The sequence below is a fragment of the Streptomyces sp. MA5143a genome, from assembly GCF_900290235.1.
GTDB lineage: Bacteria > Actinomycetota > Actinomycetes > Streptomycetales > Streptomycetaceae > Streptomyces.
The window spans coordinates 57,672-115,342 of sequence record NZ_OLMK01000100.1 but is presented as its reverse complement, the minus strand read 5'-3'; the positions used below and the strand labels follow the sequence as shown (position 1 = coordinate 115,342).

Here is a 57,671-nt window from a genome sequence, read left to right as displayed (position 1 = left end):
GGCCGGATCTTCGGGGTGACCCGGGAACGGATTCGGCAGATCGAGTCGAAGACGCTGAACAAGCTGAGGGACCACGCGTTCGCGGATCAGCTGAGGGGCTATCTGGACTGAGGGCGCCCAGTAGCTCGGGGGGCGCTGCTTGGTTGTCGGGTGCGGGTGGTGTGTGGTTTCTCGCGCAGTTCCCCGCGCCCCTGAAGGCATGGGCCTGCGGCCCGGCCTTCAGCCCCCACGCACCCGCACCCGACAACGGGCCCCCGGTCCCGCTCGACTCAGTCCACCTCGGCGACCGCCTCCGCGAACTGCGCCCGGTACAGCCGCGCGTACGCCCCGCCCGACGCCAGCAGCTCCTCGTGCGCGCCCTGTTCGACGATCGAGCCGTTCTCCATCACCAGGATCGTGTCGGCGTCCCGGATCGTCGACAGCCGGTGCGCGATGACGAACGACGTCCGCCCGTGCGCCAGCTTGGCCATCGCCTTCTGGATCAGCACCTCGGTCCGGGTGTCCACGGAACTCGTCGCCTCGTCCAGCACCAGGATCACCGGGTCCGACAGGAACGCGCGGGCGATGGTGATGAGCTGCTTCTCACCCGCGCTCACCCCGGTGCCCTCGTCGTCGATCACCGTGTCGTAGCCGTCCGGCAGCGTCCGGATGAACCGGTCCGCGTGCGCGGCGCGGGCCGCCTCCTCGATCTCCCCGCGCGTCACCTCGCGCGCGGTGGACGCCCCGTACGCGATGTTGTCCGCGATGGTCCCGCCGAACAGCCAGGTGTCCTGGAGGACCATCCCTATCCCGTCGCGCAGCTCGTCACGGGACATGGACGCGATGTCCACGCCGTCCAGCGTGATCCGCCCACCGGTGACCTCGTAGAACCGCATCAGCAGGTTCACCAGGGTGGTCTTGCCGGCGCCCGTGGGCCCCACGATCGCCACCGTGTGGCCGGGCTCGACCACCAGCGACAGGTCCTCGATCAGCGGCTTGTCCGGCTCGTAACGGAAGGAGACGTGCTCCAGCGCCACCCGCCCGCGCAGCTCCTCCGGCCGCACCCCGGGCACCGCGTCCGCGGCCTGCTCCTCCGCGTCCAGCAGTTCGAAGATCCGCTCGGCGGAGGCGACGCCCGACTGCACCAGGTTCGCCATGGACGCGACCTGCGTCAGCGGCATCGAGAACTGCCGCGAGTACTGGATGAAGGCCTGCACGTCACCGATGGACAGGGCACCGGTGGCCACCCGCAGTCCACCGACCACGGCGACCAGCACATAGTTGATGTTCGACACGAAGAACATCAGCGGCTGCATGATCCCGCTGTTGAACTGGGCCTTGAACCCGGCTTCGTACAGCCGCTCGTTCTCCTCGGCGAACTGCTTCGCCGACTCGTCCTGCCGGCCGAACACCTTCACGAGGGTGTGCCCGGTGTACATCTCCTCGATGTGCGCGTTGAGCTTCCCGGTGGTCCGCCACTGCGCCACGAAGTGCGGCTGCGACCGCTTGCCGACGCGGGTGGCCACCACGAACGACAGCGGCACGGTCACCAGCGCGACCAGCGCCAGCAGCGGCGACACCCAGAACATCATCACCAGCACACCGACGATCGTCAGCAGCGAGTTGACGAGCTGTCCCATCGACTGCTGCAACGTCTGGCCGATGTTGTCGATGTCGTTGGTGGCCCGGCTGAGCACCTCACCGCGCTGCCGCTTGTCGAAGTACGACAGCGGCAGCCGCGACAGCTTCGCCTGGAGCTCCGCCCGCAGGTGGAACATCGTCCGGTTGATCGCCCGGTTGGAGAGCCGTGTGGCCCCCGCCATCAGCAGACCCGCGACCAGGAAGATGCCGAGGGCAACCAGCAGCACGGCGCCGACGGCCTCGAAGTCGATGCCCTTGCCCGGCGTGAAGTCCGTGCCGGACAGCATGTCGGCGACCCCGCCGTCACCGCGCTCGCGCATCCCTTCGAGCACCTCGGCCTTGGTCCGGCCGGCCGGCATCTCCCGTCCGACCACGCCCGCGAAGACCAGGTCGGTCGCCCGGCCGAGGATCCACGGGCCCAGCACCGACAGACCGACGCTGATCACCGCGCACACGACCATCGCGTACATGGTGAACCGCTCGGGCTTGAACTGCGCGAGCAGTCGTTTCCCGGACCCCTTGAAGTCCATGGACTGCTGATCGGGACCGCCCCCGGCTCCCGCCATGCGCCCCAACGGCCCGGCCATCAGGCTGCCTCCGCTTCCGTCAGCTGGGAGAGCACGATCTCCCGGTAGGTCTCGTTCTCGGCCATCAGCTCGTGGTGCCGTCCCGTCCCGACGACACGGCCCTCGTCCAGGACGACGATCCGGTCGGCGTCCCGGATGGTCGCCACCCGCTGGGCCACGATGACGACGGTCGCCTCGGCGGTCTCCCGCGACAGGGCCGCCCGCAGCGCCGCGTCCGTCGCGTAGTCGAGCGCGGAGAACGAGTCGTCGAACAGATAGATCTCCGGGCGCTGCACCAGCGTCCGCGCGATCGCCAACCGCTGCCGCTGACCGCCCGACACATTGGTGCCGCCCTGCGCGATGGGGGCGTTCAGCCCGCCCTCCAGCCGCTCGACGAACTCCTTGGCCTGCGCCACCTCCAGCGCGTGCCACAGCTCCTCGTCGGTGGCGTCCGGATTGCCGTACCGCAGGTTCGTCGCCACGGTCCCCGAGAACAGGTACGGCTTCTGCGGCACCAGGCTCACGGTCCTGGCCAGCAGCCGCGGATCGAGGGTCCGTACGTCGACGCCGTCCACCAGCACCTCGCCCTCGGTCGCGTCGAACAGCCGGGGGACCAGCCCCAGCAGCGTCGACTTGCCGCTGCCGGTCGACCCGATGACGGCGGTCGTCTCACCAGGCCGCGCCACGACCTCGATGGACCGCAGCACCGGCTCCTCCGCCCCGGGGTAACGGAACCCGGCTCCCCGGATCTCCAGGAACCCGCTCCGCCGCAGCTCCCGCACGGGCGCGAGGGGAGGCACGACACTCGTCTCGGTGTCGAGGACCTCCTGGATGCGCTCGGCGCACACCTCGGCGCGCGGCATCATCATGAACATGAAGGTGGCCATCATCACCGCCATGACGATCTGCATCAGATAGGCGAGGAAGGCGGTGAGCGCACCGATCTCCATCCCGCCGCTGTCGATCCGGTGGGCGCCGAACCACACCACCGCGATCGACGAGAAGTTGATGACCGTCATCACGATCGGGAACATCAGCGCCAGCATCCTGCCGGTTCCCTGGGCCACGTCCGTCAGCTCGGTGTTCGCGGAACGGAATCGATCCTTCTCGTAGTCGTCCCGGACGAAGGCCCGGATGACCCGGTTGCCGGTGATCTGCTCGCGCAGCACCCGGTTCACGATGTCGAGCCGCTCCTGCATGGTGCGGAACAGGGGGCGCAGCCGGCGCACGATGAGGCTGACGGAGATACCGAGCACCGGCACGACGGCCAGCAGCACGCCCGACAGCGGTACGTCCAGACCGAGCGCCAGCACGATGCCGCCGACGCACATGATCGGCGCGGACACCACCAGGGTGAACGTCATCAGCACCAGCATCTGGACCTGCTGGACGTCGTTCGTCGTCCGTGTGATGAGCGACGGCGCCCCGAAGTGACCGACCTCACGCGCCGAGAACGACTGCACCCGGTCGAACACGGCCGCCCGGATGTCCCGGCCGACCGCCGCCGCCGTACGGGCGCCGTAGTACACGGCCCCGATGTTGCAGACGACCTGGACCAGCGAGATCCCGATCATCAGCGCGCCGAAGGCCAGGATGTAACCCGTGTCCCCCTCCACGACACCGTTGTCGATGATGTCCGCGTTCAGTGTGGGCAGGTAGAGCGTGGCGCACGTCTGCACGAACTGCAGCAGCACCAGCAGGGCGATGGGTTTCTTGTACGGACGTAGATGACTTCTGAGCAGTCGTATGAGCACGCGAGATCTCTCGGAGTCGGCGATGGGATGGGATGCACCACCCCCCATCGTCGAACACTCCACCCGCGTTACCTCAACCGAATTAACCCAACGGTGAAGGATCGATGGCGAGTCCGTGAGTCCGTCGCGGCCGAAAAGGGCCCCTCCGCCGGGAGCTCAGCCCCGGAACGCACCCGGGTGCGTCTGTTCGCGGACCGCCACGTACTGCTGGCGCACGGCCTGCCCCACGGCCAGTTCCTCGCCCGGCTCCAGGATCTGCGCGGCCGCCCCGGGCCACATCGGCGGCGTCCGCGGGTCGAGCGTGCCCTGGGACACCCCGAGCGCCCAGGCCGCCTGCCGCGCGGCGCCGACCGCCGCGTAGTCCGCCGGCTGCGGTACGACGACCTGCACCCCGAACAGCGCCGGCGCCGCCGCCTGCACCGCGGGCAGCTCGGCCGCCGCACCCAGCATGAAGATCCGCCGGACGTCGACGCCGCGCCCCCGCAGCACGTCCAGCGCGTCCGCGAGCCCGCACAGCATGCCCTCGAACGCGGCCCGAGCGAAGTGCTCCGGCTTCATCGACTCCCGCCGCAGCCCGGCCAGCGTCCCCGCCGTGTGCGGCAGGTTCGGCGTCCGCTCGCCCTCCAGGTACGGCAGCATCACCAGCCCGTGCGACCCCGGAGTCGACTTCAGCGCCAGATCGGAGAGCCCCTCCAGATCTGGCACGCCGAGCATCTCGGCGGCGCCCCGCAGCGTCCGTACGGCGTTCAGCGTCGTGACGACCGGAAGGTGCATCCCCGTGGCGTCGGCCAGCGAGGTGATCATCCCCGAGGAGTCGACGAGCGCCTCGGTGTGCACGGCCATCACGGACCCGCTGGCGCCCAGCGACACCACCGCGTCACCGAGCCCGATGCCGAGCCCGAACGCGGCGGCCATGGTCTCGCCGGTGCCGGCGGAGATGAGGAGCCCCTCCGGCGTCGTACCGGCGGCGTCCGAGGGGCCCAGCACCTCGGGGAGCATCACCTGGTGGCCGAGCGCCATCTCGACGAGGTCGGTCCGGTACTGGCCGGTCGCCGCGTTCCAGTACCCGGTGCCCGAGGCGCCGCCCCGGTCGGTGGTCCGCCGCACGGGCCGCCCCAGCAGCTGCCAGACCAGCCAGTCGTGCGCCTGGAGCAGCACGGCCGTCCGCATGGCCGCGTCCGGCTCCGTACGGCTCATCCAGCGCAGCTTCGTCACCGGCTGCGCGGCCCCCGGCACGCACCCGACGGCCTCCGCCCACGCGCCGCGCCCCCCGAGCGCGTCGATGAGGTCGGCCGCGGCGACCTGGGCGCGCTTGTCTCCGCCGACCATCGCCGGACGCACGGCGTTGCCCTGTGCGTCCAGCGCGATCAGCCCGTTCTGCTGCGACGACACGCCGATCGCCTGCACGCCCTCCAGCAGCCCGCCGCCGGCCGCCTCCCCCAGGGACAGCAGCCACGCCTGCGGATCGACGTCCGCGGGACGCCCTCCGTTCGGCGCGGGCTCCACCGGGTGTGGGGCATACCCCTGCCTGAGCACGGCCCCTGTGTCCGAGTCACAGACGACAATGCGCGTAAATTCGGGCGAACTATCCAGCCCGGCGACTATCCCCATGGCAGAAATTCTGCCGCACGGGGAGGGGTGTGGCGTGCCGTGGAACGAGGGCCGGGGCCCGCCGGGGGACACGCAGGTCGGCGACCGGCCACGATGGGCCGATCGCCGACGTACGAGTGAGATCCCTCCGGTCCCGTGTCCCGGCGGCCCCCTTGGACGCTAGGTGTTGCTGGTGCCCCAGTCGTCCGGTCCCGCGCCGTTCGCGTTGCGTTCCCGCAGTGAGCGGACCCGGCCGGCGACGGACTCCGGCACGCGGTCGCCGACCTTCTCGCTGACCACGTGGTACGCCTTGCCCGCGAAGACGCGCCCCTGCTGGGCGGCCGACTCCGCGGTGTTGCGCACGGCCGGGTTCTGTGCGACCTGCCGGGCGGATTTCTTCAGCTGTTCGTAACGCTCGCGTCCGGCGCGTGTGCCCAGGACGTACCCCAGGGCCAGTCCGGCAAAGAACGTGAGCCGATAGCGCATGGCGGCCACCCTTCCCTTACGTCTGCGTCGGTCCCTTGCGTTGCCCTGCGCGGGCGGCGGGCGCGGGGGATACCGATTGGCGGAGCACCCCCCAGCTTGCGCTAATGTATGTGTCGCAGCGAGCGCACGCCCCCTGGCGAATACCCAGGTAGGTGCGTTCGATGCAACGAGGCATTCCTCCGTAGCTCAATTGGCAGAGCAGCCGGCTGTTAACCGGCAGGTTACTGGTTCGAGTCCAGTCGGGGGAGCTCGGTCCTCCGTAGCTCAATTGGCAGAGCAGCCGGCTGTTAACCGGCAGGTTACTGGTTCGAGTCCAGTCGGGGGAGCAGCCTGAACGAGGACCCCACGGGGTCCTTTTTCATGTCCGGGGGAACCGCGCGGGCCGCGTCGTGGTCTCCATGGTCAAGAAGCGCACGCGTGAAGCCGACCATCCGAAGCAGGAGATCGTATGAGCGGCTATGCTGCGGCAGACGGCGCGCACAAATGTGCGCGACACGCCGTACGGGGCGGTAGCTCAGCCGGTTAGAGCAGCGGACTCATAATCCGTCGGCCGTGGGTTCGAGTCCCACCCGCCCCACCACTCGCTACGCGAGGAGAAACCTTCTGACCAGGCGTTTTCCCGGTCGGGGTGAGAGTCTCAGGGTCCTGGCGGCCCGTGGTGATCATGATTTCTTGATCGTCTGGACAAAGTCTGGACGCCGATTCCGGTTAAGTCGGGCATCGCGCTTATGGGGTGTTTCGTGTCGGCGTCGGACAGGTCTCCGCTAGCTCGTCCCGCAGTGAGAAGTGGGTCCATGTGAACGCCTTGACGCCGGCGCGCCTCCGCTGCGTGGTCTGTTTGTGATTGATGGTCGCGCTCAATGTTGGTGATGTATCCTGGGTGCATACATCGTGGACGTTGGAGGTGTGCGATGTCCGTCACGCAGATTGATCTCGACGACGAGGCACTGGCCGAGGCCATGCGGCTCATGGGTGCCACGACGAAGAAGGAGACCGTCAACGCGGCCCTTCGGGACTACGTGGCGCGGATCAGGAGGCTCGAGGCCGCGGAGAAGCTGGCCGCGCGAGGTGAGCGCGGCGAGTTTGAGCAGGCCGCAGCGGCGCATGAAGCCGAGAAGCGTGCGCGGCGCGAGGCCTTCGAGTGATCACGTATCTGGTCGACACCTCGGCTCTGTGGCATATGTTCCGTACCCCAGGTGCGCTGCGCCCCTGGGAGGGACACATCGCCGCCGGGGTGTTCCACGTCTGTGAGCCGACACGAGCCGAATTCCTCTACTCGGCGACCAGCCCCTCTCACCGAGATGAGCTGGCCGAGGAACTGGACGCGCTCTGTCTGCTCTCTCCGGTTCCGAAGAACGCCTGGCGGTGGGTCGACACCGCCCAGTACAAACTGACCCAGAGGGGCCAGCATCGGGCGGCGGGAGCGATCGACCTGTTGGTGTGTGCGACAGCTGTACACCATGGGCACACCGTCCTCCACGTGGACAATGACTTCGTGACGGTGGCCGGAGTCCTCAAGGAAGTTCAGCAGCGAGACGCACGAGCCTGATCTCCGAAGGCAGGTCACGTCTGTCGGCCTCTGACCTCGGTGATCGATGTCTCCTGGAGTGCACCAGCCGTCCTTCTGGTGATGGGTTCGACTGTACGCGCCACCGCGCGCCACGGGCCTCCTCGTGGATCGCGGGATCGCTTGGGCCAAGGCGGTTCCTACCGGGCCTGGCGGCCATCGGCGAGTTATCCCCGCGTACTTGGGGGGCGATCCACCTGCCCTTCAGTCGCTGCGCGTTGGAAAGGAAATCCGCTGCGCATGGTTTTGAGAACCTCTCCTCGACTGGGGAGAGGGTCCGTGAACCGGGTGCGCGTGCCCATCTGGGACGCGTTCTGGACGCAGGTTGGACACAAGGATCGGAGAAGACTGACAAGGGCCGGGAAGGACCGAGGCGCCAAACGCGCCTGACCTGGGAGAACGGCCAAGATGAGCATGGATCGGCAAGGGTCGCCAAGATCCACAAAGGACTCATAATCCGTCGGTTGTGGGTTCGAGTCCCACCCGCCTCACCAGCGCAGGGCTGTGACCTGCGGAAACGTTCATTTTGTCCTAGTGGATATGGCTCCTCCGGCTGGTTCGGCACAGGATTCTGGACGCTGGCTGGACGCGAGGAAACTGGAAGGGGGTGCTCCGGTGCCGATCCATCCATTCTGCTCAGCTCCGGTATGCCTGCGCGAAGCGTGGGTATGTCCGGAGAGATCGCGGAAGCCGTCGTGTACCTGGCCTCCGATGCCTCGGCCTTAGCTGTGGGCCAGGCGGGACCTCCGGCTTCGGCGCGGCCGAAGCGGGAACGGTGCGGCCGGAAAGCCTTCGCTTTCCGGCCGCACCGCCACCGTCTGGGTCACCCGGTCACTGGATCGTCCATGCCTGGTACACGTGGTTCAGGGGCATCCACTGGCTGATGGCGGCTCCGTCCGCCGTCGATCCGGCACCCACCTCCAGGACCTGCCCGCTCTCGAAGTTGCGGATGAGGTACCCACCGCTGGTCGGCTCGAAGTACCACAGCTGGTTGTTGCCGCCGTCGTAGGTGTACTGCCGCAGTGCGGTTCCCCTCCGGTGACTGGAGTTGTTCATGGCGAGGACCTTGCCGCTGTTCCTGTTCACGATCTTGTAGAGCTGCCCACTGACCGGAACGATGTTCCACTGCTGGTTGGTACCGCCGTTGCTCGGCCACTGGATGACGCCCGCGCCGTCGGCGGTGGAGCCCTGGTTCACGTCCATCAGCTCTCCGCTGTTGACGTTCTTGATCGTGTAGTTCGTCGACGGGTTGATGTTCGGCGTACCGGTCGCGTCCTCCAGCGCACCGCCGGCCTGCTGGACACTGAAGTCGGCGATGAAGAAGTAGGCGCCGTCGGTCTTTGCGACCCGCACGTAGCGGAACTTCTGGCGGACGTCGATGTTGCCCGTGAGTGTCGAGGCGAGCGGCAGGGCGGTGGCGCCCTGGCGCCCCAGCACGGTGTAGGTGGCGAAGGACGGGTCGTTGGAGCCACGGATCTCGAAGTTGCTGCGCGTCTCGGGCTGGTCGAGGTCCTGGCGCGTCGTCAGGGAGTACTGGCCGAGCTGGTAGGCCTGCCCGAGGTCGACCTGCCACCAGGCCGAGGTGTCGGTCCCGGTCGGCGACCAGCCGGTCGAGCTGTTGTTGTCGTTGGCTTTGGCCGCCACCCAGGCGGAGCTGTACACCGAGGAGGAGGATGCCGGCTTGTTGGAGGCGAGGTTGAGCTTGGCTGCCAGCCCCCGGTAGGCGGACTCCAGACCGGATGCCTTGATCACCGAGTCACCGGACGTCGTGTTGTTGGTGAGCGTGACGTTGGTGCCGTTGCGGTTCTGGTGGATGGATTCGTCGGTATGCGACAGCACGTTGTTCGAAAGGGTCATGTTGTTCGACCCCTCGTCCAGGTAGATGCCGCTGATCGCGGAAGCGCAGGCGGCCGGGGACCTCAGTACCTCGTGGATGTAGTTGCCGTTGAAGACCGTGCCCGGGTCGTTGGAGAGGTGGTAGATGGCTGCGGAGTCGCACAGCCGGTTCATCACGTTGCCGAGCCGGTTGTAGCTGACACTGTTGTTGCCCAACGCGTTGGCCGCGGACTGCCAGCCCCAGCCGAGCGAGATGCCGGCCCACGGTGTGTCGGATATGTCGTTGTGATCGATGGTGGTGCTGTTGACGAAGCCCGCGTTGATGCCGGCGGTTCCCAGGTAGTCCTGACCGATCCGGGTGATCAGGTTGTTCTTGACGGTGATGTTCTTGACGACCTCCCGGGCGTCCTCACCGGCCGGTGAAGTGGGCGGGTTGTAGACGGTGTGGTACTCCACGGTCGGGTCGGAGAACTTGCCGACCATGATTCCGTTGCCGGCGATGTCGTAGATGAGGTTGCCGGTCACGGTGCTGTCGTGCACGCCGTGGTGCAGGTCGAGTGCGCTGGCGCCCATCTGGGTGAAGGTGTTGCCGGTGAAGGAGACGCGGTCGGCGTCCGCGGCCTGGACCCCGGCCGGTGGACGGCCGACGTACTGCTGGTTGGAGGTGTTGGCCGAGATGTTGTAGTTGCCGCCCTGGGCGTTGAGGTAGCCGTTGTTCGTCGCTGCCATCCAGGTGGTCTGGGTGAAGGTGATCCCGGAGAAGCGCAGGTCGTGGGCGGGACTGTCGAGGCTCGTGCCCTTGATGTCAAAGAGCGTCTGCAACGTCGGCGCCTGCACGGTGGCCGTGGACATGTCCTCGCCGGGGCGGGGCTTGTAGTAGACGGTCTGCGCTGCGGTGTCGACGTAGAACTCGCCGGGTTCGTTGAGGAACTCGTGGGCGTTCTCGAAGTGCAGGGGGGAGCCGTTGGCGAGGAGCGGGTTGGGGCGCTGGAAGAGGATGCCCGCCTCGTGGTCCTGGATCGACACGTTGGCGGTGCCGCTGCTGGAGCTGATCGACTTCAGCCGCAGGTAGCTCTCGCCCCATGCCGTTTCCAGCATCATCTCGACCTGGCTGAGCTGGTTCCAGTCGGAGACCTGTGAACTCAGCACCTTCAGCAGCTTGTTGGTCTTGTCGCTGCTCTGCAGCTGGAAGTCCGTGCCGAGGTCGGGGAAGCGCGCACGGGTGGCGCGGACGCCGTTGATGTACAGCTGCCGGAAGTTCAGGCTGCCCACGGACGCCTTGTACTCGCCGTTGGCAGCCGCGGTCCAGCCGGTGATCGCCTTGCCGCCGGTGATCACGGGCGTCTCACCGTTGTACGCCTGGTAGACGACCGTGTGGCCGTTCGTGCCCGAGTCGCTGGTGCCGAAGCCGATCGGGGCGGTGAGGGGGTAGGTGCCTCCGCGCAGGTTCACCACGATGTCGTCGGACATGTTCGCGTTCACGGCTCGGACCGTGGCCTGGGCTGCCTGGATGGTCTTGAACGCTGAGGCGGTGCTGGTTCCCGTGTTGCTGTCACTGCCGTTGACAGGGTCGACGTAGAAGTTCGTCGTGGCCGCGTAGGCGGGCGTAGCGGGCAGCACGGCCGCGAAGACGACAGCCGCCGCTGCGAGCGCCGTGGCGGTCCCCGCGCCGATGCGTGAAGGTCTCATCTGTGGTGTCCTTCCTCGAACCCCCGCTGAGTCCTATGAGTTGTATTTATCGGTGCAAGCAGGCCTTCCGGTCAAGACGATAGGCGCACCTACTTTTTGCAGACGTAACACCGATGACACATGGACCAATCGGACTGGCGTCACTCGGGCCACCTCTGGCGAAGTCATTGTCCGAGGTGGAGGGGTATCAAGCCGGAACCATCGCCCGTCGACCCACCCCGTGCACGCCCCTGCCAAACCGGCCGCCTGGAATGAGTAGTACTCATTCAGACTCCTGTTGTGGTCGATAGCTCGCACTTCATGCGGGAGGCTGAACAACCGCGCCCGGCCTGTGCCGGGCCGTTTCCGGTCGGGGTCCAGGCGCAGTCCTGCATCACCGGCTCCGCCCCGCGGCGATGACCTCGTGGGCTCCCTATCTGTCCCTGCGGCGGGGCCCGTCGCACTGCCAAGCGTTTGGCTGTCTTGGGGTGATGCCGAGTAGGTCGGCGATGACCATGGAGGGCAGGTCTACCAGGGCGTCCGTCATGGCGGTGTTCCGTGCGGCGCGGGCGGGCAGACCGTGGTGTCTCAGGGTGTCGGCGAGGCCGAGGGGGTTGCGCGGGCGTTCAGGGCTGTGACCGGGCAGGAGGTACCTGCACCCGGCCGTGTTGCTGTGCCGGGGGCTTTGCTGGAGCTGGTCGTGGCGAATGTGGTCGTCGGTGAGTTCGACGATGCGGGTCAGGGGGAGGGCGTAGAGCCGGACGACAGCCGCGACGCGGACGGACGTATCGGCCTACGGCTGGAGGATGGCGTCGTGGGTGGGCTGTGCGAGCGTCTGGAGGTCGAATTCTGGACGCTGGCTGGACACGAGGATTCGGAAGCGCTGCCCGGTGACCTTGGGTGTCGGGAGACGGCCCAGGCGGCTGCGGACTGACTGGCATGGGGCACCAGGCGTAGTGGGCGTCCAGGGCCGCCTTCAAGCGAGTGCGGCGCCGTTTGTGCTTGGCCGGCCACCGGTGTCCCGTCGGGTGGCCAGTGCTGCCTGGGTGGAGCGCGCTATTCCTCGGCTGCGGTGGGGGCTTGGGGGAGGCGTAGTCGGAAGCATGCTCCGAGGGTTCGGGGGGTGAGGGTGAGGGTGAGGGTGCCTTGGTGGCGGTGGGCCAGGTCGCGGGCGATGGCGAGGCCCAGGCCGGTGCCGCCGTGGTCGCGGGAGCGGGCGTCGTCGAGCCGGACGAAGCGTTCGAAGATGCGCTCGGCGTCTTCGGCGGGCACGCCCGGTCCGTCGTCGTGCACCGTGAGCTCGACCCGGCCGTCCTGGTTCCGGACGGTGATCTGGATGCGGTGTGTGGCGTGGCGGGCGGCGTTGTCGATGAGGTTGCGCAGCAGTCGTTCGTATTCGTCGGGGTTTCCGTGTACGTGTGCGGGGGCGGTGCTGTCGCAGGTGAGGGTCAGCGGCCGTTCGGCGAGGGGGTATTGCTCGGTCAGCCGGGAGGCGAGGGCTGTCAGGTCCACGGTTTCGGTGCCGGCTGCGGGGGTGCGGGTGTCGAGGCGGGCGAGGAGCAGCAGGTCCTCGGCGAGGGCCTGGAGGCGGCGGGTCTGTCGTGCGGCGGTGGTGACCGCGGCGGGCCAGTCGGTCCGTTCCGGGTAGGCGAGCGCGACTTCCAGGCTGGCGAGCAGTGTGGTGAGGGGGCTGCGTAGTTCGTGGGCGGCGTCCGCGACGAAGCGGCGCTGCTGGGCGGCGGCGTCGTCGAGGCGTTGGAGGGTGGTGTTGATGGTGGTGGCCAGGGCGGCGATCTCGTCCCCCGTATGAGGGACGGTGACGCGTTCGCGGGGGTCGTTCGCGGTGACCGAGGCGGTGAGGACGCGGATGGCTTCGACCGGCCGCAGCGCGATGCGGACGGCGAAGTAGGCGACGGCGGCGATCAGTACGAGGCTGACGAGCCCGGCCCGCAGCAGCAGGCGGTCAGTGGCCTCGGTGATGGTCCCGGCGATGTCCTCGGCTGCGTGCGGGAGCACCACCACATAGACCCGCAGCTGGGCGTCGGCGGCGACACCCAGAGCGGCGACTGTGGTGCCGCTCAGTTCATCGGCCCTGACATCGTCGTACATGACCTGGTAGGTTCCGCCGTCCTTGCCGAACCGGTCCCCGGGTGCGGAGGCGGGGCGCGCCGGCAGGCGCACGGGACGGGTCGTATAGCCCCAGTTCGGCCCCTCGTCCGGTGGGGCGGGCAACTCGGCCTTCGGTGGGGCGGGCAGCACATGGCGGGTGCCGGGATCGAACTCCTCCATGCCTCCGCCGTAGGCGACGGCGGCGCGTCGGCCGGTCGCGACGATCTCGTACGGCACGGTGCTTCGGCGAGCGGGAACCGCCCCCTTCTCCAGCTGATCGACGAGAGCCAGGAACTGTTCCTGCGTCTGTCCTTGGGCGATCCCCGCGCTCTCGCGGTAGACGTCGTGGTGTACCCACCAGCCGATGCCGGTCAGGATGACGGCGGCGGCCGAGGCGGCGGCCAGGGCCGTGCGGGCTCGTACCGAACGCGGCCACCAGCGGCGTCGCGGCCCGGTCGCTTTCACGGTTGGCCACCAGCGGCGTCGCGGCTCAGTCGCGTTCACGGTCGTCCACCAATCGGTAGCCGGTACCCCGCACGGTCTGCAGGGACTGCCGGTGGAAGGCGGCGTCGACCTTCTTGCGCAGTGCGCTGACGCGCGCCTCCACCAGGTTGGGATCCCAGGCTTCGTCGGGCCACGCGTGATACAGCAGATCCGTCTTGGAGACCGCCTGGCCCGCGCGGCGGGCCAGCACCTCCAGCACGGCGAACTCCCGGGGTGTGAGTTCCACCCGTGTCCCGGCCCGGCGGCAGATCCGGCCCGCGACGTCCAGCGAGAGGTCGCCCACGGCGAGGACGGGTGGTGCGACCGCGGCGGCTCGTCTGACCAGGGCCCGCAGCCGTGCGACGAGCACCATGTAGGAGAAGGGCTTGGCCAGGTAGTCGTCGGCTCCTGTGTCCAGGGCCTCTGCCTGATCCCAGTCCCCGTCCTTGGCGGTGAGGACCAGGATGGGGGTCGCGTTGCCCTCTCGGCGCAGTTGGGCGCAGACCTTGTAGCCGTTGAGTCCGGGCAGCATCAAGTCCAGTACGACCAGGGCGTATTCGCCGGTCCGGGCCATCCACAGGCCCTGCCGCCCGTCGTGGGCGAGGTCGACGCTGTAGCCCTCGGCGGTCAGACCGGTGCGCAGGGTGTGGGCAAGGTCCACCTCGTCTTCGACCACCAGGATGCGCATGCGGTGCAGCCTTGCACAGCGTCGGGCCGCCTTCCTGATCGGCCGGTCAGGTTGGATCAGCATCCGGTCAACGAGGTCCCGGCACGCTGACGGAGTGTCTTCGCCACTGCTGAAAGGCTCTGCCGCACGTGTCCGTTGCTGAACATGCCTCCCTGCACCTCGGGTGCGACACCGGTGACGCGGGGGTGCTGAGCCGAGGTGGTCAAGCTCAAGGGCACGACGGGCCGTCATCACGCCACAAGCGAAGGGGAAGTCCGAGCGGGCGAGCGAAAGCGAACCCCTGTCCCTTACGAGCCGACATGAGGAACACCGCGTCAATGGCGCAGCGGGCGGCGGCACATTTACGCCTGACCAGCAGAAACCAGTGATTACACCCGGAAGACGACAAGTTCGCAGACAGCCTCCAGGGGGAGACTTGCGCAGACAAGTGAAAAGCGCGTGCACGGCCACGATCGCCACGGCGGCAGCCGTGGCCCTGGCGGCGGGCATGACCGGCCCGGCGTCGGCGGAGGCCGAGCGTGCAGCCAATGACCCGGCCGGCGCCTCGGCCGTGCAGACCGCGCCCAAGCACCGCATCACCCTGATCACCGGCGACCGTGTCGTCGTCGACGCCGAGGGCCGTGTCATCGGCCTGGAGCGGGCCGAGGGCCGTGAGGGGATACCCGTCCAGATCCGCAAGGCCGAAGGACACACCCTCGTCGTGCCGGCCGACGCCGCGCGGCTGATCGCCACCGGCAAGCTCGACCAACGGCTCTTCGACGTCACCGAGCTCAACAAGTCGGCCAACCGCAAGGCACAGAAGCAGGGACTCAAGCTGATCGTCGGCTACCGCGGCGCGGCCGCTGCGGCGAAGGCGGACGTCCGTGACGCAGGTGAAACCGAGGTCCGCAGGACCCTCAAGTCGCTCAACGCGGACGCGGTGCTGACGCCCAAGGGCGACGCACCCGACCTGTGGGCCGCGGTCACCGACGCGGGGCTCGACGGCGCGAGGACCGCCTCCGGTGTCGCCCACGTGTGGCACGACGGGGTCCGAAAGGCCAGCCTCGACAAGTCCGTCCCGCAGGTCGGGGCCGGCGAGGCGTGGGCCGCCGGGTACGACGGCAAGGGCGTCAAGATCGCCGTCCTCGACACCGGTGTCGACGGGACCCACGCCGATCTCAAGGGTCAGGTCGTCGCCGAGAAGAACTTCTCCACCGCCGCCGACGCGATCGACAGGCACGGCCACGGCACGCACGTGGCGTCCATCGCGGCCGGTACGGGCGCTGCGTCTCCCGCGGGGTCCGCGGGCAAGTACAAGGGCGTCGCGCCCGGAGCCAAGCTGCTCAGCGGCAAGGTGCTCGGCGACGACGGCTACGGCGACGACTCCGGCATCATCGCCGGTATGGACTGGGCGGTCGAGCAGGGCGCCGACATCGTGAACCTCAGCCTGGGCGACGTGGACACTCCCGACATCGATCCGCTCGAGGCCCAGGTCAACAAGTTGTCCAAGGAGACGGGCACCCTCTTCACCATCGCCGCGGGCAACGACGGGGCCGAGCAGACGATCGGCTCCCCGGGCAGCGCGGAAGCCGCGCTCACCGTGGGCGCAGTCGACGACGAGGACAAGCTGGCCGGGCTCTCCAGCATGGGCCCCGGCCTCGACGGACAGATCAAGCCGGACGTGACCGCCCCCGGCGTGGACATCACGGCGGCCTCGGCCCCGGGCAGCGTCATAGCCAAGGAGGTCGGCGAGAAGCCGGCCGGCTATGTGAGCATCTCGGGTACGTCGATGGCGACCCCGCATGTCGCGGGTGCCGCGGCGATCCTGAAGCAGCAGCACCCCGACTGGACGTACACCCAGCTCAAGGGCGCGCTGACCGGCTCCGCCAAGGGCGGCGCCTACACCCCGTTCCAGCAGGGTTCGGGCCGGATCCAGATCGACAAGGCCATCAAGCAGACCGTGGTCGCCGACCCGCCGTCGGTGAGCTTCGGCCTCCAGCAGTGGCCGCACACCGACGACACGCCGGTCACCGAGAAGATCACGTACAAGAACCTCGGGACGACCGACGTCACGCTGACCCTCGCGGTGGCGGGCACCGATCCGAAGGGGCAGGCCGCACCGGCCGGCTTCTTCACGCTCGGCGCGAAGACGCTGACCGTCCCGGCGGGCGGCTCGGCCTCCGCGGACCTCACGGTCGACACCAAGCTGGGCGGCACGGTCGACGGCGCCTACTCCGCGTACGTCACCGCGACCGGTGGCGGACAGAGCGTACGCACGGCGGCGGTGGTGCAGCGCGAGGTGGAGTCGTACGACGTCACGCTGAAGTTCCTCGGCCGTGACGGCAATCCGGCGAAGTACTACGGCACCAGTCTGGACGGTGTCTCCGGACTGGCACAGGACAAGTGGTACGCGCCCTACGACGAGTCCGGCACCGTCAAGGTCCGTGTTCCCAAGGGCGGTTACATCTTCAACTCGTCCGTCTCCGTCGACCCGGACGACTCCGCCAAGGGCTTCGACTGGGTGACGCAGCCGAAGCTGAGCATCACCGAGAAGGCCACGATCACGGTGGACGCGCGGACCGCCGAGCCGGTGGACATCACCGTGCCCGACGCGGCGGCGAAGCCAGAGGCCGCCATGCCGTTGTACACCGTCGGCGTGCCGGACGGCAGCCGCTCGTTCGGCTGGTGGCTGGACTCGTATGCCAACTTCCGTACCGCGCACGCCGGCCCGCCGGTCACCGACGGCACCCTGTACCAGCAGTGGGGCGGTCACTGGACCAAAACCGCCGAGGAGTACGACACCCTCGCCGGCGGCAAGGTCAAGCAGCTCGCCACCGGGTACACCAAGCACTACAAGGCGAGTGAACTGGCCACGGTGAAGACCGGTCTGGGCGCCTCGTCGAGCGGCAAGAAGGGCGCGATCCACGCCTGGGGCGGGCTGCCCGGCAGTACGAGCACCTTTGCGCCCGGGGTCCAGCAGACGCTGCCCGGCACGCGCACGCTGCGCCTGTCCACCGCGGGCGGGGCGAAGTGGAAACTCGACTTCGAGCAGCACGGCGGGGTCGACGAGTCCGGCTCCCCGATCGTCGAGGCCTTCTACACGCTCGGCACCCCGGTGACCCTCAAGGCCGGAAAGAGCTACGAGAGGACCTTCAACACGGCGGTCTTCGGCCCGCGCGTCGGCTCAAGCCTCGGTATCTACCGCGAGGGCAACGACATCTACGGCTCCCTGCCGCTGTTCACCGACGGCAAGACCCACTCCGGCTCCTCGCTCTACTCGTCGGCCACCACGACCCTCTACCGCAACGGCACCAAGGTCGGCTCGAACAGCGACCCACTGGAAGGGGCGGGCGTCTTCAAGGTCCCGGCCGGCGACGCCGCGTACAAGCTGACCACCTCCGTCGAGCGCAGCGTCAAGGTCGCCGCGGCCTCCACTCGCGTCGACGCCAGCTGGACCTTCCGCTCCAAGAAGGCCGACCTGGCCAAGCTGCCCGCGTCCTCGATCCGCTTCGACGCGGCCGTCGGCCTGGACAGCAGGGCCCCGGCCGACAAGAAGGTCTCCGTCCCGGTGATCGTCCAGGGCTCGGCAGCGGGCTCGAACCTGAAGTCCCTGTCGGTGTACGTGTCGTACGACTACGGCCGGACCTGGAAGAAGGTCACCGTCAAGAACGGCAGGATCGCGGTCACGAACCCGGCCAAGGACAAGGGGATCTCGTTCCACGCCAAGATCGCCGACAAGAAGGGCAACAAGTCGACGATCTCGATCTACAACGCGTACTACGGGAAGTGACCTGATCCGGTGGATCACCGACCGGTTCGCTGAACGGGAGTCTCTGTTCGATGAGCAAGGGCTTCTTCGTGTGCGGTGGCGTGATCGCGACGGGGTAGGGGCAGGCAGCGGTCGGCTTGTTGCTGATCGAGGAGGTCGCGAGCCGGACACTGACGACCGATGCGGTGCGCGATGTCGAGGCCGACGAGGTCTTCGTCGTACTCGCCGGCGACGCGACCGTGCGATTCGAAACCGGGGACAGCATCGAGCTGACCCCCGGCGTCGTGGTACGCCTGCAGGCGGGGGAGCGGACCGAGTGGGAGGTCCGCTCGCCCTGCGAAAGGTCTACGCCGCCGTCGGCTGAGACGCCGCTGGGGCGCTGACCGCTCCGGGTCTGATGGAGGCTCGGGCCCGTAGCCGGCCATCCGGCTCCCACAGACGGACCAGGGCCTGTCCGGTCGGCGGGGAGGAACACCGGACAGGGCCTGGTGGATCAGGGGCGGGAGGGTTGTGGGCTGGTGTCGCCGGGGTGACCTGGTCGCGGTCCGTCAGTCGCGGTAGAGCAGGGCGGCGGTGTCGGGGGGCAGTAGTCCGTCCTTGTCCAGGGGGCCTGAGACGAGGAGGGGGCTGTGGCCGGCCGGGAGGGGGACAGGTCGGGCGGAGAGGTTGACCGCGCACAGCAGGCCCTCGCCCCGTTCGAAGAGCAGTGTGCCCTCCGGGCTGTCGAGCCAGCGGAACACCTCGCCGGTCAGACCGGGGTGGGTACGGCGCAGGCGTAGGGCGGTGCGGTAGAGCTGGAGCATGGAGGTGGGGTCGGCCTGGTTGGCTTCGGCGGTGTACTCCTTCCAGTCCTCGGGCTGGGGGAGCCACGGGGGTGCTCCGGAGGTGCTGAAGCCGAAGGGTGGGGTGTCGCCGGTCCAGGGGAGGGGGACGCGGCAGCCGTCGCGGCCTCGCACGGTGTGGCCGGTGCGTTCCCAGATGGGGTCCTGGAGGAGCTCCTCCGGGATATCCTCGACCTCGTAGAGGCCGAGTTCCTCGCCCTGGTAGACGTACGCGCTGCCGGGCAGGGCGAACATCAGGAGGGCGGCGGCGCGGGCGCGGCGGGTGCCGAGGGCGCGGTCGGTGGGGATGGTTCTGTCGCGGAACAGGGCCTGGACGCCGGTGTCGGCGCGGCCGTAGCGGGTGACGTGGCGGGTCTCGTCGTGGTTGGACAGCACCCAGGTGGCGGGGGCGCCGACGGCGGCGAGGCCGGTGATGCTGCGGTCGATGACCTCGCGCAGCTTGCCGGCGTCCAGGGGGCACTTGAGGAAGTCGAAGTTGAAGGCCGTGTGGAGTTGGTCCGGGCGGAGGTACTCCGGCATGCGGCTGGGGCGGACGTGGGCCTCGGCGACGAAGACGCGGGGGTCGGGGTAGCTGTCGGCGATGGCGCGCCAGCTGCGGAAGATGTCGTGGAGGCCTTCGCGGTCCCAGTGCGGGTGGTCCTGCTGGTCCTCCCCGGTCAGGACGGAGAACTCGGTCAGGCCGAGGTCGGGGAGGGCGGGGTCCTTGACCATGCCGTGGGCGACGTCGATGCGGAAGCCGTCGACGCCGAGGTCGAACCAGAACCGCAGGATCGACTCGAACTCGGCGCGGACCTCCGGGTTGTCCCAGTTGAGGTCGGGCTGTTCGGGGGCGAAGAGGTGGAGGTACCACTGGCCGTCGGGGGTGCGGGTCCAGGTGGGGCCGCCGAAGGCGGCGTGCCAGTCGTTGGGGGGCTGGGAGCCGTCCTCGCCCTTGCCGTCGCGGAAGACGAACCGGTCGCGTTCCGGTGAGCCGGGGCCTGCGGCGAGCGCCTTCTGGAACCAGGCGTGCTGGTCGGAGGTGTGGTTGGGGACGATGTCCAGGATGACCCGCAGGCCCAGCTCGTGCGCCTCGGAGATCAGCTGCTTCGCCTCGTCGAGGGTGCCGTAGGCGGGGTGGATGTCCCGGTAGTCGGAGACGTCGTAGCCGCCGTCGGCCAGCGGCGACGGGTACCAGGGGTTGATCCAGATCGCGTCGACGCCGAGGTAGGCCAGGTACTGGAGGCGCGAGCGGAGGCCGGCGATGTCGCCGGTTCCGTCGCCGTCGCCGTCGGCGAAGCTGCGTATGTAGACCTGGTAGATCGCGGCCGTACGCCACCAGTCGGCGTCGGGGCGCGGCGAGGTGGGGGCAGAGTTGATCATGGTGCCGGTCCTGACTGTGTGAAGAAGAGAGGTGGGGGTGAGGTCAGCCCTTGACCGAGCCCTGGAGCAGCGCCTTGACGAAGTGGCGTTGCAGGAACAGGAACACGAGGATCGTGGGGGCCATGATCAGCAGGGCGCCGGCGTTCAGCAGCACCTGGTCGGTGGCGTACTTGGTGGTGAACGCCTGTAGCGCGCCGGCCATCGTCCGCTTGTCGGGGTCGTCGATCAGTACCAGGGCCAGCAGGAACTGGTTCCAGGTGGAGAGGAACATCAGCAGCGAGAGGGAGGCGATCGCGGGGCGGGCGAGGGGGAGGTGGATGTGGAGCAGGGCTCGACAGGGTCCGGCGCCGTCCATACTCGCCGCCTCGGACAGCTCCTTCGGCACGCCGGCGAAGTGCGCCCGCATCCAGAACACCGCGAACGGCATGTTCATCCCGATGAGCGGAAGGATCAGTGCCCACTGGGTGCCCAACAGGCCCATGGCCCTGGTCTGTTCGTAGAGCGGGACGATGACGATCTCGTACGGCAGCGTCAGCGTCATCACCAGGATGATGTAGAAGACGCGGCCGAGGGGAATCTCCAGGACCGCGATCGCGTACGCGGCCATCGTGGAGATCAGGACCGCCACGGGTACGACGCCGAGCACGATGAGGGTGCTGGACCTCAGCAGGGTCGTGATGTTGGCGACGTTCCAGGCGTCGACGAAGTTGTGCCAGTGCGGATCGGAGGGCCAGCTCAGGCCCGAGGGGAAGGTTCCCTGGGGTGCGAGGGCCGCACTGACCATGCTCAGCAGGGGGACGACCGAGTAGAGCGCGGCGGCCGTGATGAGGATGAGTCCGGGGGCGCGTCGGCGCAGAGCCCGTGCGGTCTGCGTGCGTTCGGGCATGGTCACTTCTCCCGGAACAGGCGCTGGAGCGGTACGACGACGGCGATGACGACCAGGGCGAGGACGACGGCGAGGGCGGAGGCCGCGCCGAGGCGGGCGTCGTTGAAGGCCAGGTTGTAGACGGCGACGCCGGGGACCATGGTCTGGGTGCCGGGGCCGCCCTGGGTGGAGAGGTAGACGACGTCGAAGCTGGCGAGGGCGGCGATGATCGTGATGGTGACGCAGACGCCGATCTCGTTGCGCAGACCGGGGAGGGTGACGGCCAGGAACTGGCGGATCGGTCCGGCGCCGTCGATGCGGGCGGCCTCGTACAGACTGCCGTCGATCTTTCCGATGCCGGAGAGCAGCAGCATCGTGCACAGCCCGGTGGACAGCCAGGTGCCGATGAAGCCGACGGCGGTCAGGGCCCAGGTGAAGTCCGCCAGCCAGGGGCGGGCGACGTCGTCGAGGCCGACGGCGCGCAGGAGCTGGTTGATCACGCCGTTGTCGGAGTACATCCAGGTCCAGGCGACGCCCGCCGCTGCTCCCGGGATGATCTGTGGGAGGAACAGGAGCGTGCGGGCCAGGGCTCCGGTGAAGCGGCCCTCCAGCTGCCTCAGGACGGAGGCGGTGATCAGGGCGATGGTCACCGGCAGGACGGTGAAGAAGAGGATCAGGTAGAAGGCGTGGAGCAGGGTGGTGAACTGCTCGGAGTCGGTGAAGACCGCCGTGTAGTTCTCCAGGCCCACCCAGCTGGAGGCGCCGACACCGTCCCAGTCGTAGAACGAGTACTGGATCGACAGCAGGACGGGGTAGAAGTTGAAGACGCCGTAGAAGGCGAGGGCGGGGAGGGCGAAGAGCCAGCCGGCCCACCGCCTCGCCCGGAGCCTGCGGCGGCCCCGGACGGTGACGGCGCCCACCTTGGTCGGTCGGGTCGAGGACATGATGCTCAGCTGCTCTTGAGGGCGTCGGTGTAGGTGGTCTGGAGCGTCTTGACCATCGCGGCGGGCTCGACCTTGCCGGAGACCAGGAGCTGGAGCTGCTGGGTCAGCTTGGTGCCGACGGCCGGGGCGGAGTTCTGCAGCCAGCTGTCGAAGCCGTTGTCGGCGGCGATGGCCGCGTAACCGGTCTGGATCTGCTCGGTCAGCGTGCCGGAGAGGGAGGGCTCGGCCGCCTCCGACGCGCCGGAGGTCAGGGCGGCGTATCCGTTGTCGACGGCGACTTGCGCGGCCTCGGGGGTGGTGAGGAAGTCGAGGAACAGCGCGGCGGCGTCCTTGTTCTTCGAGCGGGCGGCGATGGAGAAGGCGAGCGTGTTGCTGGTCATGCCCGCGTACTTGCCGCCCTTCTCGGCGGGCGGCATCGGGAAGACGCCGTACTCGCCCTTGAAGTTCTGGTCGAGGGTCTGGGTGATCCAGCTGCCCTGGAAGAAGAACAGGCCCTTGCCGCCGGTGAACTTGCCGTACGACGCCTCCTGGTTGAGGGCGTTGACGTCGGACGCGAAGTACCCCGCCTTGATCCACTTCTGGAGCGTCTTGGTGGCCTTGACGGCCTCAGGGGTGTCCAGGCTCGCGCCCGGCTTGTGGTGGACGAGGCCGCTGAGTGCCTGGGCGCCCATGTAGTCGCCGAGCAGCAGGTTGTAGAGGTGGCCGATCAGACCGTCCTGGTTGGAGGCGACGATCGGGGTGACCCCGGACTTCTTCGCCTTGGCCATCACGTCTTCGAGCTCGGGGATCGAGGAGGGCACGGTCTTCATGCCGACCTTGTTCGCCAGCTCCTTGTTGTAGAAGACGCCGACGAGAGGGCCGGCTGAGCCGCCCGCCTGGTACAGCGGCCCGGAGCCGATCACGCCGTCCGACACCCGGCCGGGGGCGAGGGCCGAGGCGGGGACCTTCCCACTCCAGCCGTACGCCTCGTCGTAGGCGTTGAGGTTGGTGAGCAGGTTGTCCTTCACGCCTCCGAGGAGGTCGTACGGCTGGACGATGTCCGGCGTGGAGTCGGAGGCGAGAAGCCTCGGCAGCACGGTGTTGTAGTTGTTGTCCGCCTCGACCCGCAGCTTGACCTTGATCTTCGGGTACTTGGCCGTGAAGGCGTCCGCGAGGCCCTGCTCGTACTTCTCCAGACCGGCCGCGGAGAACAGCGTCAGGGTCGCGGGCGTCTGGGCGACGGCGGTGTTCACGGCGGTCGGGGTCGCGTCCGCCGAGCCGGAGTCCGAGTCCGAGCCGGGGGCGCCGCACGCGGCCAGGGTGACCAGCGCGGACGCGGCGGCCATGGTTGCCAGCGGGGTGCGCGGACGGCGGCGGGCGGTTCTGACGGGGGAGGTGGGGTGCTGCTGCTTGGGCATGATGCCTCCTCGCATCCATGCGGCTGCCGCTCCACATCCATGGTCGGCAGACAGGGGGTCGGCGCGCTTCCCCTGACTGGACCGCTGGATGCGTTGAGCAGGTTTCGGAAGCGTTTCCGTTGCCGAAAGATTGAGCGGATCGACCCGACCTGTCAAGTAACGAAAGTGCAACACGTGTGTGACATGCGGCAATGCTCAGATGCCTGTGCGGGATGACCTTCCATGCCGACCGCGCTATCGGAAGCCCTTCCGAGAATCTCGGAAGCGTTTCCGAAACCTTGGGAAGTGGGTTAGCCTTCCCGCATGACGCAGAGCTCCCAGAAGATCAACATGGCGGACGTGGCCCGTGCCGCCGGCGTCTCGATGGCCACCGCCTCGCGCGCGCTCAACAACGACTACGGCGTGTCCGAGGCCACCCGCCGCCGCGTCCTCGCGGTCGCCGAGGAGCTCTCCTACGTCGTCTCCCCCGAGGCGTCCCGCCTGGCCGGCGGCGACACCGGCCGCGTCGCGGTGGTCGTACCGCACATCTCCCGCTGGTTCTTCGCGGCACTGCTGGAGGGACTGGAGTCAGTCCTGCGGGCCGCCGACCTGGACGTTCTCCTGTACCACGTCGACGGCATCGAGGACCGGCACGACTTCTTCCATCGGCTGCCGGCGAGGCGAAAGGTCGACGCGGTAGTCGTGTTGGCCTTTCCGGTCGGCGAGGAGGAGCAGCGGCGCCTGGAGCTGATGGGCGTGACGGTCATCGCTGCGGGCGGTCAGCACGCGCCCTATCCGAACGTGTCCATCGACGACGAGACCGCCGGCCGCCAGGCCATGGACCACCTGCTCTTCCTGGGCCACCGCCGTATCGCCATGATCGCCGCGGTCGACCCCGACCAGCCGGACGAGGTGCAGCCGTCGGGCCGCTCGAACGCGTACTACGCCGCTCTGCGTGATGCGGGCATCCCGGTCGACGAGCGGCTCGTCGTCATTGTCGACTGGGGCGGCGCCCAGGGTGCCGACGCCATGGCCAAGCTGCTCAGTCAGCCCGAGCCGCCCACCGCCGTGTACGCCCACTCCGACGAAGTCGCCCTCGGCGCGATCCGCACCCTGCGTCGCGCTGGCCTGCGCATCCCCGAGGACATGTCCGTCATCGGCATTGACGATCATCCCGTCGCAGAACTGACCGATCTCACGACCGTCCGCCAGCCCGTCCGGGAGCAAGGCGAGCTCGCCGGACGCATGCTCCTGAGCATTCTCGGCGGCGAAGACACTGACCACGACGTTCTCGTTCCCACCCAACTCGTCATCCGGGGGAGCACAGCGCCACCGCGGGCGTGACCGCGACGCGGTGGAAGGGGAATCCGCTGCTCTCAGTTCTGGGGCCTGTCTCTCAGCTGGGACGATGGCTGTCGCGGCAGTCGGAGGTGTCCATCCGGGACGCGTTCGGACGAAGGCTGGACACAGGGATCGGAAAAGACCGACAAGGGTCGAGAAGGCTGAGTTCTGGAGCCCGGCGCGCTTGGTCGAACCGCCCGCAGCACCCAGCCGCACCCTACGGCCGGGCGTGGCACTGCTTCTCGGGAACCGCCGACCGTCATTGAGCAGGGGCCTCCAGGCAGCGCACCACCAGATGTTGCCGTCGGCGGCACCGTTGTCAGGTACTCCACCTGTGACACGCTGCCCCGGATCCCCTGGTGACCCACGCCAACCTGGCCGTTCGTATGATCGGCTACGGCGACTTCCCCGCCGATGCCATCAGTGCCGCCACGGCGGACGTCGCTGCTGCCGGCCCCTTCACCTTCGCCGCGGCGGTCCGGAGCGGCGGCTGTGGCGGGACCGCATCGGCGGCCGGCAGGTCCGGTCTTCGTGGCAGCCGCGTGGGTTCTACTGCCTGAGGTCGATCATGCGGACGGGTTGCCCCGTCGTGCGGGCGATGGTCTCGAAATCGCGGTCGCAGTGGAGCAGCGTGAGCCCCGCCTCCTCGGCGGCGGCGGCCACGAGTAGATCGACGGGGCCCGCGCTGCGGTGCTCGCCCTTGGCTGTCAGCTGTTCCTGGACGACGCGGGAGCGGCGGTAGACACCGTCCGGCATGGGACACCAGGCGTAGTGGGCGTCGAGCGCCGTCTTCAAGCGGGTGCGGTCTGCGGCCGAACGTGCTGAGTACAGGACCTCGAGTTCGGTGATGTCACAGATCGCGACGAGACCGGCGCCGATCATGTCATCCCATTCGACTGTGTTCTGGCGGAGCAGGACGCGGGCGAGGGCTGAGGTGTCGATGAGGTAGTCGGCGACGGTCACTCATCCACTCCGGCGCGGTGGACGTCGTCTGCCGCGCTCGTGGCCCGGTACTTGGTCTTGTCCAGGAGGAGGTCCATGTCCAGCGCGCCGTCGGCCGCCAAGGTACGGGCTTCGTCGAGCGCGCGCAGACGTCGGTAGCGGGCCGTGACCTCCCGCAGGGCGGTGTTGATGGTGTCGCGCTTGGTGGTGGTGCCGAGTTGCTTGGCCGCTTCTGCCAGCGCCTCGTCGTCGAGGTCGATGACGGTACGACTCATGGATCCTCCTCATGCATACATGTCAAGGTGCCAGTATATAAGATCTTTTATATATTGCCGCGCTGTTCCGAGTGACTGCTGTGCTCGCCACTGCGTGTTTGAGGAGACATCCGTTGCGGGGAGTCCGGAGCCTTCCTCGCGGACCGGTCTCACCAGCGGTCAACCCGGACTGGAGCCGGTTCGATGGTCCGAGACGGCCGCTGACTGCTGGCCTCTGCGGTGGGCCGCTCACCGCACAAGGACCTGCGGCGGCGGCTGCCTGGCCATCTGCGGGCCACCTCGCACCCGCACGCCCTCGCACCCCACGGAGGCCACCGGTGACCCCCGCCCAGAGCCCGGCACCGGACACCGCGGACACCGCGGGCACCGCCCGAGCCGTGGCCCCCGGCGTGTACGCCTGGATACAGCACGACGGCTCCTGGTGGATCAACAACGCCGGGTTCGTCACCACCGACAACCACACCGTCCTCAGCGACACCTGCGCCACCGAGAACCGCACCCGGGACCTGCTGGGCGCCGTCGGCCGGGCGGCGCCGGGCTCACCGATCCGCTACCTGGTCAACACCCACCTGCACGGCGACCACGCCCACGGCAACAGCCTGCTGCCCCGAACGACGGTGGTCATCGCGCACGAAGCCACCCGCGAAGGCATCCTGAGCGACACCGTCATCGACGGCTGCCCGCCGATCTGGCAGCCCGTGCCCGACTGGGGCGCGGTCACCCGGCGCGCCCCGGACCTCACCATCCGCACAGCACTCACCCTGCACAGCCACAGCCATCCCATCGAACTCCACCACCCCGGCCACCCCGCCCACACCAGCGGCGACCTGATCGTCTGACTCCCCGAACCACGAGTGCTGTTCGCCGGAGACCTGCTCTTCCACCGCGTCACCCCGCTGGTGTTCATGGGCTCCCTGGACGGTGCTCTCCGCTCCCTGGACTGGATCGCCTCCTTCGCACCCGAGCACGTGGTGCCGGGCCACGGCCCCGTCATCGACGCACACACCCTGCCGACGGTGCTCGACCGTCCATGCCGCAACGCGGCGAACCGCGAACGCCCGACCGGCGGCGATGCCCCAGCGCCACACCATCGAGTGGTGATGGCCGATCGGCTCGACATCCTCTGCCGTTCGGCGGGGGCGGGCCAGGAAGCTCGGCGGACGCGTCAGGGCGTGCGGACCATGCACGATCCCGTCACCGACACAACGTCCTTGGAGGCACCATGCGCACTCGCACAGCCGCCTGCGTCGTACTGTTCGCCCTCACCGCCTTCACCACCGGCTGCGGAAGCTCCGAGAGCACCAGCAAACCGAGCAAGCCCAGCAGCACCCAGACCACCGCCGGCATCACACCGGCAGCCGCGAGCGCCGAAGACCTGAAGGCCTGTACGAAGGCCATCAAGGCCGCACTCGATGCGGACTCCGAGGCCGAGGAGTTGAAGAAGACCGCCGAGTGCGACGGCCTCAGTGAGAGCGACTACGAGAAGGCCGCGGCTGGACTCCTCGAGGGTATGAAAGGCTGAGACGCGCTCCAGGACGCCATCGACGAAGCCTCCACGACCGCCCCGGCCCCGGCCGGCCCCGACGAGGCCGTGCACGAGCCGGACCGACCGTCGCGGGCTGAAGGTCCCCGCATCGCCCACACCTTCCGTTCTGGTGGTCGTCGCAACACCCCGGTTCAGGGGATGCGATGGACTTCCATATGCGGAAGGTACGGAGCCCTCAGGGCCGCGAACAGCTCTCTGCTGAGCGAGCCGCATACTTCCAGCTCATGCGGCAGGGTGTGACCAACGAGGACGCGTGCCGAATCGTCGGGGTGAACTCGAAGACCGGCAGGCGCCGGCGCAACGGACGCAGACCGTCCGGCCGGAACAAGGCGGCATCACCGGTTCGTCCGGTGGTGCCGCCGTCCGCTTCTTCGTCGCGATGCCTGAGCCAGGACGAGCGGATCTACATCGCCGACCGGATACGGGAGAAAGCGCCGGTCAGGGCCACCGCCGTTGAGCTGGGCCGCAGCCCGTCGACCGTCAGCCGCGAGATCCGCCGCAACCGCACCACGGACACCACCGGCCAGTGGCACTACCGGCCCTACGCCGCTCAAGGCCGTGCGGACAGCCGCTGCCCCCGTCCCAAGCCCCGGAAGATCCACCAGAACCCCGGTCGGTGGGTGCCGGTGCCCGCGAGGCGGGCGGCCAGGTATGCCTGGCCGCCCGAGCCGGTCAGTTGCCGGGGACGCGCTGGGCGGCGTGTGGTGCCCGCACGCCCTCCAGGACCCTGGCCTCGGGTGCGGCGGACGTGCCGCCCGAGGTGGCGCGGGCGAACGCGGTGGCGCCGCCGAGAAGCGGGACGCGAACCGACGTACGGGCCAGGTCCAGGGTGAGCGTCGGGGTGGTGGACGGCGGTTCGATGAGGTTCTTGTCCGTGCCCGCGACGATCAGGGCCAGGCGGTGGCCCTTGGGGACGACGTGGTCGGTGGCCGCGAGGTCGAGCGTGATGGTGTAGGCCTTGCCCGGGGTGAGCGGGACCCCCTTGCGGTCGGAGGCGTGGTTGCCGAGGTCGGCCCACCCGCGGCTGAACACGGTGTAGCCGACAGACCTCTTCTTCGCCCGCGTCGCCTTGAAGCAGGCGCTGTCCCTGGCGGTGCTGCTGCCCCAGCAGGTGCGGTCTGTGAGCGTGGTGATGCCCTCGGCCTTGTCGGCGTAGTCCCGGATGGTGTCGGGGCCGAGGTCGACGAGGACGGCGGACAGATGGGCCGTCGACGTGGTCGAGGTGGCGGTGACGGTGACCTTGGAGGAGCCGGACAGACGCAGGTCACGGGTGAGCGGCTTGGTCACGAAGCCGGACTTCTCGGGCGTCGTGCTGCCGATCCGTGCCGCCCAGTCGGTCTCGCTCCGCGCCCGGTTGTCGGTGAACGTCTCGGTGCCGGTGCCCTTGCTCCGGCCAAGGGTCCCCACGCCCGGCCGACTGCCGATGGCCGGGTACAGCTTGGTGGTGTGCGTGGCGCGCGGCGGCCAGACCTTCGAGGTGACCCACTGGTCGGGGTGGCGCTCGATGTCGGCCATGGGCTCACGAACGATGCCGTTGTCGTAGCCGAGAAGTTCGTGGTCGAACCAGCGGTGCAGGGTACGGACCCAGTCGGCGCGCCGGAAGTCGAAGGGGTCGACGTGACCGGTCTGGGAAAGCCAGATCTTGCGTTCGACGCCGTTCTTCGCGAGTGCGTCCCACCACTGCCCGAAGTGCTTGGCGCGGACATTGAGGTCCTGCGTCCCGTGCACGAGGAACACGCTCGCGCGTACCTTCGCCGCGTCCTTGACGTAGTCGCGCTCAGTCCACAGGGGCGTCCAGTCACCGCTGCGCGGGGCTCCGTCGATGAGCTTGCGTTCCATGGCCGCACAGCGCCTGGAGGCGCCGTCGCTCCCTACTGCGAAGGACAGCCAGTCGGGGCCGAACTCGGAAAACGGGGCACCCTTGGCGAAGTAGTAGTCGTACCAGGAGGAGATCGCGCTGATCGGAACGATCGTCTTCAGGCCCTTGACGCCGGTGGCGGCGACGCCGTTGGCTATGGTGCCGTCCCAGCTCTTGCCGATCATGCCCGTGCGGCCGTTGGTCCAGGTCGCCTTGACGGCGGTGCCGCCGCGGCGGCTGGTGTAGGCCCTGGCGCGGCCGTTCAGCCAGTCGATGACGGCCTTCGCGGACCGGATGTCGTTGCGGCCGCCGACATCGACGCAGCCGTCGGAGCGGCTGGTGCCGGCGAGGTCGACGCCGACGAAGGCGTAGCCGCGGGGAACGAAGTAGTTGTCGTAGAACAGCGGCATCCGGGCGACGCGCCCGCGTTTGTCGTACGTCTTCTTCTGGTTCTCGTTGCCGCGCCCGCAGCAGGAGTAGTACGGGCCGGCGTCCATGATGACGGGGACCTTGCGGCCCAGCCGGGCGGGTTCGCGAGGCCGCACGATGTCGGCGGCGACGCGGTCTTTCCTGCCGTCGCCGTCGCCGTCGAGGCCGGTGTCCACCCAGACGGACTCACGGACGGCATGGGTGTAGGAGTGGACCGGCCGGCTCTCCTTCGGGGCGGGGGCGGCCTGGGCAGCCGCCGGGGCGAGGAGGGCGGCCAGCAGGGCGGCGACGGACGCGGTCGCGTACGTTCTCCAGATCGTGAAGCGCGTGCGTTTCCGCGTACGCGGACGCGGCCCAACGACCGCGAACATGCCGAACACCGCCAGCGCGCGGGCCAGGTCCACCCCGACCAACCGCCCCACCGACGGCTGTTGCTCGACCACGCCGGCGGGCTCAGCCGGTGCCCCGTGCCGCGGAGGTGGCGTTTCGTGCGAGATCTCTGTTGGAGTCATGCGCCCAACGTCGCCGGGCAGGACGCCCTGACGCGTCTGCCAAGCTTCCGTACCACGCCCCGCCGAATGGCGGAGGACGCCGAGCCGATCGGCCATCACCGGGAGCGACCCCAGGCGCAACGGTCGCCGGGGTACGCAAGGAGATCGAGCAACGCGACGTGCGGACCTGACACGTGACCCGCAGCCCGCCGTACTTGGTTCGGGCTAGGCCGGCCGGAGGTGGTCGGGGCTGTCCGTCGAGCCGGGTGCCTCAAAGTCGCGGAAGGCTTCGGACGGACGCGGCCCCACGGACCCTTGATACTTGCCCGAATACAGCTTGATGGTGCCAACCGGGACCCAGAATGTGACTTGGCCGATGCGCATTCCCGGGTAGATCCGAACCGGCTGCACGGCGTGGAACTGCAACGTCCAGTTGTTGTGGGAGCCGATGTCAATCAGATCGGCCGTGATGTTCACGAAGAGACCGAGTCTGCCGAGTGACGACTTACCCCTGATAATGGGCACATAGTGGTCGCTGCCCATCTTCTCCATGGTGGAACCGAGGTACACGCGGTCCGGCTGCAGGACGAGGCCCGCCTCGGTCAGCCGTGTCCGCTCGGTGGGCTGTCGAACCTGGACGTCCAACTCCCTGTTTCGATAGGTCAGCAATTCCGTACCGAGCCGGAAGTCGTAGCTGTTCGGGTTGACCTGTTCGGCGCTGAACGGATCTATTTCAATCCGCTGAAGGTGATACTGGCGGATGATCTCTTCTCCGGTCAATATCACGGTGGGCTCACTCTCCCATGGGTAATCCGCCATTTTCAGGCGAGGCTCGGTGGCCAAAAGGGGGTCGGTGCTGACGACTGCCCGTACATGCCTGAGTAGGAGGTGACGGTTCCTGCCGTCCTCCAGAAACTGACCTGACCCAGCGGCATGCCGGGTACGACGCGCAGTGGTTGGACGACGGCGAGTTCCAGGGTCCAGCAGTGAATCGCTCCCTGATGCCCGAGGTCGGCGGTCACCTGGACGAAAAGCCCGAGGCGACCGAGCGACGACCGACCGATCAAACTGGTCACGTACGTCTCACTGCCAATCACCTCGGCCGTACTGGCGAGATAGAGCCGCCCGGGCACGAGGACGTAGCCCTCGTCGCCGATGGTGGCCGAGTGCCATATCGCCTCGCGGCGGGCATCAAGGACACCTTCCGCGGACTTGAGATGCCTACCCAGCGTGTAGTTGTAACTGTTCGGGTTCATGTGTCTCGGGTCGAAGGGGCGGATGACGATCTCCGCAGCGTCGACGGCCGCCTCGATCTGCCGCCCGGTCAGGATCACCTGAGCAGGGAATTCAACAGTGCGGTGGTGGCAGTGGCGAAGTCCTGGAGCGTGCCACTGTTGTCCACCGGGCTGCTCGGACGTATCCTCTCCAGCCCGTTCTCCGTCGAATGCCGGGAGTCGCCGAGCGTCAGGTCGCCCCGCGCTTCCCTCCGCTCCCGGGCCACCTCTTCGTCGACAGTGATCACCACGGGATGGAACCCGCCCTGGCGCAGATAGGGGAGGTCGGCGGGCCTGGCGTCTGAGCAGATGACCACCTGACGCCGAGTGCTGCCTTCGCAAGCTGCGTGGATGCGCGCTGTTTCTGACAGAAAATGCTCCTCGAGGACGTGCGGATTGATCTTCCGCATGTGTGAGCCGAGGAAATTGAGCAGGGCGCCGTCCTGTCTTCGTTCTCCGGTCTGCAGCGGACGTCCCGCACACTCATAGACCGCAGCCTGAGCGAGGTACAGCGGTTCCGCGAGCGTGATGACGTGCACGGTGGCATCGTTCTTGACGGCCCACTCCTGTGCCAGTAACGAAAATGTGCTCTTCCCCGAACCGGGCAGCCCGAACAAAGCGATGCGACATGCACGAGGGCGGGTGGGCTGAGGGCGCTGGATCACGGGCGGCTGCCGATCTGCGCGTCGATCGCGGTCAAGGCCGCCTCGACCGTCGCTCTCAGTTCCGTGTCGGAGGCGTTTCCGATGACCGTCCCCGTGAAGGGAGGGGCGTCCATCCCGAGTAGCGACCAGGGGATGTTGGTCACGTCGTGGTGAGGGTGAACGGAGACGGGGACGACTGGATAGTCGCTGGGGGACGAGGACCGCCGGTCGTGCATGGTGCGGATCTCGTGCATGATGTTCCCGTTCAGCTGGGTGGAGCACCGCTGCTGATAGGAGCGCGAAGCAACCAGAATCGCCGCATCGGTGTTCATGACGCCGTCGATGCTGTTGCGGGCAGTGGTTCCTCCGATGCCCTGATTCGCTTCCATGATGACGAAGTAACGTCGCCGGAAGTGATGCAGCTGTGACACCAGACGCCGAACCTCCGCGATGTCATCCGTGCAATAGGAGATGAAGATCGCCGGACCGCCGAAGCCCTTCAGGCTCCTGGTGTCCGGCGGAATTCCATCCCACTCGTTCCTGGCCTTCTGCAGCAGGGCGGCTCGCAGGGTGCGGTCGGTGTACGCCGCCCGTACCGCTTTGATGTCCTCACCCTTGCTGTTGTGCGGGTAGAAGACCAGGACATCGCCGAGGATGGGCAGCGTCGACCGTACATTGCTGGTGACTCCGAAGTGAGGGCCGTTGCATTCGCCTATGCCGGTGAGCTCCACCTCGCCGTCAGGCCCCTCCATGGAGAAGCGGACCCCGCTGCTTGGCGGGGCATCGGCCCCGAAGACCTCGAAGAAGAGATCGTGCGGCACCGGAACGTCGGCCGTCGTGGCCGGCTCATCCACGGACCCCACGTCGCGCAGCCAGAAGTGCCGGTACAGTTTCGTGCCCGTCGTGAACTCCGTCAGAGCAGTAGCGGCCCTCTTGCTCAATCTACTCTTGAGGACGCTTTGACTGAGCTTGGTGATCTCTTCTTCCAGTCGGACGTCGTCGACCTCCAGAAAGGAATCGGTGCTCATGTACTGGTTCGAGATCAAGGGGAAGGCCTGCCGCAGCTCCTGGGACTCACGCACGCCCCTGAGGATGCTCTTGACCAACATGACTCTGAACCGGTTCTGCGGCGCGAAATAGACCGTGGAATACAGATGTGCGCGCGTCGCAAGGAAGTTGGCGAACGGAGCGGGGTCCGAGCAGATGGGGCCTTGGTCGTCGTAGGTGATAACCGCGGAGATGACGTCGTCAGAGTTTCCGAGCATCCCCACGGTGTGATGTGCGTCGCGGTGTACGTAGTCGATCCGGTCGGCGTCGATCTCGCCGTCCAGCATGTGGCGTACCGGCAGGAACGCGGCGGCCAGATCGGAGTCGGGCCAGTAGTCGGCCGTCATCAGAAAGGCGATGAAGTTGCTGTTCAGCGGCGCAAGGAGGGGATCGATCTCAGGCCCGAACAGACAGGCCAGGGTGAAGACTGGCTTGGCCGGCCAGAGCGAGGTGTCCCGGCCGATCTTCAGACCGACCCAGGAGCGAACGTCGTCGTCGGGGACGAAGAGCCCTCGGGTGGCACTCTGGTAGGGGAGTTCACCCACGTCCTGCAACAGTGCCGCGATCAGGATGTGCTCGTAGAGCCACTCCGTCTCGGCGGGCTGGTCCGGTTGGTAGACGCGGTTGTACTCGGCTTCGAGTGCGGCGACAAACTCCGAGTCAGCTGCCCCCACCTGGCGCAGAAGCTTGCGCATGATGTGCATGGTGCCAATGGCGTGTGCGTACCTGCTGTGGTCCGCCCCCACGAAGCTGTGAGAGGCGAAGCCCAACTGCTTGACCCGCCTCAGCCGCTGAACGGGGCGCGATTGAATGACGCGGTCGATGACAGGTGATACGAAACCTGCTGCGGTGTCGGATGTGTCGATAAGGCCGTGCACGGCATCGCGCACAGGCGAGAGGGGGTTGCGGCTGGCCTTTACCCTTCGCGTGTTCTCCGATGCCATGCACACATCTTCTTTCGCCGCTATCGGGGAGTGTCCCGGCACCCACCTTCCCGTGGCAGCCTCGCCTCGACACCCCACGATCTGTCCCTACCGGATGTTGTGTAAACCGCCGCCCCAGGACATGTGCGGAGCCGGGCGGCTGGGAGATCGGCTGGCTAGGTGTATTGATCACGAGCGTTGTCAACGCTGGCCGGGCTTGATCATGGCGAAGGCCTCTGTGCGTGGTGGAGGGTCTCGGCCGCCCGCGCGAGGCAGTCACACAACAGGGACGGCGAGTTGGACTCCAGACAGGTGCGTCAACAGGGCCTCCTGGTGATCGGCTTGGTTCGCGCCCCCGATCTGCCAAGAGGCCTGCTCCCATGCGCCGGTCCTCGCGCGATCACCCGAACAGGAACCCTGTTCGACCAGCCCAGCCACACCTCGGACAGGCGGATGGCGTCGCCCTGATGACTCCACAGGTTCAGCCTCGGTGGCCATCGGATGACTGGGCTGTGGACGCGAGGACCTCACGAGCCACCCGAAAGCTGTCCAAGGCGGCGGGTACTCCGCAGTAGACAGCTACTTGCAGGAGTACCTCCTTGATCTGATCAGGGGACAGCCCGTTATTGACGGCGCCGCGGACGTGCGTGGCCAGTTCGTGCGGACGGTTCAGCGCCGCGAGCATGGCCAGATTGATCATGCTCCGCTGTGCGGGCTCGAGGCCCGGGCGGTTCCAGATGTCGCCCCAGCAGTACTGGGTGACGAGCTCCTGTAGATCCCTGGAGAAGTCGTCAGCTGAGGCCAGGGAGGCGTCGACGTAGGCATCTCCCAGCACCTTGCGACGCGTGGCGAGGCCCTGGTCGAACAGATCTTGATTCAGCAACGTGTTCTCCTTACCTGGGTAACGCGTTATATGACCGATCTCGTCTCAGTGGAACCACTTGTCGGCGACACCGCCACTCAAACGTGACCTGATATGCGAAGTAGATGATTCGTTACATGGAAGGCGACCTCTGAAGGGCGTTCCAGTGCGCTCAAATGGGCCGCATCGAGGTATTCCACGCTTCCATCCCTCACCGACTTCGCTATCAATTCCAGTGCCTCCGGAGGCGAGGCAACATCACGCGTGCCGGCCAGAGCGAGAACGGGGCAATGCAAGCCGGGCAGCAGATCCACTACGTCGAACCGCCCCAACGCCTCCCACGTCTGCGCCCAGCGCTCCGGTGTGGTTTGCGCGAGAGCGTTCTGGATGTATCCGTTCACCTCGTCGTCTGCCGCAGGATCGGAGACCCATCTGGCGAGAGTGTTGTCGACCTGGCCGGCGACTCCGTTGACCTTGCCTTGCGCGGCGCGCTCGTACATCGCAGTCCTTGGGAACCGGGAAGACGTTCCCAAGAGCGCCAGGGACGCGATGCGGTCAGGTGAGTCCAACGCGGCCGCCTGCGCCACCGCGCCGCCCAGTGACAGTCCGACAACGTGGACCGGATTGGTGGTCAGGTGCGCGCAGATGGTGAGCAGGTCATGGGCGAGTTGGTCGATCGAGAGGATCGATTCTCCTGCGGCCGCGCCGTGGCCGCGAAGGTCGTACGCGGCCAGCGTGAACGATTGTCCGGCTCTGGAGAGTCGACCAGCAATCTCGTGCATCGTCCGATACCAGGCGTGTCGATCAAGGAGGGCAGAGTGAACGAACACAATCATCTGCGAATCATCGGCCGGCCCCGTGGTGATGTGACTTAGCAAGGTCTCGTGGTCGGCGACCAGGATGGAATTGCTGTGGGAAAAACGCGGCCAGGGCGTATTCATGGAGTGAGGGTACATGGGCCACAACTATCTAGTCAACCAGTTGACGACCTCTTATGTGATGCTTTGACTTGGCCCGAGGGCTACTCCGAGCACGGGTACGAGAACTTGGAATCCCGCCGCCGAGTGCGGGCCACTCATCGGCGTGACCCAAGCCGGTGCAACGGAGTTCCCCGGTGGACGGGTGGTGCCTCACGTGACGTCCGCCTGGAGCAACTCATCAGCCCTGACGTGTACGCTACGTACGTGTCAACTCTGTCGAAGCCCAGCCGTTCGAACGGGAAGCGGCGCGTTGAGTCACGGGAGGCTCCGGTGCCAGGGCCCATCATCCCACTGATCCACCGTTCCATCGCCGCCATCACCAATTACGTGGAGCATGGCCTCCGCGCTGCTGGGTACGATATTTCGCCGCCCCGTGCGGGAAATGTCATGCGTAACCTGACTCCTGACGGGGCGACAATTGTAGATATCGCGCGGGCGTGCGGGGTGAGCAAGCAGGCCGTCAGCCGGCAGGCAGAGGCGCTACGAGCGTTGGGTTATGTGGTCATCGAGACCAGTGCATCTGACCGGCGCCTGAGGATCGTAAAGCCGACACCCAAAGGACTCCAAACCAGACACATCGCTGACCGCCTTTACGAAGAATTCGAGGCCGACCTCGAGAAACGAGTGGGCGTGGCCGATGTCGCAGCCTTCCGAAGGGTCATGGCAGCAATACAGGAAATCGGCGAGGATACGGAGACAACAGGGGAATGACACCATTCCACTGAAGCGTGGGCTGATCTGCTGAGCGGAACTCTCGATAGATCAGGCGGCTGCGGCCTCGCGCACGTGGCCGTGCAGGCGAGTGATGATCTCGGTCAACTGCGCGGCGACCTCGGCGTCGTCGACGGGGTGGCTCTCAGCGAAGCGGCCCACGGAGCCGGGGACGGAGAGCTTGACGTCCTCCAGCACCTTGCCGCCGGCGATACCCACGATTTTGCGGGCCTCGTCCTGCGCCCACACACCGCCGTACCGACCGAACGCTGCGCCGACCACGGCGACCGGCTTGCCGCCGAAGGCGCCGACTGCGCGCGGGCGGGACAGCCAGTCGATCGCGTTCTTCAGGACGGCCGGGATGCTGCCGTTGTGCTCCGGGCAGAAAAGCAGGAACGCGTCGGAGGCCTGGGCGGCCTCGCGCAGCCTGGCGGCGGCAGCCGGGGCGCTCCCCTCGACGTCGATGTCCTCGTTGTAGAACGGGATGTTTGCCAGGCCCTCGAAAAGCGCGATCTCCGCGCCCTCGGGAGCCAGCTTGACGGCGGCTTCGGCGAGCTGACGGTTGTGGGAGCCGGCACGGAGGCTGCCGACGAGGGCGAGGATGCGAGACATGCGAACTCCAAGGTGACTGAACTGTGCCGCAACGACGTCAGGCGGTGGGCCGCGCGCCCAGGATGAAGTCGGCCGCGCGCTCTCCGATCATGATGGTCGGACCGTTCGTGTTGCCGCTGACCAGGGTGGGCATGATCGACGCGTCGACAACCCACAGGCCTTCGAGCCCGTGCACCCGCAGCGTCGGGTCGACGACCGACTCGCTGTCCACACCCATCCGTGCCGTGCCCACCTGGTGCTGGCCCGTCACCGTCGTTCTGCGGACGTACTCCCGCACACTGTCGCGGGTGCCGAAGTCCGGCCCCGGACGCACCTCGCCCTTGTGCAAGGCCTGGAGGGCGGGCTGCTCCCCGATCTCCCGTATCTGGAGCAGGCAGTCGACGAGGACCTCGAGGTCGTCGGGCTCGGAGAGGTACCGCGGGTCGATCAGCGGTGCCGCGGTCGGGTCCGTGGAGCGCAGCGAGACGGTGCCGCGGCTGAGCGGGTGCAGCACCTGGCCGGTGATGGTGAAGCCGTAGTCGGGCAGTCGCCCGCTGATGTAGGGGTACACGAAGGACATCAGCATCGGCTGCACGTTCGGAGCCAGCAGTCCCGACCTGGTCCGGCCGAACACGCCGGCCTCCAGCCCCTGGGTCCTGGGGAACACGGGCTCGGCCGTCTCGAAGATGACCGGGCTGGTGACGTGGTCCTGCAAGTTGCGCCCGACGCCCGGCACATGCGCCCGGACCTCGATGCCCAGCGAGCGCAGCCGCGCCGCGTCACCGATCCCGGACAACTGCAGGATCTGTGGGGTGCCGAAGACACCCGCAGACAAGACCACGCGGTCGGAACGGACCAGGTGGCGCTCACCACCGCGCAGGTACTCGACGCCGGTGGCCCGGCCGCCCTCGACCACGATCCGGGTGACGGTGGCCCCGGTGACCACCGACAGCCGGGGGTTGTCGGCAACGGGGCGGACGTAGGCCTCCCAGGACGAAACCCTGCGCCCGTCACGGATGGTGGTCTGCAGGTAGCTGACGCCCTCGAACCCGCTGTCGTCGTTGTAGTCGTCACTGTAGGGGTAGCCGGCCTCCTCGGCCGCCTGGACGAACGCCCGGACAATCGGGGAGGGGTCGGGCAGGCGCTGGATGTGCAGCGGACCGCCCACGCCGCGGCCCCCGACCGCTCCGCCGTCGTAATCCTCCAGCTTGCGGAAGTACGGTTCAACCTCGCTCCAGGCCCAGCCGGCCGCGCCCTGCAGCACCCAGGCGTCGTAGTCCGACGGGACGCCGCGGGCGTAGATCATGCCGTTGATGGAGCTGGTGCCGCCGAGGGTGCGACCGCGCGGCAGCGGCAACTCCACGCCGTTGGCGCTGGTCTGCGGCACGGTCCGGTAACTCCAGTCGTACTCCGTGCCCAACACGGCTGGGGACCGCAGCGGGTCGTGGATGGCCTCGGAGTCGTCGGCCGGGCCGGCCTCCAGCACGGTGACCGTCAGCCCGGCATCCAGCAGGCGGCGCGTGACGACGGCACCCGCCGAGCCCGCGCCGACCACCACGGCCTCCGGCCGGTCGTTGTTCGATGTGCTCATCCTTCGTGCTCCTCTCGTGCCCCTCGGTCGTCGAAGGGGACGTCGTCCGACGCGGCGGTCACCGCGGCAGGTAGGTGCTCTTGAGGACCTGATAGGCCTCGAGTCCCTCCGGGCCGAGCTCACGGCCCATTCCGGAGGCTTTGGTGCCGCCGAAGGGAGCGGCCGGGTCTGCCAGGAAGCCGTTGATGCCGATCGCGCCGGTGTCTATCCGGGAGGCCACGGCGAGCCCGCGTTCGACGTCGGAGGTCCAGACGGTGCCGCCCAGGCCGTACGGGGAGTCGTTGGCGACGCGGACGGCATCGTCGTCGTCCGTGTACTTGATGATCGACAGCACCGGCCCGAAGATCTCCTCGCGGCCGATGGCCGAGCGGTTGTCCACGTCCGCGAACACCGTCGGGTCCACGAACCAGCCCTGCTCACGGGGCCGGCCGCCGCCGGTGGTGAGCCGGGCGCCCTCCGCCTTGCCCTTGGCGATGTAGCCCTCCACCCGCTCCTGCTGGCGAGCCGTGGCGAGCGGGCCGACCCGCGTCGCCGGGTCGAGCGAGTCGCCGACGGGCAGGGTGCGGACGAAATCGGTGATCGTGTCGACGACCTCGCCGTAGCGGGAGGCCGGCACCAGCACGCGCGTTCCCAGGTAGCAGGACTGCCCGTTGTTGAGCATGGTGGCCATGAAGAAGCCTTCGAGGTTCTGGGTGAGGTCGGCATCGTCGAGGACGATCGCCGCCGCCTTGCCGCCCAGCTCGAGGGTCACCGGGCGCAGCATCCGTCCGGCGGTCTCGGCCACCCAGCGGCCGACCTTCTCCGAGCCGGTGAAGGACAGCTTGTCCACCCCGGGGTGCTCCACAAGGTAGGCGCCGGTCCTCGGGCCGCCGGGCACGATGTTGATCACGCCGGCCGGTAGCTGGGCCTCCTCGGCGGCCTCGGCGAACAGCATCGCGTCGAGAACGGTCTCGGGGCTCGGCTTGATCACGAGAGTGCAGCCCATGGCCAGAGCCGGACCGTACTTGTGAGCGCCGATGGTCTGGGGCACGTTCCACGGCACGATCGCGCCGACAACCCCGACGGGCCGGCGGCTGACCTGGATCCGCCCCAGGACGCCGTCGCGCTCGCTGTCGAACTGGATCTCGCCGGTGCGCAGCATGTTCGCGTAGTAGCGCAGCATCATCTGCGGCATGGTGTTCTCTGCCCTGCTGGAGATGGCGATCGGCATGCCGTTCTGCGAGGAGACGCGGATCGGCATCTCGTCCGCGCGGGCGTCGAGCGCGGTGGCGAAGCGTTCGATGGCGTCCGCCCGGCGCTCCGGCGCCCAGTTCGCCCAGCCGCTGGCGTCGTCGAAGGCCTTGCGAGCCGCCCCGACGGCCGCGTCGACGTCCGGCTCCAGGGCCTCGGGTACCCGACCGATGGACTGTTCCGTGTTGGGCGAGATCACCTCGATGGTCGAGGAGGACGAGGGGGTCACCCACTCACCGCCGATGAACAGGGACTCGTAGACAAGGCTCATCGCGTGCTCCGCACGATCGGGGGGCCGTAGGGGCCCCGTTTTCCCCATCGTCAACCTGTTGACGATATTCAGGCGCGCGCTCACCGGAGCGCAAGTGACTCGTCCTGGCCTCGCCATAAGCGCCGCGACACCGAGGCCACAACGGGCCCCGACCCTGATGGCGGGCTTCGAGCACGTCGATCAGCTGGGCGAGTTCGAGCTTTCCAGGCCCAGGTGCGACGGCCGTTCGAGACGCACGTGTCGGCGGTGGTCAACAGCCGTGTTGCCTGCGGGCAGGCCGACTGTTCCTGATCCTGACCGTGCCGCGAGCGGGCACGGGGACCGGGTCACCCGCAGGCCGCGTCGATGTCACCGTCCGCCGCAGCAGCATCGGACCAACCACCCGGCTGGTCCGGTTCCCGCCCGCGCCGGCTGCGGGGCGCAGGCTCGGATCGAGCTCCGCGACCCCCTTGCGTCCTCTGCCCGGCCGCTGCGCCCGCCCCGACGGCGCCTCGCCGGCATCCGGCTCGAACACACTGCTGCCGAGAGTCGTCTCGCTGTCCCGGCCGCCCGCGTGACGGCCCGGATACCGCCATCTCCCAGCAGCCGGGCCTGCGCTTCCGTGAGCAAGCGTCGCTGCCGGTCGTTGGGATGCGGAAGCAACACCCCTGACTTCACCGCGAGTTGGGGGCGACTCTCGTCCAGGACGCACACATGCCGCACCATTGATGATCCGGAAGCCCTCAGGGGGTGTGCTCGTCGATACGAGCCTGTACGAGGGTGCTGTTCCGCTTGCGCCGCTGGCCTTCGCCGGTCCAACGAGGGCCGGTGGAGCGGAAGACGTCGTCGGTGACGGCGGCAGTCGTGTAACCGCCGTCGGCGTACATCACGGTGCCGGTGACGAAGTCCGAGCCCGGGCCGGCGAGGAACAGAGCCGGTCCGACCAGGTCATCCTCGCTCGCGAGCCGGCCCAGAGTCATCCTGCGTAGCCGTTCGTCGCGTTCGGCGTCGGTGTACTGGGTGGAGTCGGTGGCGCCGCGGGCCAGGCCCACGCAGCGCACGCCGAAGGGGCCGAGCGACTGGGCGACCGAGCGGGTGAGCCCGTCCACCGCGGCCCGCGAGGTGCCGTACAGAAGGGCACTCCCCGCGCCCAGCACGCCCATGATCGAGGTGATATTGATGATCTTGCCGTACCCGCGGCGGGACATGCGCTCACCCAGCGACTGGCAAGTGAGGAAGTAACTCTTGAGACCGATCGCCATGCATCGGTCCCACTCCTCCTCTGAAATGTCAAAGATCTGGCCATGACCGCCCCAGAGTGCGGTGTTGATCAGGATCTCTATGTCGCCGATCTCCGACTCGGCGGCCTGTGCCATCTCGTCCGCCGCGGTGCCAGAGGTGAGGTCCCACGTCCCGTATCCGACTCTGCCCGGCGTGCGCTGCGCGAGATCAGCGGCGTTACGCTTGAGGAACTCCGCGGAATCCTCCCAGTCCTGGATATAGACCGATGCGCCCTGGTCGGCGAAGGCCTCCGCCAGCACCCGCCCGAAACTGGCTCCCGCGCCGGTGACAAGAACACCCTTACCGTCGAACTGACCCATCCGGTTGCCCTCCTTTGCTGAGCTGGTTCACGCGTCAACGGCAGTGGGGTCCACGAAGTCTTTCCAGCCACCCTTTTCCTGGTGGGCGGGCTTGCCTGAGTACGGCGCGGTAATGAACTCCCACTGATGCCCGTCCACTGGGTCGTGGATATAACACCCACGGCCGCCGTAGAGGTTATTCACGCCGGGCTCGTCGTAGAACATGTCCTGATACGGCTGCACACCGTGGCGCTTCAACTTCTCCAACACGACGTCCAGCTCGTCCTCGGACATCAGAAAGGCCAGGTGCGTAGTCGGGATACGGTCATTCGCGACGTTGTCCTCGATGTTCTGGAACTCGATGTCAGTTTCACCGGTGAGCACCCGGACGAAAGGTCCGAACGCCTTTGCCTCCGACTCCACCATATCGGCCAGAAAATTGGCCGCCGCCCACTTGTCCTTGGTCAGAACGATCGTGTGGTTCAGCGATATGGCCACTGTCGCCTCCGAACGAGATGTCGACTTTGACGCGTTCGAACGTACTCCCGCGCGCGGCAGATCGTCAACCTGTTGACGACTTGAGGGGTGTGTTGTCGGGGTGCACAGGCTGGTGGGGTGCCGACGGCATACTCGCCAGGGACTGCGTCTGCGGCGGGCCGCGGTGGGCCCCGAGGGCCGGGGGCTGCTGGTCGACGAGGGCCGGCCCTGGCGACCTGGTCGGGCACGGAAACCGGTCCGCAGCCCCATCTGGCATCAGCATATGGTCGTAGTTCCATTTGCTGATGTGAGCCCCATCTGTCCACTGTTAGCGTTCATGAAGCAGCTACCGCAACTCGGTGGAGAACTCCCGCCCGGACCTGATGGTCGGGCGCAGCCTTCCCGGCCTCCGTTTCCTCGACCTTCGCGTGTTCGGCGGAAAGGGAAAGATTCCGGAGTCCGTGACCCGTTGATCTCTTCCAGGGGTCAGTGAGCGGTGGATCGGTTGTTTGGCTCGCCGGAGCCAGGATGGAGAGGGATGAAATGGACAACGCGCAGCTGGCGGTGAAGATGCTGCATTCGCTCGGCAAGGACATGGACTTCTTCTGGATGAACGCCCATCCCGATCTGGTGCTGGAATTCCCCTATGCGCCGTGGGTCGGGCTCCCCGATCGGTTGGTCGGGCGCGAGGACATCGAGGCCTATCTGGACAATTTCGCACGCATGCTGCCGGGGTTGACCTTCACCGATGTCCGCGTGTGGCCGTATGCGGAGGAAGATGCCTATGTGCTGGAATACAATGGCACTTGCCCGTCGGTGAACAGTTACAAGCAGCGTTACATCAACATCTCGCGCTTCAAGGACGGCAAGCTGATCCTGTTCCGCGAATTCTGGAACACTACCGAGGCCCTCCGCGCGTTCGGTGGCACCGAGGCCATCCGTGAGTTTTTCACCGCGGTCGATTAGCTTCGGTCGATTAGCTTCGGGTGGCCTGCCGCTCGTAGCTGGTTGAGCGTCCGTGTCTCCTTGCGGCCGTGCCCCGTTTCGCGGTCGTGGCGTCGCGCGGTGGCCTGCGTCCAGGGCAGTGACCTCAACCGCCGAAACGAACCGGGCTGGTTGGCGGCCGACACCTTCGAGCGGGCGATGGCGGTGGCGCGGGCCGCCTGCGGATGTGGCCCCCGGAAATGAGACTGAGGCATGCGACACGGTGCTCGGTCTTGCTCGGTCTTGCCCCAGATGAATGACGGACTCGTCCTGCGTGCGGACGTTTCCGGCCGAATGACGGCGAGCGTCACCCGGTGGTCATGTCGCACGGCCCCTACGCCAAAGGGCTCGCCATCGGAAGGCCCGGACGGCTTCCAGGCCATGTGGCGCAACCCGGAGACTGAGCACCCGGACGCGCTGGCGGGCTCCTCGAACCTCCACCACAACTGGGAGACCGTCGACCCGGAGAAGTGGGTACCGGACGGATACGTGGTCATCCGAGTCGATTCCCGCGGTGCCGGACGATCGCCCGGCTACCTTGACATCTTCTCTCCACGCGAGACGCGCGACTACTACGACTGCATCGAGTGGGCCGCCGTCCAGCCGTGGAGTACCGGCAAGGTGGGCCTGCTCGGCGTCTCCTCTTACGCGGTCAACCAGTGCGTGCACGTCGCCTCGACGACCACCATGAGCGTCCTACCTCACTCCTGAAGCGCCGAACCCGGCCGCTCGGCCCCGCTGACGATCGAGTCGGACTTCATCCCCACATGTGAAACGGAATGAATTCTCGCCATGACCAACCATTCCGCGTCCGCGCCAGTACTCGTCCGTGGCGGACATGTCCTCTTCCCGGACCGGACCTGCCGGCTGGCCGACATCGCGATCCGGGACGGCCGGATCGCTGAGATCGGCAAGAACCTGCTCGCACAAGGAGATGAGCAGGTCGTCAACGCCGACGGGCATCTGGTGCTGCCCGGATTCGTCGACGCCCACCGCCACATGTGGCTCGGCAGCCTGTCGGCCAGCTCCAGCGACGTGCCCCTCTTCGCCTACATGCAGCAGGTCAGCGAGGGCTTCGGAGATCCCTTCACCACCGAGGACGTGTACGCGGGCGTGCTGTGGGGCGCCGTACAGGCGATCGACGCCGGAGTGACCACCGTGGCCGACTGGGCCCACAACCTGGGTTCGATCGCCGACGCGGACGCCAATGTGCGTGCGCTGGCCGACAGCGGGATCCGAGCGAGGCTCTTCTTCGGTGGCAAGGCGAGTTCGAGTGGCGACTTCACCCGCTACCCCGACCAGGCGCGCGAGTTCCACGCCCTGGCCCGACCTGACCGGATCGCCGCGGGGCTCGCCCTGCGTGGCCCGTCGATGGCGTCACCGGAGGACACGGAGCACGAGTTCGCGCTGGCACGCGAACTGAGTCTGCCGATCTCGATCCACGCCGGGCTGGCGGGGTTGCCGGGGGCCGTCGATCAACTGCGGACACAGGGGCTTCTCGGTGATGACGTGAACTACGTTCACGCCAACGAGTTCAGCCCTCAGGAGTGGAAACTGATCGCCGAGTCAGGAGGAACCGTGTCAGCCACGCCGACCGGCGAACTCACCATGGGCCTCGGGGTGCACCCGGCCACGGGACTCGCGCTGGAGCACGGGATCCCTGTCGGTCTGGGTGCCGACACCGTCGCCTACGGTCCGAGCGACCTGTTCGGCGAGATGCGCCTCGCCCTCGCCGCCGAACGCGCCCGAACGAACGCCGGCCCCATCGCGCGTGGCGAGATTCCCGCCGAGTTGAGCCACACCCACCTCGACCTGCTCGACATCGCGACCAAGGGCGGCGCCCGGGTGCTCGGTTTCCACGACGTGACAGGTGAGCTGGCGGTCGGCCGCTACGCGGACCTGATCACCGTCGACCTCGCCGCACCCCATCTGGACGGGTTCGGGGATCCGGTCCTCGCGGCGTTCTTGAACGCCGGCCCCGGTGACGTCAGCACTGTCATCGTCGGCGGGCGGATCCTCAAGCGCGACAGTGCCATCGACGGCGAATTGCTCCAGATGGCACGCACGCTGGTTCGTGAGTCACGCGCTCGCATCAGGGCCCGCGCGCAATGACCGTCCGCGCTCCGCGGCGACGCCCCCCCGGCGCCCGCTCGATGGTCGCCAGGTGGGTGTCGTCTCGTCCGTCACGCGCCTGGCGAGGTTGTCGATGGGCTGGCTGACCAGGCGCCTCGTCCGGCAGGACCGGCCGTTCGCCGGCCTCTCGGCGTGGGGCAGAGGCTGGGCATGGCGGCTACACGAGGGTTCAGAAACCTCGTCCGCCCGCGAGGAAACGGTCTCTGCGGGCATACGCACACGTACCGCCCTGCCCAGGTCATCAGCTTGGGCGATCAGCCTGCGCCGGCTTCGCGGCCTGTTCCGGTGTGTCCCGTGCGGATCGAGGATGGTGGCGTGTACGTCGATGTCGTGTCGCGGGGTGATGGATGACGGAGTCTTCGGGCGATCTGGCGGGGGAGCGTGCCGACGCCGCCCGCAACCGTGCCCGTTTGTTGGAGGCGGCCGCCTGGCTGGTGGCCGAGCGGGGCGCCGAGCATGTGACGATGCACGAGGTCGCGCAGGTCGCCGGGGTGGGCAAGGGTACGCTGTTCCGCCGGTTCGGCGACCGCAATGGCCTGCTGCTGGCCCTGCTGGACGACGTAGAGGCGGAGTTCTACGAGGCGTACACCTCCGGTTCGCCGCCGCTGGGGCCGGAGGCCCCGGCGAGCGACCGGCTGACCGCGTTCGGCCATGCCCTGATCGAACGGGTCGCCGACCCCACCGACCTGGGCCCGGCCTTGGGGCGTCAGGTGCCCACCGACCGGCGCCAGACCTCGCACTACGGCCGGGCCTTCCGCCTCCACGTCACCTCGCTGCTGCGGGAGGCGGGAGTCGTGGGGGATCACACCGTGCTGGCCCATGCCCTGCTGGCCTTCGTCGACCTGGAGACCCTCGACCACCTGCGCAACGACGACCAGATCACCACCGAGCGGCTCAAGGCCACTTGGGCGGACCTGGTACGGCGGGTGACCGGGACCGACTGCTGACGAACTCCCTCCTTCCAGGCGGCCGTTGTCAGAGAAGGGAGACGTGCAGAAGGGAGACGTGCTCGGCGTTCGGCCCGCCCTGGCCTTCGCTTCCTCGGTGTCCCTGGAGGGACGACGATCACTTGTCGGTGTCGGCGAGGCGGTGGTCGGTGAGGGCCCGAGAACGGTGACACCGACAGGGGTGATGTGCACGGCTCCGGTGAGATGCTGGCACGAAGCCGCGCGCATCGCCGACTCGTCCCCGCGGGCTCACGCCCGCGTCGCCTCGGCCGCGGCGAGAGGATGGCGTACACCTCCAGCGAGCCGCCGGCGTCCAGGCCGTCCAGCACCTCGTGGACCGCGACGGCGTCGTGGTCCACATGGCCCCGTACGACATCCAGGGCTCGATCACGGGAGGTCTTGTGCGCGGCGTCGCTCATGCGGATCACCCTGGGAACGCCTGGGCGGGACAGGATCGGTCTCCGGCACAACGTGCCTCGATGGAGCACCTCTGCCTTCCGGGCGGAGGAAGGGGACGCCGGCGCCTCCTGGAGGCGTCGGCGTCCCCGTCGGTGTCGGGTCAGTTCGTCACACGGAAGGTGGCGTCGGCGCGTGCTGTCGCCGTGGTGATCGGGTCGAGCTTCAGGTAGTACGCGTAGTGGCGGATGTACCGGTCCGGGTGGTTGTACGACTGGAACGAGGACCAGCTGGAGTCCGCGAGGCCGGCGACCTGGCGGAAGGTGGCGTCCGCGGCGAACTGGGCCGTGCCGTCGTTGCGGACCAGCTGGAAGTCGTTGTTGGCGTGCCGCAGGAAGTAGCCGCGGTAGTTCACCGACTCGAAGGAGACGGTGCCGGAGCCGGCCAGGCCGGGTCGCAGCCGGAACTGGGCGTCAGGACCGGTGATGTTCTGGTCGATGCGCACGTCGAAGTTGGCGTGCCGCACGTACCGGTCCTGGAAGTTGAACGACTGGAGCCGCTTGGCCGGGGTGTCGGTCCAGCGTGCGAGGACGCGGGAATCCTCGGCGGCCGTGAGGTTCAGGATCGAGCCGTGGCGCTTCTTGTTGACGCCCATGTTGTAGCTGCCCGCCGCCGGGAGCTGGTAGGTGCTGGGGGCGGACGGGTTGGTCGTCGTGACCGGCATGTAGCCGCGTCCGGAGGAGTACTGGTCGAGGTACAGGGTCCACTCGTCGCGGTCGCGGAACTTCATCCACATCGGGCCCTCGACCTGGGCGCCGGTCAGGCCGATGCCGGAGAGGTTGCCGAGGTTCGTCCACGTGCCGAGGATCGAGTTGCTGCCTTCGATGGTGATCTGGCCGTCACCGGAGGCCCGTACGTAGCGGTAGTTGCCGACACCGGCCGGCATCTCGACGATCTGGGTGTCGATGAGTTCCTGGGTGCCGGGCCGGTCGATGTAGATCTGGGGCGTGGTGATGGTGCGGAAGTCGCTGGTGCGGGCGTAGTAGATGCGGTGCTTCGCCTTGCCGTTGAGGGGCACGTTCGTCGCCCAGTACAGGACGTAGTCATTGGTCTCGGCGTCCCAGATCGCCTCCGGCGCCCAGGCGTTGCGCGCGTCGGGGATGGCGCCGGCCACGTTGAGCAGCCACGGCTCCGACCAGTTGATCAGGTCCGTCGACTCCCACACCACGAGGTTGCGGCTGCCGTTGAACACGGCGGCCTCCCAGTTCTGCCCGCAGCTGATGCACAGGTCGGTGGCGATGATCCAGTACTTGCTGCCGTCGGGCGATCTCACCAGAGCGGGGTCGCGCACCCCCTTGGTACCGACCGTGGAACGAAGGGCTACGCCACCGCCGTTGAGCTCGGACCAGTTCAGGCCGTCCGCGCTGTACGAGAAGTAGATCTGCTGGCCGTTCGAGCCCTCCCCGATGAAGTGCGTCATCAGATAGCCGGGTTCGGCGGCGGCCGCCCGCTCGGGCGCGGCCAGGGATTGAGAGGTGAGGAGCAGGCAGGCGGCGACGAATACCGCCGCCAGCCGCGAGAGAAGCGTGCGCATGTGCGTTTCCCGTCTTTCTGCGGGTGCCGGGACAGGCGAAAGGCATCCGGCGCGTACACGTATGGTTCGAAATGCCGGACATTGTTCGTGAATTCGGCGAAAAGTTAGAGGTGGGTAAGAGTGAGTGTCAAGAGACGGGACAGGAACGGTGGTGCGCGGGAGCCGTACACACAGGAGACGCGCCGGCGCCTCGCGCATAACGGAAACACGGGGCGGGCCGCACGGAGATGTCCGTGCGGCCCGCCGTAGGTCGGTTGTGGGTCAGCCGAGGGTGAGGACGGTGACCGAGTAGGCCGGGACGGTGCGGGCGAAGGCCGCGCTCACACCGCTGATCGACGTGGTGGTCGGGGTGATCCTGTCGGGGTCGTTGATGGTGTTGGTGTCGGTGGGGTCGGCGGAGGTGAGCGTGGTGGCCGTGCCGGTGGAGGGCAGGGTGCCCGCGCCGGAGAGGCTGAGGTTCACGATCTGCGCGGTGGAGGAGGGGTTGACCAGCGTGACGTAGATCTTTCCGGTGACGGAGTCCTTGGTGACCACGGTGTTCACCGTGCTGGTGCCGGCGTAGGAGGCGGGCAGCACCTGGTTGCCGTGGGCGTCGGCCATCATCTTCTGGACGTAGTAGGCCGGTGAGTTGTAGCTGGTCAGGGCGTTGAAGCCGATCAGGTTCGGGGTCCACGTGGGGTCGTTGACGTTGACCAGCAGCGGGGCGTAGGCCTCATGGGTCACCACGTCGGAGTTGCGCAGCATCCCGGCGAGCCAGGAGGCGTCACCGAGGGCGGCGTTCAGGTTCGGAGTCGGACTGCCCTCCCGGGTCGCCCACTCCCCGACCATGATCTTCGTCGGGGAGGTGCGGGAGGTGTTGTCGTAGAACGACGAGTGGCTGTTCATCCACGCGGCGTTCCGGTAAAAGTGATCGTCCTGGACGTCGGCGGTGCGGGCGGTCACCCTGGCCGTGGAGATGAGCTTGATCGACGGGTACGTGGCCTTGATGGCGTCGTAGAACTGGGCGAAGCGGCCGTTGTCGCCGTCGTAGCTGCCCGACTTGTCGAAGAAGTCCTCGTTGCCGATCTCGACATACTTGACGTCGAACGGAGCGGGGTGTCCGTCGGCGGCGCGCCGGGCGCCCCAGGTGGTGCTGGTGGAGCCGGTGGCGTACTCGATCTCGTCCAGCGCTTCCCGCACGTACGGTCCGAGGTCCGACAGCGGCACATGGGTGCCGTTGAGGTGGTAGCCGGCGTAGACGGCCAGGACCGGCTCGGCGCCGATGTCCTCGGCCCATTCGAGGTACTCCAGCAGGCCGAGGCCGTCGGTGGACCAGTAGCCCCAGGCGTCGTTCCGGTGGCCGGGCCGGGTCCAGACGGGACCGATGGTCTCCTTCCAGTTGAAGCGGGTGGCCAGGGTCCTCCCCTCGAGGTAGTTGCCGCCCGGCTCGCGGATGAAGGAGGGCCTGAGGCCCGCGATCTTCTCCATCAGGTCGGGACGCAGACCGTTGGCCCGGTCCTTGTAGGTCGGCGGGAGGAGGGAGACGTTGTCCAGCCAGACGGTGGAGCCGGCGCCGCTGGTGGCGGAGACGACGAACCGGTTGGTGGCGGTGGTGGGGGCGTCGGCGGAGGCGGTGAGGCTGACGGTGAACTGCTTCCAGGAGGTGGTCAGTCCGGTGACGGTGCCCGAGGCGTGGACGGTCCCGCCGGTGCTCTCGACGTCGACGGTGAGCGGACCGGTGAAGCCGGGACTCGCCTTGGCGAACAGGGAGGCGGTGTATTTCTGGCGCGGGCGGACCGGGATGCCCCAGAAGCCGCCGTTGGCCACACCGGCCCGCGCGGAACCGGACGCGCTGTTGATGGTCAGTCTGAGCGACCGGGTGAGCGCGGAGTTGAGGGGGTTGTCGGCGTCCAGAGCGATGGCGGAGCCGCCGACGGCGGACCAGCCGGTGGGGGAGGTGGTGCTCGCCATCATGGAGCGGTTCTGGATCAGCTCCGGGTACAGGCCGCCCTCACCGGAGTGGTTGATGTCCTCGGTCATCACGCCGAAGAACGTCGAGGGCACGCTGTGCGCGGGGTGGGCGACGTCCACGTTCAGGGTGCCACCGCTGCCGCCGGAGAGTGCCGCGACCTCGGAGCCGGTGAGGGCGTGGTCGAAGAGCTGCACCTCGTCGACCGCGCCGTTGAGGAAGTCCACCGGTCTGCCGCCGAAGCGGCCTCGGCCGATGGCGGTGGTGCCGGTGGCCTTCCAGCTCCCGGTGTGGGCGACGGTGGACTGCAACAGCCCGTTGACGTACAGGCGCAGTTGTCCGGCGGCGACGTCGTCCACGCCCACCAGGTGGTACCAGGTGCCGGTGGTGGGGGCGGAGGTCGCGTCGGCGCGGGTCTCGGCGGCGGTGGTGCTGTCCGAGGCGCGCCGGGTGAAGGCGAATGTGTGCGTCGCGCCGCTGAGTTGGAGGTAGAAGCCGCTGACGTTCGTCCCGTCGGCGCTCACCGCGGTCTGGTAGCCGGAGGTGCTGTTGAGCCTGACCCAGGCCGAGGCCGAGAAGCCCTTCGAGGTGTCGACGATCGAGCCCGGGGCGGTGGCGGTGGCGGCCGAGGTGCCGTTCAGGGACAGGGCAGAGGGCCCCACCTTGCCGGATGTCCAGGTCGCGGCAGAGCCCAGGGTGGCGGTGTGGCCGTTGTCGGAGGAGTCGGCGGCGGTCGTGCCGCTGCCCTCGTCCAGCGCCCAGTGGGCCGGCTGGTTGAGTGCGGCGACCTCGGCGGCGGTCATCGCGCCGGAGTAGAGGCGCACGTCGTCGACCGAGCCCTTGAGGTAGTCCGTCGGCTTTCCGCCGTACAGTCCGCGGCCGATGACGGTGTGGCCGGTGGCCTTCCAGGCGCCGGTGTACGGGGCCGAGCCCTGCGCCTGCCCGTCGACGTAGAGCCGCAGCGTGCCGGCGGCGACGTCGTCCACGCCCACCAGGTGGTACCAGGTGCCGGTGGAGGGGGCGGAGGTGGCGTCGGCGCGGGTAGCGGCCGCCGAGGAGCTGTCCGAGGCGCGCCGGGTGAAGGAGAACTTGCCCGTCGTGCCGTTCAGTTGCAGGTAGAAGCCGCTGAGGCTGGTTCCGTCGATGCTCACCGCGGTCTGGAAGCCGGAGGTGCTGCTGAGCCTCACCCACGCCGACACGGTGAAGCTCGCCGAGGTGTCCACCACCGGAGTGGGAACGTCGACGACGGAGCCGGCGGTGCCGCCCATCTCGACGGCGCCCGGTCCGACCTGGCCGGTCGTCCAGGTCGCGGCGGGTCCGAGGGTGGCCGTGTTGCCGTTGCCGGAGGAGTCGGCGGCGGTGGAGCCGCTGCCCTCGTCCATGGCCCAGTGGCCGGCCAGGGTGGCCGCCGCGGCGGCGGGAGTGGCGGTGAGGCCCGTCAGGCCGCCGGCCAGCAGGGCGGCGCCGGCGGCCGCCCCGATGAGCCGGGCGCGCAGCCGCAGCCGCGAGCCCTGCCTGCTTCTTCGTTGTGGCATCTGACTTCCTTCAGCGGTGTACGGAATCTCGAACCGTTTTCGGAATGTCGGGCAACGGTGTGTGTCTGTCACGTCCCGCGCGTGCGTGTGGCCTGTCTGCGAGGACTTGCAGACAGGCCACGTTCAGAGGGTCAGGACAGCGTCCACTGCTGGCCGGCGGCGCCGGCTCCGGTGAGCTGGACGACGGCGGCACCCGCGGTGGTGGAGGCGGAGTCCACGCCGATGTTCAGTCCGCTTCCCACGTTGACGAGCATGTACTTGGAGCCGGTGAGGCTGCCGACGAGGTCGAAGGCGAACTGCTGGTTGGCGCCGCCGTTGCAGGTCCACTGCTGCAGTTTCACGTTCTCCGCGGTCGACCTGCTGGGGACGTCCAGGCACAGGCCGCTCTTGACGCTCTTGAGCGTGTAGACGTTGTCCGCCACCCGGTTCAGCGTCCACTTCTGGTTGTCGCCACCGTTGGACTGCCACTGGATGACCTTGGCTCCGGTGGCCGTGGAGCCGCTCGCGACATCCATCAGCAGGGAACTGCCCGCGTTGGTGAGGGTGTGCACCGCGCTGGTGGGCACGCCGGAGTTGGGCGTCCAGGTGCCGGCGGCGACGTCGAGCGACCAGCTCGGGTACTGGCCGACGTTGACCATGGTGCCGCGGATGGTCATCGGCAGCCAGATCAGCTTCGACTCGCCGAGGTTGGAGGTGTCCCACCGGTCGCCGGCGTAGATGTAGGTGCTGCCGGAACTGCCCTGCACAGTGATGATGTTCGCCGTCTGGCTGCCGTACGTCTTGGTGCCCGGTGCCGCGAAGTTGCGCATCGGCGCCCAGGGGCCGCCCAGCGAGGTCGCGGTGGTGTAGACGTTGTCGTTGAGGCCCCACCCGGTCAGGTGGGAGGCGAGCAGGTAGTAGACGCCGTTGACCTTCACCATGGCGGGCGACTCGAAGCTGTTGGCCGAGCCGCCGCTGCCCAGGGTCGTCACCAGGCTGTCGACGGAGAGGTAGTCGGCGGACAGCTTGTAGACGCGCAGGCCGTTGTTGCGGTCCTCGCTCAGCAGGTAGCCGGTGCCGTCGGTGTCCTGGAACAGGCCGATGTCACGGCTGATGTTGCCCATCGGGCGGAAACTGCCCCGGTAGGTGTAGGGGCCGCAGGGGGTGCTGCTGGTGGCCACCCCGACCCTCGCGTCGCCGTAGGTGCGGCTGTCGATGTGCGTGTACATCACGTACGTGCCGGTCGACGCGTTGTGGATGACCTTCGGCCGCTCCACGACGCGGTTGGGGCCCAGATCGCCGCTGTCCTGCCGGCTCAGGGCCTGGCCCTGGTACGTCCAGTTGGCGAGGTCGGTCGAGGTGTAGCAGGGGATGTCCTGGAAGGACGTGTCGGTCGAGTTCTCGCCGGTCTTGTCCTCGCCGAAGCCGTACCAGGTGTCGCCCACCTTGACGATGCCCAGGCCGTGCAGCTGGAGGGTGTTGCCGTTCTGGTCGGTCCTGGTGGCGCCCAGGGTGAACGAGACGGAGGCGGCGCTGGCGGGCGTGGCGGGCAGCAGGAGTGCCGTGAAACCTCCGAGCAGGGTGAGGAACGCGGCGGCGAGTGCACGCCACCGGCTGGGCGGGGTTCTGTGGTCAGGTGCGCGATGCGGCATCTCTGCCTCTCCTGAGAGGGCCCCCGACGTGACGTCGTCCGTCCGGCGGGGTGCCTGGCGGCGCGTATGCACGGAGGAGTGGGGGCCGCGGAAAACGGCAAACGCGACGAACGTGGGGAAGCGGGTGTGGTGTTCAGTGGGAAATGAGAGCTTCCTGTTCGGGGGGTGTCAAGAGATGCGATCGATTTTGTTTGCCCTTGACGAGGATGTCCGACCTAGAGATGGGGTCTTTCACCTGCTAACTCGGCCTTGAGTGGGCGCATTGGTGCGCCGAAGAACCCTTTCGGCCGGGACCTGGCGGGCCGTTGAGGTGATGTCCATCCCGTTGACCTACCACGGGTACTGCCGTAGAACTGCCCGATGTCGGTGGGAAATCGTTTGCTGCTGTGTAGTTGTGTTTGGTTGGTTTCCTCGCCGCCTTGCTGGTCACTCAACGGAGAGGCGTACAGCCATGCAGCTTCCATCGCCTTCGGTGTCCCGCCGAGGACTGCTCAAGGGCGCGGCGGTCGCCGCCGGTACGGCCGCGGTCGGCATCGGTACGACGGGTACGGCCGCGGCGGCGGACGCCTCCGTCACCGCGACGGCCCCCGACGGCAGCACCACGATCACGATGTCCCTGACCGGCGGCGTTCTGAGCTGGTCGGCCAAGCGCGGGGGCGCTACCGTCGTGAACGGCTCGGCCCTCGGCCTGAAGCTGAGCGACGGGACGATGCTCGGCCGCGGCGGCACGGTCATCACCAACTACCAGCACTGGACCGTCGACAACACCTGGACGCCGACCTACGGCCGCAACGCGACCGTCCGCGACCGGTACCAGGAGATGCGCTGGAACCTCCGCGACACCGCCACCCTCATCAACTTCAGCGTCCAGATCCGCGCCTATCCGAGCGGTGTCGCCTTCCGGTACGTGCTGCTCGACAAGGGCACCGCCACCATCGCCGACGAGCTGACGACGTTCGTCTTCCCCGACGGCACGCTCGTCCACAGCGCCCGGGACGAGGGCGCGTACAACCCGGTCGCCCCGGGCTCGATCCCGGTCACCGGAACCTCCGGCACCGACAACGGCCCGCTGACCGATCTGCCGCTGACCGCGACGTACGCGAGCGGCGGGCTGATCGCCTGCATCTGCGAGTCGTCCCGGGTCAACTTCCCCCGCCTGATGCTGAGCTCGGTGTCCGGGCAGCCGAACACGCTGACCACCTATCTGATGGAGCACACCGCCCGAGGGAGCGGGCCGGTCCAGACGACCTCCCCGGTGACCACACCGTTCGCCACTCCCTGGCGGGCGGTGGTGACCGGCTCCGACCACGCCGAACTGGTCGACAACGCCGAGCTGGTGCTCAACCTCGCACCCGCCAACGTGCTGACCGACACCTCGTGGATCAAGCCCGGCAAGGTCTTCCGCTGCCAGCTCACCACCGCCGCCGGACTGGCCGGCGTCGACTTCGCCGTCGCCCGTGGGATGCAGTACATCGAGTACGACTCCGGCTGGTACGGCCCCGAGCGCGGCACCACCGACGCCACCAGATCCATCCCCGAGATCGACCTGCCCAGGGTCCTCTCCCACGCCGCCGACAACGGCGTCGGCCTGCTGCTCTACATCAACCCCATGGCGATGGCCGACGTGGACGGCTTGTTCCGCCTCTACGAGAGCTGGGGTGTCGCGGGCGTCAAACTCGGCTTCATCAACGACGGCACCCAGGCGATGACGAACCAGATCATCGCCTGGGCGAAGACGGCGGCCAAGTACCACCTGCTGATCGACATGCACGACGACGTCCGCCCGTTCGGCTTCGAGCGCACCTACCCGAACTGGGTCAGCATGGAGGGCGTACGCGGCAACGAGCAGTTCCCGACGGCGAGCCACAACGTCACGCTGCCCTTCGCCCGCAACGTCGGCGGCCCGATGGACTACACCATCTGCTACGGGCAGTCGCGCGACAGGACGACCAACGCCCATCAGATGGCGATGGCGGCGGTCTACTACCAGCCGCTCAACTTCATCTACTGGTACGACTCCCCGTCGAAGTTCGCCAACACCGCCAACTGGCCCGGACTGCCGTGGTTCGACGCCATCCCCACCACCTGGGACGAGAGCCACACCCTCACCGGAGCGATCGGCCAGCACATCGCGGTCGCCCGCCGCAAGGGCACCACCTGGTACCTGGGCGCGATGACCAACGAGTCGGCCCGGACGCTGTCGCTCCCGCTGTCCTTCCTCGGCGGCGGCGACTGGACGGCGACGGTCTACGCCGACGGCACGCCCGGCACCTCCGCCTACCAGACGCCCGTCGTGGTGAGCACCCGGACCGTCACCTCGGCGACCGTGCTCAGCATGGCGATGGCCCCCTCGGGCGGCCAGGCGGTGGTGCTGAAGCCGAGCTGACGCCGCCGGCACCGGGGAAGGGACCCACACGAACCCTCCGGAATCACTCCTGGCACACTGGCGCCTCGGCACATCGGCGCGGCGACGGGGCAGGTGGGGCGCGGTGCGCTCGCAGGACAGGCAGGAGCGGCCGGACGCCGCCGTCGTCACGGCGGCGCGGGCGGGCAACCGGCAGGCCACGGAACAGCTGGTACGGGACTGTCTGCCGTTGGTCTACAACATCGTCGGGCGGGCGCTGGACGGGCACAGCGACGTCGACGACGTGGTCCAGGAGACGATGATGCGGGTCCTGGACGGGTTGCCCGGGCTGAAGCAACCGGACCGGTTCCGGTCCTGGCTCGTCGCCATCACCGTGCGACAGATCCGTGACCGGTGGCGCAGGGGGCGTACCCCGCTCACCGCGGAACCCCTGGAGGAGAACGCCCACGAGTCGGACCCGCGGGCCGACTTCTCCGACCTGACGATCCTCCGGCTCACGCTGTCGGGCCAGCGGCGTGAGGCGGTGGAGGCGACCCGCTGGCTGGAGGAGGAGGAACGCGAGGTACTCGCGCTGTGGTGGATGGAGAGCGTCGGCGAACTGACCCGCGGCGAGCTCTCGGAGGCCTGCGGTCTCACACCGCAGCATGCCGCGGTCCGCGTCCAGCGGGTCAAGGAACGGCTGGAGACGGCGCGCACTGTCGTACGAGCCGTGACGGCCTCGCCGCGCTGTCCGGACCTGGCCGCCGTGCTCGCCTCGTGGGACGGGCGGCCGTCCGGGCTGTGGCGCAAGCGGCTGGCACGCCATGTCCGCGACTGTCCGCGGTGCCTGTCGAGCTCGTCCGACCTGATACCGGCGGAGGGGCTGCTGGCCGGCCTCGCGCTGGTACCGGTGCCGGCCGGCCTGACCGGCCTGGTCCTCGTCAGGGTGCTGGGGGCGGGCTCGGCCGAGGCGACCGTCGGCGCGGGCACACCCACGGCGAGCGGTGCGAGCCGTACGGCGCGGACGATCGGCAAGCTCGCCGCCAAGCCCCTGGCGACGGCAGCCGTGGGTGCCGCCACGCTCGCGGCCGCCGGAGCGGCCTGGTACACGGCCGCCGGACCGCACGATCCGCCCCCGCGGCCCGCCGTCGCGGCCCCGCTCTCGCCCGCCGCCTCGTCCGCGCCGCCGTCCCCGAGAACGTCCGCCTCACCGACACCGACACCGACACCGACATCGACATCGACGCCTACGCCTACGCCGACATCACCATCGCCGTCGACACCGACATCAGCCCCGGCGACGACCCCTGGGACGAGCTTGGCGGGACGGCATGCCCTGCGGTCGGTCGACAACCCCGGTGACTACGTGAGCCAGTCCGGCCGACTCGGCGTCCTGGGCCCGGTCGATGCCACCAGCTCCGCGGCCACCCGGCAGGCGGCCACCTTCACCTTCGTGCCCGGACTGGCCGACCCCCGCTGCTCCTCACTCAGGGACGCCACGGGCAGGTATCTGCGGCACTACGCCTTCCGTATCAGGCTGGACACCGACGACGGATCCGCCATCTTCCGGAAGGACGCCACCTTCTGCCCCCGCGCGGGTTCCACGGCCGGTTCGG

Annotated in this window: 44 protein-coding genes, 3 tRNA genes and 2 pseudogenes (2 of these 49 cut by a window edge); 20 read left to right on the top strand and 29 right to left on the bottom strand. The window is 68.1% G+C overall.

The genetic code is table 11. From position 1 onward, the window contains the following. On the top strand, positions 1 to 111 hold the final stretch of the coding sequence (locus SMA5143A_RS35725; protein WP_107466973.1) for an RNA polymerase sigma factor. It extends 1,203 nt beyond the left edge of the window; the window shows 111 of its 1,314 coding nt (coding positions 1,204–1,314); the start codon falls outside the window, past its left edge; the stop codon is at positions 109 to 111. Between the two features lie 158 nt (positions 112 to 269). Here SMA5143A_RS35725 and SMA5143A_RS35720 read toward each other — a convergent pair whose 3' ends face one another. The 4 genes from SMA5143A_RS35720 to SMA5143A_RS35705 all read right to left on the bottom strand — a co-directional run bounded on the left by SMA5143A_RS35720 (position 270) and on the right by SMA5143A_RS35705 (position 6,016). Next, on the bottom strand, positions 270 to 2,207 hold the full coding sequence (locus SMA5143A_RS35720) for an ABC transporter ATP-binding protein (protein ID WP_107466972.1): 1,938 nt from the start codon (positions 2,205 to 2,207) through the stop codon (positions 270 to 272). After that, the gene (locus SMA5143A_RS35715) at positions 2,207 to 3,940 is read right to left on the bottom strand and encodes an ABC transporter ATP-binding protein (protein ID WP_107466971.1); all 1,734 of its coding nucleotides are present in this window, start codon (positions 3,938 to 3,940) and stop codon (positions 2,207 to 2,209) included. The genes SMA5143A_RS35720 and SMA5143A_RS35715 overlap by 1 nt, the downstream gene beginning before the upstream one ends. Positions 3,941 to 4,096: 156 nt before the next feature. After that, a complete protein-coding gene (locus tag SMA5143A_RS35710; RefSeq protein WP_107466970.1) occupies positions 4,097 to 5,551 on the bottom strand; it encodes an FGGY family carbohydrate kinase in 1,455 nt (484 codons plus the stop codon). Between the two features lie 159 nt (positions 5,552 to 5,710). Beyond that, positions 5,711 to 6,016, bottom strand: a complete 306-nt coding sequence (locus tag SMA5143A_RS35705) for a hypothetical protein (RefSeq protein WP_055711515.1) — start codon at positions 6,014 to 6,016, stop codon at positions 5,711 to 5,713. Between the two features lie 175 nt (positions 6,017 to 6,191). On the opposite strand from SMA5143A_RS35705, the gene SMA5143A_RS35700 reads away from it, so the two are divergent. From SMA5143A_RS35700 to SMA5143A_RS35680, 5 genes are all read left to right on the top strand, one after another. Then, positions 6,192 to 6,264: transfer RNA gene (locus SMA5143A_RS35700), tRNA-Asn, on the top strand. A 5-nt stretch (positions 6,265 to 6,269) separates the two neighbouring features. Then, a tRNA-Asn gene (locus SMA5143A_RS35695) sits at positions 6,270 to 6,342 on the top strand. Positions 6,343 to 6,519: 177 nt separating this feature from the next. Beyond that, positions 6,520 to 6,596, top strand: a tRNA-Ile gene (locus SMA5143A_RS35690). 331 nt (positions 6,597 to 6,927) lie between these two features. Further along, complete coding sequence (locus SMA5143A_RS35685; protein ID WP_033530157.1) at positions 6,928 to 7,161, top strand: type II toxin-antitoxin system VapB family antitoxin; 234 nt, start codon at positions 6,928 to 6,930, stop codon at positions 7,159 to 7,161. Next, a complete protein-coding gene (locus SMA5143A_RS35680) occupies positions 7,158 to 7,565 on the top strand; it encodes a PIN domain nuclease (protein ID WP_107466969.1) in 408 nt (135 codons plus the stop codon). The genes SMA5143A_RS35685 and SMA5143A_RS35680 overlap by 4 nt, the downstream gene beginning before the upstream one ends. 849 nt (positions 7,566 to 8,414) lie before the next feature. On the opposite strand, the gene SMA5143A_RS35675 is transcribed toward SMA5143A_RS35680, so the two are convergent. Next, the gene (locus tag SMA5143A_RS35675; protein ID WP_107466968.1) at positions 8,415 to 11,108 is read right to left on the bottom strand and encodes an RICIN domain-containing protein; all 2,694 of its coding nucleotides are present in this window, start codon (positions 11,106 to 11,108) and stop codon (positions 8,415 to 8,417) included. Positions 11,109 to 11,787: 679 nt separating this feature from the next. Between SMA5143A_RS35675 and SMA5143A_RS35670 the strand changes: the two genes are divergently transcribed. Continuing rightward, on the top strand, positions 11,788 to 12,021 hold the full coding sequence (locus SMA5143A_RS35670; protein ID WP_146194000.1) for a hypothetical protein: 234 nt from the start codon (positions 11,788 to 11,790) through the stop codon (positions 12,019 to 12,021). 122 nt (positions 12,022 to 12,143) lie between these two features. Here SMA5143A_RS35670 and SMA5143A_RS35665 read toward each other — a convergent pair whose 3' ends face one another. Then, positions 12,144 to 13,661 (bottom strand): sensor histidine kinase, encoded by a 1,518-nt coding sequence (locus SMA5143A_RS35665; protein WP_107466966.1) that lies wholly within the window; start codon positions 13,659 to 13,661, stop codon positions 12,144 to 12,146. A gap of 25 nt (positions 13,662 to 13,686) precedes the next feature. Further along, the gene (locus SMA5143A_RS35660) at positions 13,687 to 14,367 is read right to left on the bottom strand and encodes a response regulator transcription factor (protein WP_107466965.1); all 681 of its coding nucleotides are present in this window, start codon (positions 14,365 to 14,367) and stop codon (positions 13,687 to 13,689) included. A gap of 427 nt (positions 14,368 to 14,794) precedes the next feature. On the opposite strand from SMA5143A_RS35660, the gene SMA5143A_RS35655 reads away from it, so the two are divergent. Together SMA5143A_RS35655 and SMA5143A_RS35650 are read left to right on the top strand one after the other, a co-directional pair. Continuing rightward, on the top strand, positions 14,795 to 18,136 hold the full coding sequence (locus SMA5143A_RS35655) for a S8 family peptidase (RefSeq protein WP_107466964.1): 3,342 nt from the start codon (positions 14,795 to 14,797) through the stop codon (positions 18,134 to 18,136). Between the two features lie 116 nt (positions 18,137 to 18,252). After that, positions 18,253 to 18,498 (top strand): cupin domain-containing protein, encoded by a 246-nt coding sequence (locus tag SMA5143A_RS35650; RefSeq protein ID WP_107466963.1) that lies wholly within the window; start codon positions 18,253 to 18,255, stop codon positions 18,496 to 18,498. Positions 18,499 to 18,663: 165 nt separating this feature from the next. Here the strand turns inward: SMA5143A_RS35650 and SMA5143A_RS35645 are convergent, their stop codons facing one another. The 4 genes from SMA5143A_RS35645 to SMA5143A_RS35630 are packed head-to-tail and all read right to left on the bottom strand — an operon-like array spanning position 18,664 to position 23,522. Next, positions 18,664 to 20,316, bottom strand: coding sequence for a glycoside hydrolase family 13 protein (locus tag SMA5143A_RS35645; protein ID WP_107466962.1), 1,653 nt, complete (start codon positions 20,314 to 20,316; stop codon positions 18,664 to 18,666). Between the two features lie 43 nt (positions 20,317 to 20,359). Beyond that, on the bottom strand, positions 20,360 to 21,202 hold the full coding sequence (locus SMA5143A_RS35640; protein ID WP_107466961.1) for a carbohydrate ABC transporter permease: 843 nt from the start codon (positions 21,200 to 21,202) through the stop codon (positions 20,360 to 20,362). Between the two features lie 2 nt (positions 21,203 to 21,204). Then, positions 21,205 to 22,125 carry a carbohydrate ABC transporter permease gene (locus SMA5143A_RS35635; protein ID WP_107466960.1) on the bottom strand — a complete coding sequence of 307 codons (921 nt, stop codon included), beginning with the start codon at positions 22,123 to 22,125 and terminating at the stop codon, positions 21,205 to 21,207. Positions 22,126 to 22,130: 5 nt separating this feature from the next. Next, positions 22,131 to 23,522: an ABC transporter substrate-binding protein gene (locus SMA5143A_RS35630; protein ID WP_107466959.1), complete on the bottom strand. Its 1,392-nt coding sequence runs from the start codon at positions 23,520 to 23,522 to the stop codon at positions 22,131 to 22,133. A gap of 303 nt (positions 23,523 to 23,825) precedes the next feature. Between SMA5143A_RS35630 and SMA5143A_RS35625 the strand changes: the two genes are divergently transcribed. Continuing rightward, a complete protein-coding gene (locus tag SMA5143A_RS35625; RefSeq protein ID WP_107466958.1) occupies positions 23,826 to 24,845 on the top strand; it encodes a LacI family DNA-binding transcriptional regulator in 1,020 nt (339 codons plus the stop codon). A gap of 546 nt (positions 24,846 to 25,391) precedes the next feature. Here SMA5143A_RS35625 and SMA5143A_RS35620 read toward each other — a convergent pair. Together SMA5143A_RS35620 and SMA5143A_RS35615 are read right to left on the bottom strand one after the other, a co-directional pair. Continuing rightward, positions 25,392 to 25,805 (bottom strand): PIN domain nuclease, encoded by a 414-nt coding sequence (locus SMA5143A_RS35620; RefSeq protein WP_107466957.1) that lies wholly within the window; start codon positions 25,803 to 25,805, stop codon positions 25,392 to 25,394. Then, a complete protein-coding gene (locus SMA5143A_RS35615; protein WP_107466956.1) occupies positions 25,802 to 26,059 on the bottom strand; it encodes a type II toxin-antitoxin system VapB family antitoxin in 258 nt (85 codons plus the stop codon). Before SMA5143A_RS35615 ends, SMA5143A_RS35620 begins: the two co-directional genes overlap by 4 nt. 317 nt (positions 26,060 to 26,376) lie before the next feature. On the opposite strand from SMA5143A_RS35615, the gene SMA5143A_RS43530 reads away from it, so the two are divergent. The 3 genes and pseudogenes from SMA5143A_RS43530 to SMA5143A_RS45020 all read left to right on the top strand — a co-directional run. Then, positions 26,377 to 26,898: an MBL fold metallo-hydrolase gene (locus SMA5143A_RS43530; RefSeq protein WP_219923629.1), complete on the top strand. Its 522-nt coding sequence runs from the start codon at positions 26,377 to 26,379 to the stop codon at positions 26,896 to 26,898. Between the two features lie 383 nt (positions 26,899 to 27,281). After that, complete coding sequence (locus tag SMA5143A_RS43525) at positions 27,282 to 27,581, top strand: hypothetical protein (protein WP_219923628.1); 300 nt, start codon at positions 27,282 to 27,284, stop codon at positions 27,579 to 27,581. A gap of 167 nt (positions 27,582 to 27,748) precedes the next feature. Next, a pseudogene (locus SMA5143A_RS45020) lies at positions 27,749 to 28,372 on the top strand (helix-turn-helix domain-containing protein); the annotation flags it as partial. Here the strand turns inward: SMA5143A_RS45020 and SMA5143A_RS35600 are convergent. The 7 genes from SMA5143A_RS35600 to SMA5143A_RS35570 all read right to left on the bottom strand — a co-directional run bounded on the left by SMA5143A_RS35600 (position 28,278) and on the right by SMA5143A_RS35570 (position 36,074). Further along, positions 28,278 to 30,263, bottom strand: coding sequence for a Xaa-Pro dipeptidyl-peptidase (locus SMA5143A_RS35600; protein WP_107466981.1), 1,986 nt, complete (start codon positions 30,261 to 30,263; stop codon positions 28,278 to 28,280). The pseudogene SMA5143A_RS45020 and the gene SMA5143A_RS35600 sit on opposite strands and share 95 nt — an antisense overlap. A gap of 345 nt (positions 30,264 to 30,608) precedes the next feature. Then, a complete protein-coding gene (gene dcd, locus SMA5143A_RS35595; RefSeq protein ID WP_375136583.1) occupies positions 30,609 to 31,169 on the bottom strand; it encodes a dCTP deaminase in 561 nt (186 codons plus the stop codon). Positions 31,170 to 31,204: 35 nt separating this feature from the next. Further along, entirely contained in the window at positions 31,205 to 31,717 is a 513-nt protein-coding gene (locus SMA5143A_RS35590; RefSeq protein WP_107466953.1) for a dCTP deaminase, read from the bottom strand. Further along, on the bottom strand, positions 31,714 to 32,196 hold the full coding sequence (locus tag SMA5143A_RS35585) for a hypothetical protein (protein WP_107466952.1): 483 nt from the start codon (positions 32,194 to 32,196) through the stop codon (positions 31,714 to 31,716). The genes SMA5143A_RS35590 and SMA5143A_RS35585 overlap by 4 nt, the downstream gene beginning before the upstream one ends. A gap of 122 nt (positions 32,197 to 32,318) precedes the next feature. After that, the gene (locus tag SMA5143A_RS35580) at positions 32,319 to 34,292 is read right to left on the bottom strand and encodes a TIR domain-containing protein (protein ID WP_146193999.1); all 1,974 of its coding nucleotides are present in this window, start codon (positions 34,290 to 34,292) and stop codon (positions 32,319 to 32,321) included. 460 nt (positions 34,293 to 34,752) lie between these two features. Then, positions 34,753 to 35,154, bottom strand: a complete 402-nt coding sequence (pcaC, locus tag SMA5143A_RS35575) for a 4-carboxymuconolactone decarboxylase (RefSeq protein WP_258193922.1) — start codon at positions 35,152 to 35,154, stop codon at positions 34,753 to 34,755. A gap of 77 nt (positions 35,155 to 35,231) precedes the next feature. Then, complete coding sequence (locus SMA5143A_RS35570) at positions 35,232 to 36,074, bottom strand: alpha/beta fold hydrolase (protein ID WP_181362172.1); 843 nt, start codon at positions 36,072 to 36,074, stop codon at positions 35,232 to 35,234. Positions 36,075 to 36,383: 309 nt separating this feature from the next. On the opposite strand from SMA5143A_RS35570, the gene SMA5143A_RS35565 reads away from it, so the two are divergent. Next, complete coding sequence (locus SMA5143A_RS35565) at positions 36,384 to 36,824, top strand: MarR family winged helix-turn-helix transcriptional regulator (RefSeq protein WP_146193998.1); 441 nt, start codon at positions 36,384 to 36,386, stop codon at positions 36,822 to 36,824. A gap of 51 nt (positions 36,825 to 36,875) precedes the next feature. Here the strand turns inward: SMA5143A_RS35565 and SMA5143A_RS35560 are convergent, their stop codons facing one another. The 6 genes and pseudogenes from SMA5143A_RS35560 to SMA5143A_RS35540 form a co-directional block, all read right to left on the bottom strand. Beyond that, complete coding sequence (locus SMA5143A_RS35560; protein WP_107466948.1) at positions 36,876 to 37,436, bottom strand: NADPH-dependent FMN reductase; 561 nt, start codon at positions 37,434 to 37,436, stop codon at positions 36,876 to 36,878. 37 nt (positions 37,437 to 37,473) lie between these two features. Then, positions 37,474 to 39,006, bottom strand: coding sequence for a GMC family oxidoreductase (locus SMA5143A_RS35555; protein WP_107466947.1), 1,533 nt, complete (start codon positions 39,004 to 39,006; stop codon positions 37,474 to 37,476). Between the two features lie 58 nt (positions 39,007 to 39,064). Beyond that, positions 39,065 to 40,507, bottom strand: coding sequence for an aldehyde dehydrogenase (locus SMA5143A_RS35550; protein WP_107466946.1), 1,443 nt, complete (start codon positions 40,505 to 40,507; stop codon positions 39,065 to 39,067). 412 nt (positions 40,508 to 40,919) lie between these two features. Next, positions 40,920 to 41,212, bottom strand: a pseudogene (locus tag SMA5143A_RS44285) (ISAzo13 family transposase); the annotation flags it as partial. 17 nt (positions 41,213 to 41,229) lie between these two features. Then, positions 41,230 to 42,087 carry an SDR family NAD(P)-dependent oxidoreductase gene (locus SMA5143A_RS35545; RefSeq protein ID WP_107466945.1) on the bottom strand — a complete coding sequence of 286 codons (858 nt, stop codon included), beginning with the start codon at positions 42,085 to 42,087 and terminating at the stop codon, positions 41,230 to 41,232. A gap of 27 nt (positions 42,088 to 42,114) precedes the next feature. Then, positions 42,115 to 42,564, bottom strand: coding sequence for a glyoxalase (locus tag SMA5143A_RS35540; RefSeq protein WP_107466944.1), 450 nt, complete (start codon positions 42,562 to 42,564; stop codon positions 42,115 to 42,117). A 522-nt stretch (positions 42,565 to 43,086) separates the two neighbouring features. Here SMA5143A_RS35540 and SMA5143A_RS35535 point away from each other — a divergent pair. From SMA5143A_RS35535 to SMA5143A_RS35515, 4 genes are all read left to right on the top strand, one after another. Beyond that, positions 43,087 to 43,509 (top strand): nuclear transport factor 2 family protein, encoded by a 423-nt coding sequence (locus SMA5143A_RS35535; RefSeq protein ID WP_181362171.1) that lies wholly within the window; start codon positions 43,087 to 43,089, stop codon positions 43,507 to 43,509. A gap of 399 nt (positions 43,510 to 43,908) precedes the next feature. Beyond that, on the top strand, positions 43,909 to 44,238 hold the full coding sequence (locus SMA5143A_RS35525) for a CocE/NonD family hydrolase (RefSeq protein ID WP_219923627.1): 330 nt from the start codon (positions 43,909 to 43,911) through the stop codon (positions 44,236 to 44,238). 81 nt (positions 44,239 to 44,319) lie between these two features. After that, the gene (locus tag SMA5143A_RS35520) at positions 44,320 to 45,639 is read left to right on the top strand and encodes an amidohydrolase family protein (RefSeq protein ID WP_107466942.1); all 1,320 of its coding nucleotides are present in this window, start codon (positions 44,320 to 44,322) and stop codon (positions 45,637 to 45,639) included. A 368-nt stretch (positions 45,640 to 46,007) separates the two neighbouring features. Beyond that, complete coding sequence (locus SMA5143A_RS35515; RefSeq protein ID WP_107466941.1) at positions 46,008 to 46,607, top strand: TetR/AcrR family transcriptional regulator; 600 nt, start codon at positions 46,008 to 46,010, stop codon at positions 46,605 to 46,607. Between the two features lie 559 nt (positions 46,608 to 47,166). On the opposite strand, the gene SMA5143A_RS35505 is transcribed toward SMA5143A_RS35515, so the two are convergent. The 3 genes from SMA5143A_RS35505 to SMA5143A_RS35495 all read right to left on the bottom strand — a co-directional run bounded on the left by SMA5143A_RS35505 (position 47,167) and on the right by SMA5143A_RS35495 (position 53,711). Further along, positions 47,167 to 48,597 carry a glycoside hydrolase family 43 protein gene (locus SMA5143A_RS35505; protein WP_107466940.1) on the bottom strand — a complete coding sequence of 477 codons (1,431 nt, stop codon included), beginning with the start codon at positions 48,595 to 48,597 and terminating at the stop codon, positions 47,167 to 47,169. A gap of 261 nt (positions 48,598 to 48,858) precedes the next feature. Then, on the bottom strand, positions 48,859 to 52,080 hold the full coding sequence (locus SMA5143A_RS35500; RefSeq protein ID WP_107466939.1) for a LamG-like jellyroll fold domain-containing protein: 3,222 nt from the start codon (positions 52,078 to 52,080) through the stop codon (positions 48,859 to 48,861). A 131-nt stretch (positions 52,081 to 52,211) separates the two neighbouring features. After that, positions 52,212 to 53,711: an RICIN domain-containing protein gene (locus tag SMA5143A_RS35495; RefSeq protein WP_107466938.1), complete on the bottom strand. Its 1,500-nt coding sequence runs from the start codon at positions 53,709 to 53,711 to the stop codon at positions 52,212 to 52,214. A 472-nt stretch (positions 53,712 to 54,183) separates the two neighbouring features. Here SMA5143A_RS35495 and SMA5143A_RS35490 point away from each other — a divergent pair, with 472 nt between their 5' ends. Both SMA5143A_RS35490 and SMA5143A_RS35485 read left to right on the top strand, forming a co-directional pair. Further along, positions 54,184 to 56,097 carry a glycoside hydrolase family 97 protein gene (locus SMA5143A_RS35490; RefSeq protein ID WP_258193921.1) on the top strand — a complete coding sequence of 638 codons (1,914 nt, stop codon included), beginning with the start codon at positions 54,184 to 54,186 and terminating at the stop codon, positions 56,095 to 56,097. Between the two features lie 103 nt (positions 56,098 to 56,200). After that, positions 56,201 to 57,671, top strand: the 5' portion of a protein-coding gene (locus SMA5143A_RS35485; RefSeq protein ID WP_107466936.1) for a sigma-70 family RNA polymerase sigma factor. 137 nt of this gene lie beyond the right edge of the window; the window shows 1,471 of its 1,608 coding nt (coding positions 1–1,471); it begins with the start codon at positions 56,201 to 56,203; its stop codon lies off the right edge, out of view.

Bases quoted from the DNA above. Each gene is read 5' to 3' on its own strand.
- SMA5143A_RS35505 (WP_107466940.1), bottom strand. From the start codon at position 48,597: ATGCGCACGCTTCTCTCGCGGCTGGCGGCGGTATTCGTCGCCGCCTGC.
- SMA5143A_RS35625 (WP_107466958.1), top strand. From the start codon at position 23,826: ATGACGCAGAGCTCCCAGAAGATCAACATGGCGGACGTGGCCCGTGCC.
- SMA5143A_RS35615 (WP_107466956.1), bottom strand. From the start codon at position 26,059: ATGAGTCGTACCGTCATCGACCTCGACGACGAGGCGCTGGCAGAAGCG.
- SMA5143A_RS35685 (WP_033530157.1), top strand. From the start codon at position 6,928: ATGTCCGTCACGCAGATTGATCTCGACGACGAGGCACTGGCCGAGGCC.
- SMA5143A_RS35555 (WP_107466947.1), bottom strand. From the start codon at position 39,006: ATGAGCACATCGAACAACGACCGGCCGGAGGCCGTGGTGGTCGGCGCG.
- SMA5143A_RS35660 (WP_107466965.1), bottom strand. From the start codon at position 14,367: ATGCGCATCCTGGTGGTCGAAGACGAGGTGGACCTTGCCCACACCCTG.
- SMA5143A_RS35535 (WP_181362171.1), top strand. From the start codon at position 43,087: ATGGACAACGCGCAGCTGGCGGTGAAGATGCTGCATTCGCTCGGCAAG.
- SMA5143A_RS35560 (WP_107466948.1), bottom strand. From the start codon at position 37,436: ATGTCTCGCATCCTCGCCCTCGTCGGCAGCCTCCGTGCCGGCTCCCAC.
- SMA5143A_RS43525 (WP_219923628.1), top strand. From the start codon at position 27,282: ATGCGCACTCGCACAGCCGCCTGCGTCGTACTGTTCGCCCTCACCGCC.
- SMA5143A_RS35515 (WP_107466941.1), top strand. From the start codon at position 46,008: ATGACGGAGTCTTCGGGCGATCTGGCGGGGGAGCGTGCCGACGCCGCC.
- SMA5143A_RS35495 (WP_107466938.1), bottom strand. From the start codon at position 53,711: ATGCCGCATCGCGCACCTGACCACAGAACCCCGCCCAGCCGGTGGCGT.
- SMA5143A_RS35645 (WP_107466962.1), bottom strand. From the start codon at position 20,316: ATGATCAACTCTGCCCCCACCTCGCCGCGCCCCGACGCCGACTGGTGG.
- SMA5143A_RS35640 (WP_107466961.1), bottom strand. From the start codon at position 21,202: ATGCCCGAACGCACGCAGACCGCACGGGCTCTGCGCCGACGCGCCCCC.
- SMA5143A_RS35720 (WP_107466972.1), bottom strand. From the start codon at position 2,207: ATGGCCGGGCCGTTGGGGCGCATGGCGGGAGCCGGGGGCGGTCCCGAT.
- SMA5143A_RS35630 (WP_107466959.1), bottom strand. From the start codon at position 23,522: ATGCCCAAGCAGCAGCACCCCACCTCCCCCGTCAGAACCGCCCGCCGC.
- SMA5143A_RS35550 (WP_107466946.1), bottom strand. From the start codon at position 40,507: ATGAGCCTTGTCTACGAGTCCCTGTTCATCGGCGGTGAGTGGGTGACC.
- SMA5143A_RS35600 (WP_107466981.1), bottom strand. From the start codon at position 30,263: ATGTTCGCGGTCGTTGGGCCGCGTCCGCGTACGCGGAAACGCACGCGC.
- SMA5143A_RS35675 (WP_107466968.1), bottom strand. From the start codon at position 11,108: ATGAGACCTTCACGCATCGGCGCGGGGACCGCCACGGCGCTCGCAGCG.
- SMA5143A_RS35525 (WP_219923627.1), top strand. From the start codon at position 43,909: ATGTGGCGCAACCCGGAGACTGAGCACCCGGACGCGCTGGCGGGCTCC.
- SMA5143A_RS35580 (WP_146193999.1), bottom strand. From the start codon at position 34,292: ATGGCATCGGAGAACACGCGAAGGGTAAAGGCCAGCCGCAACCCCCTC.
- SMA5143A_RS35545 (WP_107466945.1), bottom strand. From the start codon at position 42,087: ATGGGTCAGTTCGACGGTAAGGGTGTTCTTGTCACCGGCGCGGGAGCC.
- SMA5143A_RS35635 (WP_107466960.1), bottom strand. From the start codon at position 22,125: ATGTCCTCGACCCGACCGACCAAGGTGGGCGCCGTCACCGTCCGGGGC.
- SMA5143A_RS35710 (WP_107466970.1), bottom strand. From the start codon at position 5,551: ATGGGGATAGTCGCCGGGCTGGATAGTTCGCCCGAATTTACGCGCATT.
- SMA5143A_RS35520 (WP_107466942.1), top strand. From the start codon at position 44,320: ATGACCAACCATTCCGCGTCCGCGCCAGTACTCGTCCGTGGCGGACAT.
- SMA5143A_RS35500 (WP_107466939.1), bottom strand. From the start codon at position 52,080: ATGCCACAACGAAGAAGCAGGCAGGGCTCGCGGCTGCGGCTGCGCGCC.
- SMA5143A_RS35705 (WP_055711515.1), bottom strand. From the start codon at position 6,016: ATGCGCTATCGGCTCACGTTCTTTGCCGGACTGGCCCTGGGGTACGTC.
- SMA5143A_RS35570 (WP_181362172.1), bottom strand. From the start codon at position 36,074: ATGAATACGCCCTGGCCGCGTTTTTCCCACAGCAATTCCATCCTGGTC.